This is a genomic window from Lentilactobacillus kribbianus (genome assembly GCF_013184075.1).
In the GTDB taxonomy this organism is placed as follows: Bacteria; Bacillota; Bacilli; order Lactobacillales; family Lactobacillaceae; genus Lentilactobacillus; species Lentilactobacillus kribbianus.
Genome location: NZ_JABEQQ010000001.1, coordinates 57,672 through 115,342 on the forward strand (window position 1 = coordinate 57,672; position 57,671 = coordinate 115,342).

52 protein-coding genes, 22 tRNA genes and 3 rRNA genes (1 of these 77 only partly in view) are annotated in these 57,671 nt (G+C 38.1%); 12 read left to right on the forward strand and 65 right to left on the reverse strand.

The genetic code is table 11. The features are described 5' to 3' along the window. The 14 genes from HII32_RS00290 to HII32_RS00355 all read right to left on the reverse strand — a co-directional run. Positions 1-187, reverse strand: partial view of a YlmH family RNA-binding protein gene (locus HII32_RS00290; protein ID WP_172187227.1) — the beginning only. Its footprint begins 602 nt before the window's first position; only the first 187 of its 789 coding nucleotides appear in the window; its start codon is at positions 185-187; its stop codon lies beyond the left edge, outside the window. A gap of 24 nt (positions 188-211) precedes the next feature. Continuing rightward, on the reverse strand, positions 212-481 hold the full coding sequence (locus HII32_RS00295) for a YggT family protein (protein ID WP_281355379.1): 270 nt from the start codon (positions 479-481) through the stop codon (positions 212-214). A gap of 20 nt (positions 482-501) precedes the next feature. Continuing rightward, positions 502-873 (reverse strand): cell division protein SepF, encoded by a 372-nt coding sequence (locus tag HII32_RS00300; protein WP_172187229.1) that lies wholly within the window; start codon positions 871-873, stop codon positions 502-504. Between the two features lie 44 nt (positions 874-917). Further along, positions 918-2,201, reverse strand: coding sequence for a cell division protein FtsZ (gene ftsZ / locus HII32_RS00305; RefSeq protein ID WP_172187231.1), 1,284 nt, complete (start codon positions 2,199-2,201; stop codon positions 918-920). A 26-nt stretch (positions 2,202-2,227) separates the two neighbouring features. After that, on the reverse strand, positions 2,228-3,541 hold the full coding sequence (gene ftsA / locus HII32_RS00310; RefSeq protein WP_172187233.1) for a cell division protein FtsA: 1,314 nt from the start codon (positions 3,539-3,541) through the stop codon (positions 2,228-2,230). Between the two features lie 103 nt (positions 3,542-3,644). Next, a complete protein-coding gene (locus HII32_RS00315) occupies positions 3,645-4,526 on the reverse strand; it encodes a cell division protein FtsQ/DivIB (RefSeq protein WP_172187235.1) in 882 nt (293 codons plus the stop codon). A gap of 29 nt (positions 4,527-4,555) precedes the next feature. Beyond that, complete coding sequence (gene murG, locus HII32_RS00320) at positions 4,556-5,647, reverse strand: undecaprenyldiphospho-muramoylpentapeptide beta-N-acetylglucosaminyltransferase (protein ID WP_172187237.1); 1,092 nt, start codon at positions 5,645-5,647, stop codon at positions 4,556-4,558. After that, complete coding sequence (murD, locus tag HII32_RS00325) at positions 5,647-7,026, reverse strand: UDP-N-acetylmuramoyl-L-alanine--D-glutamate ligase (protein WP_172187239.1); 1,380 nt, start codon at positions 7,024-7,026, stop codon at positions 5,647-5,649. The genes murG and murD overlap by 1 nt, the downstream gene beginning before the upstream one ends. A gap of 26 nt (positions 7,027-7,052) precedes the next feature. Further along, entirely contained in the window at positions 7,053-8,015 is a 963-nt protein-coding gene (gene mraY / locus HII32_RS00330) for a phospho-N-acetylmuramoyl-pentapeptide-transferase (protein ID WP_172187241.1), read from the reverse strand. A gap of 23 nt (positions 8,016-8,038) precedes the next feature. Continuing rightward, the gene (locus tag HII32_RS00335; protein ID WP_172187243.1) at positions 8,039-10,198 is read right to left on the reverse strand and encodes a penicillin-binding transpeptidase domain-containing protein; all 2,160 of its coding nucleotides are present in this window, start codon (positions 10,196-10,198) and stop codon (positions 8,039-8,041) included. Beyond that, the gene (gene ftsL, locus HII32_RS00340) at positions 10,195-10,581 is read right to left on the reverse strand and encodes a cell division protein FtsL (protein ID WP_172187245.1); all 387 of its coding nucleotides are present in this window, start codon (positions 10,579-10,581) and stop codon (positions 10,195-10,197) included. The genes HII32_RS00335 and ftsL overlap by 4 nt, the downstream gene beginning before the upstream one ends. Positions 10,582-10,601: 20 nt before the next feature. Then, a complete protein-coding gene (rsmH, locus tag HII32_RS00345; protein ID WP_172187247.1) occupies positions 10,602-11,549 on the reverse strand; it encodes a 16S rRNA (cytosine(1402)-N(4))-methyltransferase RsmH in 948 nt (315 codons plus the stop codon). Between the two features lie 34 nt (positions 11,550-11,583). Next, entirely contained in the window at positions 11,584-12,009 is a 426-nt protein-coding gene (gene mraZ, locus HII32_RS00350; RefSeq protein WP_172187249.1) for a division/cell wall cluster transcriptional repressor MraZ, read from the reverse strand. A gap of 189 nt (positions 12,010-12,198) precedes the next feature. After that, positions 12,199-12,555, reverse strand: a complete 357-nt coding sequence (locus HII32_RS00355; RefSeq protein WP_172187251.1) for a DUF3397 family protein — start codon at positions 12,553-12,555, stop codon at positions 12,199-12,201. Positions 12,556-12,651: 96 nt separating this feature from the next. Between HII32_RS00355 and HII32_RS00360 the strand changes: the two genes are divergently transcribed. Continuing rightward, the gene (locus HII32_RS00360; RefSeq protein WP_172187253.1) at positions 12,652-12,765 is read left to right on the forward strand and encodes a DUF4044 domain-containing protein; all 114 of its coding nucleotides are present in this window, start codon (positions 12,652-12,654) and stop codon (positions 12,763-12,765) included. A gap of 39 nt (positions 12,766-12,804) precedes the next feature. Here HII32_RS00360 and HII32_RS00365 read toward each other — a convergent pair whose 3' ends face one another. The 3 genes from HII32_RS00365 to HII32_RS00375 are packed head-to-tail and all read right to left on the reverse strand — an operon-like array spanning position 12,805 to position 16,497. Further along, positions 12,805-15,099, reverse strand: a complete 2,295-nt coding sequence (locus HII32_RS00365; protein WP_172187255.1) for a DNA translocase FtsK — start codon at positions 15,097-15,099, stop codon at positions 12,805-12,807. 18 nt (positions 15,100-15,117) lie between these two features. Beyond that, a complete protein-coding gene (locus HII32_RS00370) occupies positions 15,118-15,630 on the reverse strand; it encodes a tRNA (cytidine(34)-2'-O)-methyltransferase (protein WP_172187257.1) in 513 nt (170 codons plus the stop codon). A gap of 12 nt (positions 15,631-15,642) precedes the next feature. After that, a complete protein-coding gene (locus HII32_RS00375) occupies positions 15,643-16,497 on the reverse strand; it encodes a methyltransferase domain-containing protein (RefSeq protein ID WP_172187259.1) in 855 nt (284 codons plus the stop codon). A gap of 88 nt (positions 16,498-16,585) precedes the next feature. On the opposite strand from HII32_RS00375, the gene HII32_RS00380 reads away from it, so the two are divergent. Further along, positions 16,586-17,080: an LURP-one-related/scramblase family protein gene (locus HII32_RS00380; protein WP_172187261.1), complete on the forward strand. Its 495-nt coding sequence runs from the start codon at positions 16,586-16,588 to the stop codon at positions 17,078-17,080. A 55-nt stretch (positions 17,081-17,135) separates the two neighbouring features. Here HII32_RS00380 and HII32_RS00385 read toward each other — a convergent pair whose 3' ends face one another. The 3 genes from HII32_RS00385 to yjbM are packed head-to-tail and all read right to left on the reverse strand — an operon-like array spanning position 17,136 to position 19,469. Continuing rightward, positions 17,136-18,026, reverse strand: a complete 891-nt coding sequence (locus tag HII32_RS00385) for an RluA family pseudouridine synthase (protein ID WP_172187263.1) — start codon at positions 18,024-18,026, stop codon at positions 17,136-17,138. Then, a complete protein-coding gene (locus HII32_RS00390; RefSeq protein ID WP_172187265.1) occupies positions 18,013-18,825 on the reverse strand; it encodes an NAD kinase in 813 nt (270 codons plus the stop codon). The genes HII32_RS00385 and HII32_RS00390 overlap by 14 nt, the downstream gene beginning before the upstream one ends. 23 nt (positions 18,826-18,848) lie before the next feature. After that, positions 18,849-19,469 carry a GTP diphosphokinase gene (gene yjbM / locus HII32_RS00395; protein WP_281355373.1) on the reverse strand — a complete coding sequence of 207 codons (621 nt, stop codon included), beginning with the start codon at positions 19,467-19,469 and terminating at the stop codon, positions 18,849-18,851. Positions 19,470-19,638: 169 nt separating this feature from the next. On the opposite strand from yjbM, the gene HII32_RS00400 reads away from it, so the two are divergent. Next, positions 19,639-20,262, forward strand: coding sequence for a DsbA family protein (locus tag HII32_RS00400; RefSeq protein ID WP_172187267.1), 624 nt, complete (start codon positions 19,639-19,641; stop codon positions 20,260-20,262). 33 nt (positions 20,263-20,295) lie between these two features. Here HII32_RS00400 and pepF read toward each other — a convergent pair whose 3' ends face one another. The 5 genes from pepF to HII32_RS00425 all read right to left on the reverse strand — a co-directional run bounded on the left by pepF (position 20,296) and on the right by HII32_RS00425 (position 25,292). Continuing rightward, positions 20,296-22,092, reverse strand: coding sequence for an oligoendopeptidase F (pepF, locus tag HII32_RS00405; protein ID WP_172187269.1), 1,797 nt, complete (start codon positions 22,090-22,092; stop codon positions 20,296-20,298). Then, positions 22,089-23,192 carry a competence protein CoiA gene (locus tag HII32_RS00410; protein ID WP_172187271.1) on the reverse strand — a complete coding sequence of 368 codons (1,104 nt, stop codon included), beginning with the start codon at positions 23,190-23,192 and terminating at the stop codon, positions 22,089-22,091. The genes pepF and HII32_RS00410 overlap by 4 nt, the downstream gene beginning before the upstream one ends. A 67-nt stretch (positions 23,193-23,259) precedes the next feature. Then, complete coding sequence (locus tag HII32_RS00415; RefSeq protein WP_172187273.1) at positions 23,260-23,946, reverse strand: adaptor protein MecA; 687 nt, start codon at positions 23,944-23,946, stop codon at positions 23,260-23,262. A gap of 106 nt (positions 23,947-24,052) precedes the next feature. Further along, positions 24,053-24,448: a transcriptional regulator Spx gene (gene spx / locus HII32_RS00420; protein ID WP_172187275.1), complete on the reverse strand. Its 396-nt coding sequence runs from the start codon at positions 24,446-24,448 to the stop codon at positions 24,053-24,055. 100 nt (positions 24,449-24,548) lie between these two features. Further along, entirely contained in the window at positions 24,549-25,292 is a 744-nt protein-coding gene (locus HII32_RS00425; protein WP_172187277.1) for an MBL fold metallo-hydrolase, read from the reverse strand. Positions 25,293-25,395: 103 nt separating this feature from the next. Here HII32_RS00425 and HII32_RS00430 point away from each other — a divergent pair, with 103 nt between their 5' ends. Further along, the gene (locus HII32_RS00430) at positions 25,396-25,926 is read left to right on the forward strand and encodes a monooxygenase (protein ID WP_172187279.1); all 531 of its coding nucleotides are present in this window, start codon (positions 25,396-25,398) and stop codon (positions 25,924-25,926) included. A 128-nt stretch (positions 25,927-26,054) separates the two neighbouring features. Here HII32_RS00430 and HII32_RS00435 read toward each other — a convergent pair whose 3' ends face one another. The 32 genes from HII32_RS00435 to HII32_RS00590 all read right to left on the reverse strand — a co-directional run bounded on the left by HII32_RS00435 (position 26,055) and on the right by HII32_RS00590 (position 41,608). Further along, positions 26,055-26,486, reverse strand: a complete 432-nt coding sequence (locus tag HII32_RS00435) for a CopY/TcrY family copper transport repressor (RefSeq protein WP_172187281.1) — start codon at positions 26,484-26,486, stop codon at positions 26,055-26,057. Between the two features lie 95 nt (positions 26,487-26,581). Next, positions 26,582-26,655 (reverse strand) — tRNA-Asp (locus HII32_RS00440). A 5-nt stretch (positions 26,656-26,660) separates the two neighbouring features. Next, positions 26,661-26,734: transfer RNA gene (locus HII32_RS00445), tRNA-Met, on the reverse strand. Between the two features lie 26 nt (positions 26,735-26,760). Further along, a tRNA-Glu gene (locus HII32_RS00450) sits at positions 26,761-26,832 on the reverse strand. A gap of 11 nt (positions 26,833-26,843) precedes the next feature. Beyond that, positions 26,844-26,931 (reverse strand) — tRNA-Ser (locus tag HII32_RS00455). 4 nt (positions 26,932-26,935) lie between these two features. Beyond that, positions 26,936-27,009 (reverse strand) — tRNA-Ile (locus HII32_RS00460). A 12-nt stretch (positions 27,010-27,021) separates the two neighbouring features. Further along, positions 27,022-27,092 (reverse strand) — tRNA-Gly (locus tag HII32_RS00465). Between the two features lie 25 nt (positions 27,093-27,117). Continuing rightward, a tRNA-Phe gene (locus HII32_RS00470) sits at positions 27,118-27,190 on the reverse strand. A gap of 5 nt (positions 27,191-27,195) precedes the next feature. Beyond that, positions 27,196-27,269: transfer RNA gene (locus HII32_RS00475), tRNA-Asp, on the reverse strand. Positions 27,270-27,272: 3 nt separating this feature from the next. Then, positions 27,273-27,346: transfer RNA gene (locus tag HII32_RS00480), tRNA-Met, on the reverse strand. 7 nt (positions 27,347-27,353) lie between these two features. Further along, positions 27,354-27,443: transfer RNA gene (locus HII32_RS00485), tRNA-Ser, on the reverse strand. A gap of 43 nt (positions 27,444-27,486) precedes the next feature. Beyond that, a tRNA-Ile gene (locus tag HII32_RS00490) sits at positions 27,487-27,560 on the reverse strand. A gap of 22 nt (positions 27,561-27,582) precedes the next feature. Further along, a tRNA-Met gene (locus tag HII32_RS00495) sits at positions 27,583-27,656 on the reverse strand. Between the two features lie 34 nt (positions 27,657-27,690). After that, positions 27,691-27,764 (reverse strand) — tRNA-Pro (locus HII32_RS00500). A 5-nt stretch (positions 27,765-27,769) separates the two neighbouring features. Continuing rightward, positions 27,770-27,843 (reverse strand) — tRNA-Arg (locus tag HII32_RS00505). Between the two features lie 7 nt (positions 27,844-27,850). Beyond that, positions 27,851-27,936, reverse strand: a tRNA-Leu gene (locus HII32_RS00510). A gap of 10 nt (positions 27,937-27,946) precedes the next feature. Beyond that, positions 27,947-28,018: transfer RNA gene (locus tag HII32_RS00515), tRNA-Gly, on the reverse strand. Between the two features lie 3 nt (positions 28,019-28,021). Next, positions 28,022-28,094, reverse strand: a tRNA-Thr gene (locus tag HII32_RS00520). Positions 28,095-28,129: 35 nt separating this feature from the next. Next, positions 28,130-28,202, reverse strand: a tRNA-Lys gene (locus HII32_RS00525). Between the two features lie 3 nt (positions 28,203-28,205). Next, positions 28,206-28,278: transfer RNA gene (locus HII32_RS00530), tRNA-Val, on the reverse strand. A gap of 10 nt (positions 28,279-28,288) precedes the next feature. Beyond that, positions 28,289-28,405 (reverse strand): 5S ribosomal RNA (gene rrf, locus HII32_RS00535). A 77-nt stretch (positions 28,406-28,482) separates the two neighbouring features. Continuing rightward, a 23S ribosomal RNA gene (locus HII32_RS00540) occupies positions 28,483-31,400 on the reverse strand. A gap of 175 nt (positions 31,401-31,575) precedes the next feature. After that, positions 31,576-31,648: transfer RNA gene (locus HII32_RS00545), tRNA-Ala, on the reverse strand. 29 nt (positions 31,649-31,677) lie between these two features. Next, positions 31,678-31,751, reverse strand: a tRNA-Ile gene (locus HII32_RS00550). Between the two features lie 78 nt (positions 31,752-31,829). Next, positions 31,830-33,404, reverse strand: a 16S ribosomal RNA gene (locus HII32_RS00555). The 16S, 23S and 5S rRNA genes sit together here with 21 tRNA genes alongside, the layout of an rRNA operon. Positions 33,405-33,762: 358 nt before the next feature. Continuing rightward, entirely contained in the window at positions 33,763-35,820 is a 2,058-nt protein-coding gene (locus HII32_RS00560; RefSeq protein ID WP_172187283.1) for an LTA synthase family protein, read from the reverse strand. Between the two features lie 23 nt (positions 35,821-35,843). Further along, positions 35,844-36,866: a lysylphosphatidylglycerol synthase transmembrane domain-containing protein gene (locus HII32_RS00565; protein ID WP_172187285.1), complete on the reverse strand. Its 1,023-nt coding sequence runs from the start codon at positions 36,864-36,866 to the stop codon at positions 35,844-35,846. After that, a complete protein-coding gene (locus HII32_RS00570) occupies positions 36,850-37,893 on the reverse strand; it encodes a glycosyltransferase family 4 protein (protein WP_172187287.1) in 1,044 nt (347 codons plus the stop codon). The genes HII32_RS00565 and HII32_RS00570 overlap by 17 nt, the downstream gene beginning before the upstream one ends. A gap of 15 nt (positions 37,894-37,908) precedes the next feature. Continuing rightward, positions 37,909-39,099: a glycosyltransferase family 4 protein gene (locus tag HII32_RS00575; protein WP_172187289.1), complete on the reverse strand. Its 1,191-nt coding sequence runs from the start codon at positions 39,097-39,099 to the stop codon at positions 37,909-37,911. Positions 39,100-39,278: 179 nt separating this feature from the next. Further along, positions 39,279-41,003, reverse strand: coding sequence for a phosphoenolpyruvate--protein phosphotransferase (gene ptsP / locus HII32_RS00580; protein ID WP_172187291.1), 1,725 nt, complete (start codon positions 41,001-41,003; stop codon positions 39,279-39,281). 2 nt (positions 41,004-41,005) lie between these two features. Further along, on the reverse strand, positions 41,006-41,272 hold the full coding sequence (locus tag HII32_RS00585; protein WP_172187293.1) for a phosphocarrier protein HPr: 267 nt from the start codon (positions 41,270-41,272) through the stop codon (positions 41,006-41,008). 147 nt (positions 41,273-41,419) lie between these two features. Then, positions 41,420-41,608, reverse strand: coding sequence for a hypothetical protein (locus tag HII32_RS00590; protein WP_172187295.1), 189 nt, complete (start codon positions 41,606-41,608; stop codon positions 41,420-41,422). A gap of 132 nt (positions 41,609-41,740) precedes the next feature. On the opposite strand from HII32_RS00590, the gene HII32_RS00595 reads away from it, so the two are divergent. After that, positions 41,741-43,993: an ATP-dependent Clp protease ATP-binding subunit gene (locus HII32_RS00595; RefSeq protein WP_172187297.1), complete on the forward strand. Its 2,253-nt coding sequence runs from the start codon at positions 41,741-41,743 to the stop codon at positions 43,991-43,993. Positions 43,994-44,104: 111 nt separating this feature from the next. Beyond that, positions 44,105-45,193 (forward strand): MucBP domain-containing protein, encoded by a 1,089-nt coding sequence (locus HII32_RS00600; protein ID WP_172187299.1) that lies wholly within the window; start codon positions 44,105-44,107, stop codon positions 45,191-45,193. A gap of 40 nt (positions 45,194-45,233) precedes the next feature. Here the strand turns inward: HII32_RS00600 and HII32_RS00605 are convergent, their stop codons facing one another. After that, complete coding sequence (locus HII32_RS00605; protein ID WP_172187301.1) at positions 45,234-46,661, reverse strand: C69 family dipeptidase; 1,428 nt, start codon at positions 46,659-46,661, stop codon at positions 45,234-45,236. Between the two features lie 189 nt (positions 46,662-46,850). Here HII32_RS00605 and HII32_RS00610 point away from each other — a divergent pair, with 189 nt between their 5' ends. After that, on the forward strand, positions 46,851-47,789 hold the full coding sequence (locus HII32_RS00610; protein ID WP_172187303.1) for a magnesium transporter CorA family protein: 939 nt from the start codon (positions 46,851-46,853) through the stop codon (positions 47,787-47,789). A gap of 59 nt (positions 47,790-47,848) precedes the next feature. Here HII32_RS00610 and HII32_RS00615 read toward each other — a convergent pair whose 3' ends face one another. The 4 genes from HII32_RS00615 to recX form a co-directional block, all read right to left on the reverse strand. Then, a complete protein-coding gene (locus tag HII32_RS00615; RefSeq protein WP_172187305.1) occupies positions 47,849-49,423 on the reverse strand; it encodes a peptide chain release factor 3 in 1,575 nt (524 codons plus the stop codon). 149 nt (positions 49,424-49,572) lie between these two features. Further along, positions 49,573-49,983 (reverse strand): glycerol-3-phosphate cytidylyltransferase, encoded by a 411-nt coding sequence (gene tagD, locus HII32_RS00620; protein WP_172187307.1) that lies wholly within the window; start codon positions 49,981-49,983, stop codon positions 49,573-49,575. Between the two features lie 111 nt (positions 49,984-50,094). Then, positions 50,095-51,222, reverse strand: coding sequence for an AI-2E family transporter (locus HII32_RS00625; protein WP_172187309.1), 1,128 nt, complete (start codon positions 51,220-51,222; stop codon positions 50,095-50,097). A gap of 91 nt (positions 51,223-51,313) precedes the next feature. Further along, complete coding sequence (gene recX / locus HII32_RS00630) at positions 51,314-52,117, reverse strand: recombination regulator RecX (RefSeq protein WP_172187311.1); 804 nt, start codon at positions 52,115-52,117, stop codon at positions 51,314-51,316. 90 nt (positions 52,118-52,207) lie between these two features. Here recX and HII32_RS00635 point away from each other — a divergent pair, with 90 nt between their 5' ends. Beyond that, positions 52,208-52,672: a flavodoxin gene (locus HII32_RS00635; RefSeq protein WP_172187313.1), complete on the forward strand. Its 465-nt coding sequence runs from the start codon at positions 52,208-52,210 to the stop codon at positions 52,670-52,672. Between the two features lies 1 nt (position 52,673). On the opposite strand, the gene HII32_RS00640 is transcribed toward HII32_RS00635, so the two are convergent. Together HII32_RS00640 and wecB are read right to left on the reverse strand one after the other, a co-directional pair. After that, positions 52,674-53,585 carry a YihY/virulence factor BrkB family protein gene (locus HII32_RS00640; RefSeq protein WP_172187315.1) on the reverse strand — a complete coding sequence of 304 codons (912 nt, stop codon included), beginning with the start codon at positions 53,583-53,585 and terminating at the stop codon, positions 52,674-52,676. Beyond that, entirely contained in the window at positions 53,585-54,727 is a 1,143-nt protein-coding gene (wecB, locus tag HII32_RS00645) for a non-hydrolyzing UDP-N-acetylglucosamine 2-epimerase (protein ID WP_172187317.1), read from the reverse strand. The genes HII32_RS00640 and wecB overlap by 1 nt, the downstream gene beginning before the upstream one ends. Before the next feature lie 228 nt (positions 54,728-54,955). On the opposite strand from wecB, the gene HII32_RS00650 reads away from it, so the two are divergent. The 4 genes from HII32_RS00650 to HII32_RS00665 all read left to right on the forward strand — a co-directional run bounded on the left by HII32_RS00650 (position 54,956) and on the right by HII32_RS00665 (position 57,497). After that, positions 54,956-55,897 (forward strand): glycosyltransferase family 2 protein, encoded by a 942-nt coding sequence (locus HII32_RS00650; protein ID WP_172187319.1) that lies wholly within the window; start codon positions 54,956-54,958, stop codon positions 55,895-55,897. Positions 55,898-55,900: 3 nt separating this feature from the next. Beyond that, entirely contained in the window at positions 55,901-56,314 is a 414-nt protein-coding gene (locus HII32_RS00655) for a GtrA family protein (RefSeq protein WP_172187321.1), read from the forward strand. 131 nt (positions 56,315-56,445) lie between these two features. Further along, positions 56,446-56,814, forward strand: coding sequence for a DUF805 domain-containing protein (locus HII32_RS00660; protein ID WP_172187323.1), 369 nt, complete (start codon positions 56,446-56,448; stop codon positions 56,812-56,814). Between the two features lie 77 nt (positions 56,815-56,891). Further along, the gene (locus HII32_RS00665) at positions 56,892-57,497 is read left to right on the forward strand and encodes a DUF3862 domain-containing protein (RefSeq protein ID WP_172187325.1); all 606 of its coding nucleotides are present in this window, start codon (positions 56,892-56,894) and stop codon (positions 57,495-57,497) included. Between the two features lie 75 nt (positions 57,498-57,572). Here the strand turns inward: HII32_RS00665 and HII32_RS00670 are convergent. Further along, a tRNA-Arg gene (locus tag HII32_RS00670) sits at positions 57,573-57,645 on the reverse strand. Positions 57,646-57,671 lie beyond the last annotated feature (26 nt).

A 57,671-nucleotide genomic window follows, 5' to 3' on the forward strand; every position in this document is an offset into this window, starting at 1 on the left:
CATTCATTTCCAGTTGAACGGAATCATACCGATTGGCAATCGTGGTAACGATATATTGTTGCCGCGGATTTAAAAAATTAGTCAACATCGGACGATATTCATTTTCCACTCGCCCCACTAAGTCGTCAATACTTTCTAAAAATGAAAGTTCATCATGGCGATAGTGTTGTTCAATATTTTCATTCAATCTTAGCCATCAGCCTTTCTTGTTTTACAAATGATTGTTGATCAAAATGCCTAAAAAGATGATTCCACGTTGAACAAACGTCAACACAATTAAGGCAACAATCGGTGCAAAACTAACCATACCAACTCGAGCAAAATCAAATAATTGTTCAAACGGTTCGACAATGCGACCTAAAAGTCTTCCCAGTGTCGATTGATAGGCTCCGGGTAGCCAGCTTAAAAGCGCATAAATCACAATGGCGAACATATAAACATCAATGGCTTTTGTTGCCAGCCACACGATAAAATTTACCATCTCGATCAATTAAGTTCCCCCTAGTCTAGTTGATCCAACTTCGTATTATCAGTTACTCGTACTTGTTTGGGAGTACATAAAAACAGATCTTGACCAATTCTATCAATATTGCCAGAAATAGCAAAAAGGGTTCCATTTAAAAAATCAATCATTCGTTTGCTGGTTTCCGTATCTAATTGACTAAAACGAACAATCACAGTTTCATTGTCCATTAGCAATTTGGCAATTTGATTAACATCATTATAAACGGATGGTTCAATTACCGAAATACCAACATTAGATGTTTGTTTTCTTGTCATAGAGACGACCTTTTTATCATTAACTGGTTGAGTTACGGTTTCATCATTATCATTAATTCCAAAAAAATTATTCAAATTAAATTTTTGTGGCATTTTAATTCCTAGACCTCTCGATTTAACTTAAGTATTTTTAGTTTTTAATGACGACGGAACTTAAAGAAAGGTGGTTCATCATCAGGTTCAGCTGAGTTACTATTACTATCATTATTGCTTTGATCATTACTATCAGTTTGGAATGGATCAAAATCTTGTTTTTCCACATCATTAAATTGATCATTATCATTAACCGCATTGCGATTGCTATTATCGTTTCTGATATCCCAATCACCTAATGGATCACTATTATTAGTATTAAAGTTATTACCACGATTTAAATTATGATCATTATTAGTAGGTTGAGTTTGAGAACTACGAGTATTGCCACGACCGGCGCGACGGCTTACTCGACTACTACGTTTACCTTCATCAAGATCAATTCCCGTAGCAATAACAGTAACTCGAACTTCATCACCTAAAGATTCATCAATAGAAGTACCAAAGATAATATTAACTTCACTGGTAGCAGCTTGAGCCACAATATCAGAAGCATCTTGAGCTTCAAATAATGACAAGTCTGGACCACCGGTAATATTTAATAACACTTGTTTAGCACCATCAATTGAAACTTCCAATAATGGTGATGAAATAGCCTTTTTAGTAGCTTCGGCAGTTCTATTTTCACCATTAGCAGTACCAACTCCCATTAGAGCTGAACCTTGATTTTCCATGGTAGTTTTAACATCAGCAAAATCCAAGTTAACATACCCAGGACTAGTAATAAGATCTGAAATACCTTGAACACCTTGTCGTAAAACATTATCGGCTTCTTTAAAGGCTTCCATCATTGGTGTCTTCTTATCAACCATTTCTAATAAACGATTATTAGCAATTACGATTAAAGTATCAACGTTTTCTTTAAGTTGGGCTACACCCTCATCAGCAAACTTAGAACGCTTAGGTCCTTCAAAGCTAAATGGACGAGTAACAACACCAACAGTTAAAGCGCCTTGTTGTTTGGCAATCTTAGCGACAACTGGTGCAGCACCATTACCGGTACCACCACCCATTCCGGCAGTAACAAAGACCATGTCAGCACCTGAAAGGGCTTCTGAAATGGCTTCTTCACTTTCTTCAGCGGCCTTTTCACCAATTTCAGGATTAGAACCAGCACCCAATCCTCGGGTTAATTTAGGTCCTAATTGAATTCTAGTTTCAGCTTTTGATGTTTCCAAGGCTTGAACGTCGGTATTAGCAACGATAAATTCGACACCTTTAACATCTTCGTTAATCATTTGGTTAACGGCGTTACTACCACCACCACCAACACCAAATACTTTAATTTTTGCCCCGTTATTTTGGGCAGAATCTAATGAGTATTGCATAAATTTTTTACCTCCATTACGTGAGTTTATTCGAAGAAATCACTGAAGAATTTCCGAATTCCCTCACCACGTTTTTTATTGTCTTTTTGTCGTTTTTGTTTTCCTGTTTGCTTACCATCACTTGAATCATTAGAACTGTTGGTTACTTGACTGTGGGCTTTTCGTACCTGAGTCATTGATGCATCTACCGCAGAACGGGATAACATATCGACTTCACTCATATCGGAGTAATAGGCTACAAGTGATAAACCAGCTGAAAACGATGGATGGCGCAATCCCATTTGATCTGGAATATACAACCGTACATTAATATCAAACTTATCAGTGGCCAGTTCTACAATTCCAGGTAAGGCAGCGACTCCACCCGTTAGAACAATTCCACCAGGCAAGCGCAATGCGTTGATTTTATCTAAACGTTCCTTAATTCTTGTGAAAATTTGATCCACACGAGCTTCGATAATTTCAGATAAATACTTTTCATCAATAATAGTTGGCTCTGATTGACCAACAACATCAACAGGGACATCACGATCTTCAGAAGCCATCTCTGAATCAGCCGATCCATAATTACGTTTTAACGATTCAGCATTATCCATTGAAGTATTTAACACGATTGAAATATCCTTAGTGATAAACTCGCCACCTTCAGGATCAGTCGTTACATACTTCAATTGGTGATCATGTACCACTGAAGCCGTAGTTTGACCACCACCTAAGTCGATCAAAATAGTTCCAAAGTCCTGTTCACCATCATTTAAAATTTCATGGCTTTCAGCTAACGGAGTTAGAATCATTGAAATTACGTTAAGTCCCGCTTTAGAAACGGCCTTGTAAAGATTATGCATGATCCCCTTTGCGCCGCTAATAACTTTACCACGCATTTCTAAACGAACACCGACCATACCACGAGGGTCCTTAATTCCATCAAAACCATCGACAATAAATTCCTCAGGTTGAATATCAATAATTTCACGTTCTTGAGGTAAGTTTGTAATGAGTGCCGATGCAGCCACATCATGAACGTCTTGATCAGTAATTTCCCGCGAGTTTTCATCAACGGTAATTAACCCATTACATGGTTCAATTTTTAACATGTTAGCGGGAACACCCACAACAACATCCTGAATTTCAATACTTGCTTTTTCTTGAGCTTGATCTACTGCACTACGAATTGCCTCAGCCGCCTGATCAATATCAACAATGATACCGCGACTTAAACCTTTAGATCGTGCATTCCCCACACCAATAACGTTTAATTGCCCTTTAACTTTTTCTGCAACGATAACTTTTATTGAGGTGGTTCCCATATCAAGTCCAACATACAAACCCGAGTTATCCATATTATGTAAGGAACCTCCGTTTTATAATTTATTGTTTTTTATACGTTTTAAGTTTACCACATTAAAACATGCCACAAAAGATTAATTAATAAAGCGCTTCAACTTATTTGGTAGTAGTCTTCGCCTTATTTTTCGATTGTGGATAAGAATATGCACCAACTTGCATGTCAATGACACTTTTAGTCTTTAATTTAGCAGTTATGCTGGGATAATAAGCCATTTTATCACCAAAAGAAGAAATTGAAGCATAAACTAAATTCCCATCATTCATCTTAATTAAAATACGGTTAGGGTTAATCTTTGATGGCACTAATGCAATTGATTGAATATTGGCCCGGATACTAGCTGAGATGGTGCGATATTGCTTAATCGTTTTGGTTAATTTTTTAGCATTTTTAAAATCAACTAAAATCGGATAACCATCCCTAGGCTGCTTGGTCTTTTTTGCCAAAATTCGCCCACTTTGCAAAATCTGATAATAATTGTTGTTCTTTTGCAAATAACCAATCACTGGAAATTCTTTTACTTTAACGACCACAGATTGAAGTCCGGTCACCTTAACATTAGCTGCTTGAATTCGATTATCATGATTTACCAGCCGCTTTTCAATTTTACCTTGATTCTTTATAACTGATAAAACCAAAGTTTTTTTATTAATTTTAGTTTCTTTTTTTATCCGAGTCACTTCAACAAAATGATTGCCTACTATTTTTAATTCATTTACCTTACTAAAGGGTGAAATATAGTAACAACATAGAACAATAGCCAACAACCCAAAAATGATTGCTGGCGAAATTCTTTTTAAATTTTGTTTTTGAATTGCAGTTAATTTTCGCGTAACCCGCTTTTTTTTGGATCTACCCGATTTAAATGATTTTGATTGATGCTGATTATGGGTGCGCTTAGACTCGGAAGGTTGATCGTGACTTTTTAAATAGGCTTGTTGCCACGGTGTGAGTGGCTCATCTTTATTGTCTTTGGTCATTATCTCTACCTTCCCCTCTCTAATAATTGTTAACGATTAATTGAACGAGCAGCATCTAATACTCGATCAGCGGCATCAGGAACTCCCAATTTAGCTGAATTAGCAGCCATTTGATCTCGTTTTACATCATCACTCATTAATGTATTAACTGCTAGATACAATGATTGACCGGTTAAATCATCTTCTTTAATCATTTCAGCCGCACCCGCATTAACCAAACTCATTGTATTTTTAGTTTGATGATCAGCGGTAACATACGGACTTGGAATCAAAATTGCTGGAATTCCCAAAGCTGTGATTTCAGCAATACTAGTAGCCCCAGAACGACCAACCATTAGGTCCACTTTAGGCAATACTTGAGGCATATTATCAATATACGGCAAGATTGCAATATTGGGGCTAATTCGTTGTCCCCGTAGTTTTTCTAATACACTATCGTAACGCTTTTTACCAGTGACAAAAACCACCTGATAGTCCTTATCATTAAAATCATTGATAGCCTCACTAACAGCCTGATTAATTTTAGGAGCCCCTTGGCTACCACCAAAAATTAATACTGTAGAAACATCATCTTTTAAATCAAATTGCGTCCAAGAAAAATCACTGTGAATGTTAGCTACTTGTTGAGCTCGAGGATTACCGGTAAAAACGACTTTTTCAGCTGGAAATTGAGCGGCAGCATCCTGAAAGCCAATACCGATTTCATCCACAAACCGACTCAAGAACTTATTCGTTAAACCAACAACACTGTTTTGTTCGTGAATCATCGTAGGTACCTTAAGCCGAGCAGCAGCATAAACTACTGCACCAGAAACATAGCCACCAGTTCCTAATACCAAATCTGGCTTAAATTCTTTAATAATTTTTTTGGCTTGTCGGACACTCTTTAAGAATAAATGAACCGTCTTAAAATTGTCTAAAGACAGTGAACGTTTAAATCCCTGGATTTCTAACGGAATAAATTCAATGTTTTGCTTAGGAACAATTGAACTTTCTAACCCCCGCTTAGAACCAACGTATAATACCTTGGAATCTGGTTCTTGTTTCAATAAGTCTTCAACAACTGCAAGGGCCGGATAAATATGACCGCCAGTTCCACCACCTGAAACAATAATTCTCATTACTTCACTTCCTTTTGATTGGTCAAGGTTTCTACTGCATTGATAAATTCATCGCCTCGGACTTCGAAATTAGGGTATTGATCCCAGCTGGCATTAGCCGGACTCAACAGGATAATATCTCCATCATCACTCAGTGAATAAGCAACCGGTACGGCTGCTTTAACATCATTTACTTTTTTAATATTAGTAACCCCAGCTTGTTTTAGGGCATCCGTCATTAGCTCAGCAGTTTCACCAAAAACTACAGCCGCTTTAACGTGTTCTTTAAATTGTGGAACTAAGCGTTCAAAAGTATACCCACGATCTAGACCACCAGCTAACAATACAATTGGTCGATTAAATCCTTCTAAGGCCATTTGGGTGGCTTCAATGTCCGTAGCCTTAGAATCATTATAATATCTTCTGCCATTAGCTTCTAAAACAAATTGTGACCGATGACGGACTCCGGTAAAGGTTTCTAAGACATTAGAAATAGCCAGGTTGGATTTCCCTAGGATTTTAGCAACGGCGATGGCTGCCAGTGCATTTTCCACGTTTTGTTTTCCTGGAACTTTAATATCATCAGCGTTCATAATGAACTCTTGGTTGTAATACAACTTGCCATTTTGTTCATAAGCTCCAGTCATGATTTCACTGGTACTAGCAAACGGAACTACTTGAGCAGCACTACGTTCACTTAAATCACGCCACTCCTGTTTATCATAATTAACAACAAAATAATCATCAGGAGTTTGGTTCAAAGTAATACGCATTTTGGCATTTACATAATTTTCACGTGTTTTATGATAATCTAAATGATTCTCAAAAATATTAGTCAACACTGCTACGTGTGGTCGCAAAGTTTCAATGCCTAATAGCATAAAACTTGAAAGTTCCATTACAATTGTATCGTCTGCAGTGGCTTTAGCGGCTACCATAGTAGCTGGTACTCCAATATTACCAGCTACGTAGGCATGTCCCTTGGGACGTTCTTCATTTAAAATTTTAGTAATCATCGTAGTAGTAGTGGTTTTACCATTACTACCAGTTACCGCAATAATTTCAGCATCAGTTATTTGAAAAGCTAACTCAACTTCGGTAATGATTTTCGTCTTGTGTTCAATAGCACTTTGAACAACCGGATTATCATAAGGAATTCCGGGATTTTTAACCAACAAATCAAAAGTGGCATCGATTATGGATTGGGGATGCCCCCCTGCAATCACATCAACACCTAAATCTGAAAGCTCTGCTAACTCTGGCAATTCACTAGCAGGTTTAGCGTCATTAAGCGTTACCTTGGCTCCCAATTCAACTAATGTTTTTGCAGCATTACTACCACTTTTACCGGCACCTAATACCAAAACATTTTTGTTTTGATAATCCGTTATTTTTTTCATGATTAATCCCTCTTCTAATACTTAATTTATTTAATAGTTGTAAAGACGCCAATTGCTGCGGCAATTAAAGTAATTAGCCAAAAAACGCCGTCAACTTTCCATTCGCTCCAGCCCATCAATTCAAAGTGATGGTGGATTGGTGTCATCTTGAAGATCCGTTTTCCAGTTAATTTAAATGAAGCTACTTGAAGCATTACACTGGCAGTTTCACCAACATAAATAATGCCAATCAGTAGTAGTAATAGTTCATGGTGCACAAGAATAGAGACAGCGGCAATGGCGCCACCTAACGCTAGTGAACCCATATCACCCATAAAAATCTTTGCTGGTTTGTGATTAAAGATGAAAAATGCTAATAAACCACCAACTACCGTGAAACAAAAAGTAGCTACAGATGCTTGATGTTGGGCAAGTGCAATAATCCCAAAAGCACTAAACACAATAGTTGAAGTTCCAGCAACCAAGCCATCCAAACCGTCAGTTAAATTAACCGCATTAGAAAAACCAACCAACCAAAAAACAATAAAGATAATATAGAGATAACCTAAGTTAAAATCAGGGCCAAATGGTAATTTGATTGCCATTGGAAAGCCCTCATGGATATAAACTGCTGCAAAAATCAAAGCTCCCACAATTTGAGCTGAAAATTTTTGCCAAGCTTTTAAACCTTCATTTTGTCGTTGGAAGATTTTAATACTATCATCCCACATCCCCACTAGTCCATACAGCACTAAAATAAATAACAAAATTAAGAGTGAAGGATCAAACAGATGGAAGAATGGACTAATTAACAAGTCAGCAATCACAATTGCAGAAATGAACATTAGGCCTCCCATCGTTGGGGTACCGGATTTTTTTTCGTGCCAAGTTGGTCCTTCTTCTCGAATCATTTGGCCTTCTTTTTTATTTCTAAAATACCGAATCAACATCGGCATAAAAACCAACGTGATCAAGAAACTCACAATTGCAGGTAACATCCAACTTAACATTTAATCAAAACCATCCTTTAATATTATTCTAAATCTACCGTTAGCTTATCGCCATCGGTAATTGTTTTACCAGCAGTTATACTTTGAGCATCAGCATAACCACTCCCTTTATAAGTAACCTTTAAACCAGTTATTTTAGCCAATGCTTCAATTTCATCTTTGGTCCAACCGTAGATTCTTGGCATTGTCAAATTATCATTAGTTAAAATGATAGCTCGTTGTTTATCATCAACCTTTGTTCCGGCCTTAATTGATTGTTTAACAATTGTTGATCCTTGACCGATAACAGTGGTAGTAATTCCTTTGGAAGCCAAATCCGATTTAGCGTCATCAGTGGTTTTATAAACTACTGATGGCATTTTTTCCTTTTCAACTGTTGAGGCAGTATTGCTGTCTTGCAATGCTCGAGTCATTACAGGCTTAAAGATCTCAGATAAAAGTTGCGTAGCTGTCTTAGTCGCAGGCAGTGTTGGTTGCTTCATTGTAATGTATAAAACATACTTAGGATCCTTAGCTGGGGCCATGCCGGCTACTGAGTAGAGATAACTATCATCACCATTAGCATATCCACCATAACCATTGCTTACTTGAGCAGTACCGGTTTTAGCAGCAATTTTATATCCTTTAATTTTATAATCACTACCAATACCGTACTTTTTGTAAACAACGTCCTCCATATGCTTTCGAACTTTTTTAGCCGTTTTAGCAGAAATTGGTTTCCCAACCGTTTTAGTTCCGTAGCTCTTAATGGTTTTGCCAGTATTTGGATCTACCACTTTAGATACCACATGAGGTTGAACCATGGTTCCATCATTAGAAACAGCTGTCAATCCTTGCAACATCTGCATAGCCGTTACTTCGATTCCTTGACCAAATGACGTATCGGCTTGTTCAATTGGATAAGTAAATTGAATTTTGCCATCAGTTTCTCCTGGTAAACCACTATTGGTATTATCTAAGAAGTGGAATTTATTAATATATTTTTTCCAAGTTTTGGCACCCATATTTTGTTCTAGGTGGGCCATAGCCACGTTACTTGATAAAGCAAAACCTTTATTGTACGTAATGGTACCCCACCCTTTGGTATTCCAGTCAGGCACAATTTTGCCATCAATACTGTATTTACCAGACTGGTAAGTATCTTTACCGTTATAGTGACCAGAATCAATTGCCGATGCTAAGGTAAAAATCTTCATGGTAGAACCTGGCTCATAGGTATCTTGTACTAATTTATTAGACCAAGCATTATCAATTCCATTTAACGTCGTTGAATTAAACGTTGGTCGTTGGGTTGTAGCTAGTATTTCACCAGTTTTAGCGTTCATCAAAGTCGCCGACATGGACTTAGGATTAGCTTGTTTGTACACCGAAGACATTGAACTTTCGAGTAAAGTCTGTAATCGAGAATCAATGGTGGTATAAACGTTAGCCCCATTTTTAACCTTTTTTTCCTTCGGTTTACGTTGGGTTAATCGATAACCATATAAGTCATATTGGTTATCACGATATCCATCGGATCCCTTAAGCAAATTATTATATTGCTGCTCTAAGCCCATTTGCCCAACCAAGTTAGTTGAACCGGTCTTTTCGTTATTTTGTGATAATGCTACCCCAACAACGTTAGAAGCAAATGAACCATTAGGATACAAGCGCGATTGTTGTTGCGTAAAATGAATTCCCGGCAATTTTTCGGCATCAATTTTTTTCTTGGTCATCAAAGAAATACTATTACCAGCGCTACCGAATTCCACTTGAAATGGATTACCCTTTTTAGGATTTAATATTTTCAGAGCCTTTTTTTCAGAAATTGGTAAATATTTAGCCAACGTCTTCGCCGTTTTCTTTTTATTAACCACGTATAATGGCTTGTTGTTAGTATCTACTTGTTGTTTATTTAATACTGCATAAATTGAATAAGTACTGGTATCTTGAGCAATCGGCGTCCCCTTCGCATCGTAAATATCACCACGTTTAGCCTTAACCGTTTGCGTTTGAGTATATAACTGCTGCGAACGTTTACTCAAATTGACATTTTTAATGTTTTTACCGACCGCAATGACCGTAAAGCGCATTGCCAAACCAACGAAAACAATTATACATAAAAAAAAGAGCCATCTTCCGAAGGTTTTGGTATTTTTTTGGCCGAAGCGACCTCCAAGTATTTTTTCGAAAAAGGTTCTCATTTAGTAACATTCCTTATATGTGAGTTTGAAAGTGACATCCCATTCTTGTGAGCAATTGCTTCTAGACGAGTACTACTTTGTAGTTCGCTAATTTGTTGGTCTAAATCGTTATTTTCATTACTAATTTTAGCAGAACGACTTTGTAGTTCTTGCAATTGATGTTCTGAATTAGTTAATGAAATTTTAGTGGCTACCACCATAACCATTAGTAACGTCACAATTAGGGTACAAGCTGAAATCAACAACTTTTCAAAAGTTGACACCTTTAATTTTACTTTAGGTGCTGGTTGGACCAATGTTTTTGCCTTGGGTTGAATTGGTTTAACCGTAATTCTTCGGTTAGGTTGATTAACTAAATTTTCAGCTAAATTATTTTGTGCCATAGTATGTATTTCCCCTTCAACTATTTTTTAATTCTTTCAATAACACGTAGTTTTGCACTATGAGCGCGATGATTATTTTCCAACTCATCAGCAGTTGGAATAATAGGTTTTCTAGTTAGATTCTTGAATTTAGGTTCTAATTCTGGTGGAATAATTGGCAAGTTAGGTGGTAATTCCGGTAAACTAGTTTGCTCTTTAAACATCGTTTTCACCAAACGATCTTCTAATGATTGAAATGTGATAACACTAATACGACCACCAACTGCTAATAAAGCCAAAGCCTGTTCTAGTGAATCTTCTAATGCTTTTAATTCATCATTAACCGCAATTCGAACAGCTTGAAATGATTTTTTGGCAGGATGTCCCCCATGACGTCTAGCTGCTGCCGGAATAGCATTTTTTACGATTTCTGCTAACTGTAACGTTGTGTCAATTGGTGCTACCGCTCGTTGTTGTTCAATCTTTCTAGCAATTGGTTTAGCAAATTTTTCTTCACCATAACGAAAAAGAATTCGCACCAACTGTTCATATGGCCACTTATTTACCACTTGCCAAGCATCTAATTCCTGACTTTGATCCATTCGCATATCTAATCGAGCATCCATGCGATAACTAAATCCTCGTTGCTCATCATCAAATTGCGGTGATGACACCCCTAAATCGTAAACAATCCCAGTAATTTCAGTGATACCACGTTCATTAAGGGTTGTTTTTAAATTTCTAAAGTTATCATGCACCAAAACTAAATTATCATTTGCTATATATGAAGCCAGTCGCTCTTCGTTATAATCGATAGCCGTTTGATCTTGATCAAATGAATATAATGTTCCAGTGGTTAACTGGCTAACAATTTTTTCAGTATGGCCACCACCACCAAGAGTCCCATCGACATACGTACCAGTTGGGTCAATATTTAACATGTTTACTGCTTCATTAAGTAACACCGTCACGTGGTGAAATTCGCTCATTAGTTGGCCACCTCACTGGTTCAACAATTCTTAGCTAAAAATCGATCATATTTTCAGCAATTTCATTAAAGTTTTCTTCTGCATCTTCACTAAATTGTTGCCAGAGCTCATCGCTCCAAATTTCAAACCGATTAGATACTCCGACAACGACACATTTTTTCATAATTTTGGCATAATTTAATAATGTAGCAGGTAGATTAATTCGGCCCTGCTTATCTAATTCGCACTCTACTGCCGCTGAAAAGAAAAATCGGCTAAAGGAGCGCGCATTTTTTTTGCTAATTGGTAATTCATCAATCTTTTGTTGAATTTCTTCCCATTCACTCATGGGATAGCCGAATAAACAACCATCCATTCCACGGGTAATGACAAATTTAGGGGCTAATTCCGATCGAAACTTAGCCGGAATAATGATTCGGCCTTTAGAATCAATCGAATGTTGATATTCGCCCATAAACATGCCCACTACCCCCTTCATTAAAGATTATATTCACATTCTACCACAATTCACCACTACCAACCACCACTCTTCCACTTTTAAAAAAATTGTAATCAAAAAGGCCTTATCATCAATTTGGTTTGATGATAAAGCCTTTGATATCAACGATTAAATCATTTTATTGAATGTGGTAAATTATTTTAAATTTACCTAAATCAACACATAAATAATGACTGCAAGCCACATTATAATCAGCAGTAAATCCGAAGTACGCCAAATCAGTATCCCAATCTGGCGATAACTTAATTTAGCGGTTTTAAAGGCCCGCCAGATTAACATAAATAAGATGACGATAATCCAAATCATTAAAACCCAAACAAACAAATTCGTTTTGGCCGTGATCTGAGCCAACCAACCAATAAAAATTGGTATCAATAACGGGAAAATATCCAATTCATTAACAGCTTTCAGCCATGATACTTGCAAACGGCTTTTTCCAAACCAGATAAGTCCTTCTAAAACAATCAAAATAATAACTTGCAAAAAAATTATGGCTGTTAAATTCATTTAACAAATTCCTTTCCGTATTGTACTTTGGTTGCAAAGCAAGCAAATCAACGGTACACTAATTTAGATAATTTAATTTAGAAAGTGGTGCACCAAGTGGCAAAAGAAAAAAAGACAAAATTTCAAAAAATAACAATGATATTTGTTTGGCTAATGATTATTGCAACTGTCGGGGGTTTGGTGGCAACTGCAGTATCCATTTTTGTTTAAAATAGTATCTTAACCGTTCAGCTGAGGCTGGCGGTTTTTTTATTCCTTTTGTTTATACACTTGTCTAGGCCGGCTGCCATCTTGAGGTCCGATATAGCCGCGCTGCTCTAATTCATCAATCAAGCGAGCCGCTCGGTTATAACCAATCCGAAAATGACGTTGTAATAGTGAGGTGCTTGCTTTTTGTTGGTCCACAACAAAATCAAGGGCATCATCAAATAAATCATCTTCTGATTCTGCTTCATCTTCAGCTTTAATTTCTTCATCACTAACCATCATGGTTTCATCATAATCAGCGGTTTGTTGAGCTGTAATAAAGTCCACCACTCTAGCCACATCCTGATCAGAAATAAAGGCCCCTTGTACCCGACTAGGAGTATTTTTATCAATTGGTAAGAACAACATATCACCACGACCGAGCAATTTTTCAGCTCCATTTGCATCAATAATAGTACGTGAATCAATTCCACTAGACACCGCAAATGCGATTCTAGACGGCACATTAGCTTTGATTAACCCGGTAATAACATCAACAGATGGTCGCTGAGTTGCTAAAATCATATGAATTCCGGCTGCTCGTCCCATTTGAGCCAAACGAATAATAGCCGCTTCCACATCATTTGACACTGTCATCATTAAATCAGCTAATTCATCAACAATTACCACAATATACGGTAATGGTTGAATTTTAACGTCTTGTTCTTCATTATTCTTAGCCGCAAATTCATTGAAGGTACTAATCTTTCGCTGACCATACTTAGCAAATAATTCGTAACGTCGTTCCATTTCACTAACGACTTTTTGTAAGGCTCGTGCCGCTTTTTTTGGTTCAGAAACTACCGGACTAAGTAGATGTGGAATTCCGTTATAAACACCCAATTCCACCTTTTTAGGATCAATTAACATTAATTTAACCTGACTAGGTTTAGCGTTCATTAAGATACTAGTGATTATGCCATTAATTGAAACCGATTTACCACTACCAGTAGACCCAGCAATTAATAAATGCGGCATTTTAGCCAAATCAGCAGTAATCACATTGCCATTAACGTCCTTACCTAGTGGTACTTGTAATAAGTGACCTTGATTATCTGGTTGTGATTCAATCACATCCCGAAACGAGACTGTTGCGATATTTTTATTAGGAACTTCAATTCCAATTAATGATTTTCCTGGAATCGGTGCTTCAATCCGAATATCCTTGGCCGCTAACGCTAACGCAATATCATCAGCCAGATTAACAATTTTACTAACTTTAACCCCAACTGCCGGATGTAGTTCATATTTAGTCACTGACGGTCCCAAACTAACGTGTTTAATTTCCGCCTTCACCCCAAAACTATCTAGTGTTTGTTGTAAAACTTTGGCATTTTTATCAATCGACTTTAATTCATCTGATTGATCATTTTGAGGAATCGCTGTTAGCAATGATGATGTTGGTAATCGATAATCCTTATCATTAGTTTGACTAAAACTCATGGGCGTATCCGGTTCAAATGAATGCTCAGCCGTCAAAGGACTCACTTCAGCTTGAACTGGTGGTTGAGGTTTAACTTGATTTTGACTGGCAACTGAAATGGATGGTTTAACTTCTTTAGTTTTAGACAATGTTGATTTAGGCTCATTCACTATCTCTGGTGTTTCTGGTATTTCTATTGATTTAGTTGAAACTGGTTGTGGCTGTTTTTTAGAACGCTTTTGCCATTTGATCAATAATGACTGATAACCACTTAGTATTTTTTTACCTAACCACTGACACGCCGCAAAAACTTGGTTAACACTGATATTAGCCAAAATCATCAGACCCACTACAATAATCAAGCCAGCCAAAATAAAGGTACCGACTTGACCTAGTAGGGATTCCACTACTTGAAATAATCCAGCAGTCAAAACTCCGCCGCCTAAATCAGCATGTAAACCAGCAATGGTCAAATCATCGGCCCATTTTTGCCAGGTAAAATTAAAGAAATTAACGGGATGATCGCTTACCCTAAATTGTTGTAACGATAATAACAATAAGGTGCCTAATAAAATTAGGCAGCCACTCCCCCACCAGCGAGATTTAATCGGGTATAGTTTCCCCGTAATTAATAACGTTAGTCCCAGCCCTAATAAACTAGCTAGTCCTACGATAAACAAATTACCAACTAAAAACCGCATCATATTGGTAAAAAAGACGCCAATAATACCAGATTGAGCCAATCCCAAAACAGCTACTAAAACGATCAATGCTCCAATAGCATTATTAGTGTAAGTAAATTGATTTTTCTTTCGAGTACTTTTTCGTTTTTTACTACTAGTAGTTTTTTTCTTATGAGTTTGGCGCTTAGTCATTTAACTCCTCCCGTTGCATTATTTTAATTTGTCATTGTCATACAAATGTGACTGTTCCAAATTATTGAAGTTTTGTTGACGTAAAACTTCGTAAATAACAATCGCTGCACTATTAGATAAATTAAGGGCTCGAATGTGAGAATCGTCTTGCGGAATGCGAATGGCTTTTTCAGCATTCTTACGCATAAATGGTTCAGGTAATCCTGTGGTTTCCTTACCAAACAAGAAATAATGATCATTATTATTGTCTGAATAGTCTGGATCTACATAGGTTTTACTAGCAAATTTAGAAACCAAATATAAATGCGTCGGATCGGCAACGGTGGCTAGAAAATCTGGTAAACTTTTATGGCGATTAATCTGTACTTTATCCCAATAATCTAGCCCAGCTCGTTTTAAATGCTTATCGTCTAAACTAAATCCTAACGGTTCAATTAAATCTAAAATAGTATCAGTACCGGCACAAGTTCGAGCAATGTTACCAGTATTGGCTGGCATTAGTGGTTCAAATAAAACAATATGGTTACTCATAATTATTCTCCTTTAATTTGTAGCAGTTTGAATTAATAGCGTAACTGCCACCGTAATCGATTTTAATGATGCTAATTCAGTTGCACTTACTTCACGTTGTCCTTGACCCCAATGTAGTGGCGTCATTAATAACAAATTGGCTTGTTGACCAGCTGGAATTGCAAATTGATACTCCAAATCAATTCTTTGATAGTTGGGATAATGTTGAGCAAATAAGTCCACTACTTTTTGGTTAGAGTAACTACTATTTTGACTATCACTGGGATAAAGTAAATGCCGTAATTCCATTAAATAATTGCTATTAGGAACTACTTTGATTAATTTACCTGTCGGTTTCAGCACGCGTTCAAATTCTTTATAAGCTGAGGGTGAAAATAAGTCAAAGATGATATCAAAACTGTCAGCATTAAACGGCAACGCTGCTAAATCGGCCACACAAAAAAACGATGGTTGCTCTTGATTGTTAGCCAGTTCAATTCCAGGCTTAGAAATATCAAAGCCTACTCCTGCATCCCGACTATTTCGTAACTGAATTAACTTGTTTAATGGGGTCCCTTCACCACAACCAATATCCAAAATAGTTTGAGATTGATTTGGTAATTGCTTCGCTACCGTTTCAATTATTTTATCAAACAGGCCTGCTTGCAAAATTTGTCGTCTAGCTTGCAGCATTGCACCATCATATTCACCAGAAAATTTTTTGGTTAAAAAGTATAGTGTTCCCTTTTTCGATAGGTCAAATCGATGATTGTTAGGACACACCATACTTCTATCAGCTAAATCAGCAAATGGTTGTTGACAAATGGGACATTTAAATAAGTCTAAATGGGCCGTTAAAAATTTTTCAGCCGCTTCAATTTTTTTCATAAATTCCTCCATAAACGGATTCCATTATATCACGTTCATATAGCAAAAATATTGGTATAATAAACACATTACCGCAAAGGAGGCCCCCATGGCAAACAGATATGTGATTAATCTCAACGTTTCATTTAAGGATAAATACCAAATTAAAAGTGATGATGGTCAAATCATTAGTCGCATTCATTCTAATAATGGAATTGACTTTTTAAATACTTTCTTAGGGTGGCTTATTGAAATTCCCGAAACTTTTACCATTCAGTTGAATAATCAAACATTACAAGTCAAGAGTCGTTTCAAGATTCTTGGTTCTGTCTTTCAGTTATTTTATAATCAACAACTAATTGCTACCGTGACCAAAAAACGTGGTAGATCACCATTTTCCATTGTTGTTAATCAACAACCCTACCAGCTGCAGTTGACCTCTAACGGCACTTATTTTGCAATTAGTACTTCGGGCCAAAAAATCCTGGTGGCTAAACGCGGTGAGTGGGACTTGGATAAATACTCAGTGGTAATTGATGATCAATTAGATAATTTGGTAGGCTTAGGACTGGCTTTAGCCATTCTGAATGGCTTTAAACATTGATTACTACAACGAAAAACTGCTAACTAGTTTATCGACTAATTAGCAGTTTTTTATTTTAATCAGCTCGTTGAATGATGGCCTGCATATCAACAGGTAGGGCTGTTTGACATTCAATCACTTTTTGATTAAATGGATCATAAAAACGAACTTGATAGCAGTGAAGTGCTTGCCGTTTCATGCGATAATCGTCCGGATTATACAACCAATCGCCCAGTAACGGATGTTTCAAAAAAGTAAAATGCACCCTAATTTGATGAGTTCGTCCCGTATGTAATCTCACTCTAACCAAATTAAAATGCCGCCACTGTTTAATTAGCCAAAATTCAGTTCGAGCCATTTTACCATTATCCGTAACTTGGCGTTTGACAAATGAATCGTAAGTCCGACCAATGGGGAGATCAATTTCGGCATGATCACTTTGAATAGTTCCCGCCGTTAATGCCAAGTAATCTTTTTGAATACTATGATCTTTGAGCTGCTTGTCTAACACTGAATGAGCCATATGGTGTTTAGCAAAAATCACTAACCCGCTAGTATCGCGATCCAATCTAGTAACAATATGCACCTTTTGATTAGCATAGCCTTGCCGTACATAGTATCCCTTTACTCGGTTAACCAAGGAATTATGACCGTAAATATGCGATGGTACCGATGCTACTCCTGCTGGTTTATTGACTATCAAAAAATTAGCATCCTCATAGACAATATCAATGGGATCGTTATCAACAGGTACATGATCGTTGCCAGGTTCTGCGGGCAAGACCACCATTACTTTATCGCCTTGCCGTACCATAAAATTAGTTAATTCCGGTTGCCCATTAACTTCAATTTGACCACCGTGAAATTTAATTTGCTTTAATAAAGTTCGGGTGATTCCTTGTCCCATTAAAAACGTGCGTAATTTTTGTGGACTTTCACTCATTACTTGCCAATTAAATTGAGTCATCTTGAACTCCAATAAATGCGTTATTGACCCGTTGCCAAAAATGGGTGTGACGATATTGAGCAAAAGCCACTCGTTTTTCAGCAATTTTATATTCAATACTCTTGATCGGTCGACCACTTCTCACCTGTTGATCACAAGTAAGGACAGCTTTCTTATGAATATCAGGAATAATTTTCACCCATTCATCTGGTGAAATAATTAGCGGTGACCCCAGCGTCCGAAAAACACGGTTATTAATCGACGCAATTTCTGAAACTTGCAGTGCCTTTAAGGATGGATTGATAATGGCACCACCAACTGACTTATTATACGCCGTTGAACCGCTAGGAGTGGAAATGCACAAGCCATCCCCTCGAAAACTTTCAAATTTTTGATCCTTAATATAAACATCAGCAGTAAGTGTGCCAGATATTTCTTTGATAGTAGATTCATTTAAGGCTAAAACTACGTCCGTATCATCACCATCTAAGTACTTAGTGGTAATTTCTAATAATGGGTACGTTTCGCTTTGACCATTATCATTTTCCAAACTATTAATTAACTCATCAACTTCATAATCTCGCCAATCGGTATAAAACCCTAAGTGTCCCGTATGGATTCCCACCAATCGAACCTGATCAATAATTTCGATATAATGATGAAAAGCTGATAAAAGAGTGCCATCTCCCCCTACTGAAATTACAATATCTGGACTTAGATCATCTATTTCTAATCGCTGAGATTGTTCAATTCTTTGCTTGAGTTTTACTGATACTCGCTTTGAAAGCTCGCCAGAATTACTATAAATGGCAATTTTCATTAGTTAAATGACCTTTCTGTAAACTATTTTTCTGGTAAATATTCTTCATGATTAGTTTCTTGCAATTCATTTCTGATAGCTGACATTTCTTCATCCAATTTAAAGGCTGCTTCAGCTGAACGTCTAAGTCTTTCCGATAATTCTTCTGGAAATTCACCCGAATACTTATAATTTAGTGAATGCTCCACAGTCGCCCAAAAATTCATCGCTAAGGTCCGCACCTGAATTTCGGCTTTGATTATTTTTTTACCATCCAACATTTGAATTGGATATTCAAAAACAATATGATATGAGCGGTAACCACTCGGCTTTTTATTGTGAACGTAATCGCGTTCTTCTAAAATGTTAATGTCCGTTCGTTTTCTTAACAAATCTACAACTTGGTAAATATCGTCGACAAATTGACACATAATTCGTAATCCGGCAATATCTTCCATATCCAATTCCAATCGTTCTGGTTGAATATGGCGTCTAACCATTTTTTCTTCAATACTGCTAACTGGTTTTACTCGTCCAGTCACAAATTCAATGGGGCTACGGCCTTCAGTTTTTAAAAACTGGGCACGTATACCACGCAACTTCACTTTCATTTCATCCACAGCTTGCGTGTATGGAATTAAAAGTTTATCCCAATCTCGTCTCAATTTATCACTTCCATCTATTTTAAGTATTAACGGCTACATTCAATGTTACATTTTACCACAATCATTAATGATAACGGTTCCTAGGCAAAGAAATTGTAATTTCTTGAAAATTTGCTATCCTTGTTGTGGTAGATAAAACGCACGGGAATACAAAACGGAGGCAGTTTACGTGATTTTAGAACTTTATTTATTCATCGACCCACTAAGCAATCGTTGTTATGATGCTGAACAAACAATTGAAAAGGTTGCTGCCAACTTGGATGCCAAGGTCGCAATTCACTTTATCCCAATGCTAAACATTAAAATTCTTCACGAATTCAGTCAAAAGCACCCCAATATCGCTAATAACAAGGACCTTCATTATAATATAATTTCAGATTACATGGCCGCCTCTTTTCAAGGGAAAAAAATTGGCCGCGTATTTTTAGAAAATTTGCAAACAGCAATTATAAAAGACAATACCCCCTATTGCGATAACTTAGTTCAACAAATTGCATTGAATTCAGGTTTAGATTTAGAAATGTTCGCAGAAGATCGTCATTCTTCACTAGCTAGAAAAACTTTCCTTCATGATCAACAAACTGTTCATCGCTTCAATATTAAGGAACCAGCATCCGTCCTAGTTTTTTGTTCTGCTATTGAAGATCATGGCTTATTGTTAAAAGAGTTTGATTATGACTCATTAATCAACCTTGTTCGTTACACAGCTAAAACTAAAAATAGTCTTTTACAAGATGATCATAAGTTAGCTCGTTTAAACCAAATAGCTGGTAGTAATGCTAAATTAATTTAAAAAGGGACCCCGATAAAGGGGCCCTTTTTTATTTTACGCAAAAAGTTGTTCAAATTGGTCTAGTCGTTGGTTGAAAATTGAAAAGGCCTGTTCAAGGTATTCCGCGTTTGTCATATCAATTCCCGTTTGCTGCATTACTTTAATTGGTTGATCCGAACTACCTGCTTTTAAGAAATTTAGATATTTAGTTAAACCAGCTGGTCCTTGTTGAATGTTTTCGGCCAAAGTAGTGGCTGCCGCAAAGCCCGTAGCATATTGGTAAACGTAAAAATCATAATAAAAATGCGGAATACGGGACCACTCTAAACTAATTTGTGGATCAGAAACCACGTTATCTCCATAATATTTTTGATTGATTTTTAAATATTGCTGGTTCATGTAATCGGCCGTTAGTGGTTGACCATTTGCATCAGCTTGATGAATTAATGCCTCAAATTCTGCAAATTGAGTTTGCCGATAAACCGTTCCTTTAAAACTATCTAAATAATAATTGAGAATGTATTTTTGCATATTTTTATCGTCTTTAAATTGTTCTAACAAATAATCAGTTAACAAATTTTCATTAGTTGTCGAGGCAATTTCAGCAACAAAAATTGAATAATCACCATATTGGTAAGGCTGATTGTGATGAGAATAATAGCTATGCATGCTATGTCCAGTTTCATGAACTAACGTATACAAATTATCTAAGTTATCCTGCCAGTTTAACAAGATATATGGATTAGTGTCGTACGTACCAGAAGAATAGCCCCCACTGCGCTTAAATTGGTTCTCCATCACATCAATCCAGCGCTGTTCGAACTCTTCTTCTACATGTTGTAAATAATCTGGTCCCATTACCGATAAAGCTTTTAAACTAATTTCTTTAGCTTTGTCAAAGGTAATTTTAGGACTAGTTGTATCTAGTAACGGAGTATATAAATCATACATATGCAATTCTGGTACTGCCAAAATCTTTTTTCTGAGTCCCACGTAGCGGTGAAGTAAGTCTAGATGTTTATTTACCTGCTCAATCAAAGTTTGGCAAACCGTTACTGGAATTTCATTTTCGTCCAATGCTGCTTCTAATGCTGTCTCATAGTGTCGTAACTTAGCATTAATATTATGACCTTTAGTAGTTGTACTAAGCGTTGTAGCTAAAGTATGCTGAAATTGTTGGTAAACCGAATATAATTTTTCGAAAGCTTCTTGACGAACATCACGCTTTTTGGATTCCAATAATATACTGTAAACTCCTTGCGATAATTGGACCTTTTCCCCCTGATCATTAGTGACAACCGGAAATTTTAAGTCAGTATCATCTAAAATATCAAACGTTTTAGCACTAGCGTCAAAAATATCACCCACACTAGCTAATATCGCCTCTACTTCTGGACTTAAAATGTGATTTCGTTTTTCAAAAATAATATCAAAAAAACGGTGGTAATTATCTAGTTGTGGTTCTACTTGATAAAAAGTAGCCATTTGATTAGTAGTAATCTGTAAAACTGCTGGTTCAAACCACGCTACTTGTTCAGAAAATTTCGTTAATAACGTCTCGGTCCGTTCTAGCCTAGTCTGTGATCGACTATTACTAGTGTCTTGATCATTATATAATTGCGCATAAACTGCCAATTTTTCTACTAAACGACTAGCTGCTAAGATACTGGTTACCGATTTAAGTAAGGTTTTAGCATCCGCAAATTCAGTCTTTTTAATTGATTTAACTAATTTTTCAGCGGTTTCATAAGCCGCTTGATACTCCACATCAGAAGCAAAAATAGTCGTTAAATCCCAGGTTAACTCGGTCGGAATTTCGGCTCTTATTGGTACTTGTTTAATTTCACTCATTTAAGATACTCCTTTTCACACCCCAGTTTGTGTTCCAAGTCTGGATACCAAACCGGCTTTCTTATGATTATTAGCTTATCATAAAATAGTCGTAAATAACCGAATTGAGCCAGCTCCTTAATGTAATTCCAAAAAAGGATTCTTTGAAAATCAGGAATTACTTCTATTTGCACAAAATCTAACGCATACTTGTTAATTAATTGATTATAAATGGCCTTTAAATCGGTTATTTTTAAGTTGGATCTTGGTGAATCAAATAATTGAATTAGCAACCAAATTCGCCATTGTAGGCTTTTTTTGCCATAGATGGGTATTTGAGTGCTTTTACAATGACAAATCCAGGGACACCCTATTAAATTTTTACGAGCCAAATAACAGGTAGTTAATAGTTCCTTACAGTTAATTTGACCACGAACAATTTGTTGTTGCATTCGTTTTAGTTGTTGCACCTGTTGATTTAAAGGGATCGTAGTTAAATAATTAGGTTGCCAATCTTTAATTAATTTTTGCCATTCTTGCAGACTTTTAAAAACGGATTGTTGCCAATAATATTTACCAGCTTTCTCAACAATTGAATGTCTTAAAATAAATCGGTTTGCCATACTATCATAATAAAGAATATAAAATCCCAGCTTGCTATGATATCGTCCAAATTTGCTCACTAAACTGTCATCTATTCGATGTTTTAGGTACGGATTACCCAAAATCCAATAAACTTGATAATTCACCATTTTGTAGCCGTTATGACGCTGTTGCAACCGTTGTAAACTAATTGGACTACATTGATACTCCACGATAATTTGTTGCTTGGTTAAACACAAATCGGCGCGTTGCTTAATACTAATAAAATAGTGTTCTAATTGTACTGGTTGTTTACTTACCGCCAATATCTTTTTTAATGCTATTTTGCCAGCTAAATGAATTTGGCTTTCGTTTTCCGAAGCGGTTTGACAACCACCCCACCGATGAGCAAAATGAGAAATCTTTTGCAATCCCCGTTTTAAAATTACCTTTTGCTGACACCCCGGACAAACGTACTGGTTGTTCCTACTTGCATGATTAGCTTCGACTAATTTATTCTCATCTTGGGCAATTAACAATATTTTTCACCTCAAGAATAAATACGAAAAAAGTGTTGAAATTAATTGTTAATTTCAACACTTTTGATTAAAAATATTTACGACCAATCATAAAGGCATTGGGACTGATAACTAACTTACCATGTTCGCTTAATACCTCACTAGTGATACTGGTTGTTTTAGCATATTCACTGACAATGGCGAGCACATCACTCACTTGTAAATCAACATCAGACTCCGTTGGCAATCTAAGTTCGATATAGTATTGACCATCATAAAGATACAAATTGGCCAATCCATTTTCAATATCGACTACCTTACTTAGTGCGACAAAATCATCGAAATTATTAAATTTCAAAATTTTGACTAAATAATGAGGGGCAAATGGGTCATTTGTTGAATGCTCATCTTCTTCAGATTGGTGACTAATTGTCCCATCATCGACAACATCAACACCACTATCCCTTAACATTTTAATCAACGGATCATCAAGTTCGCCTTTTTTGATTTCATCTGAACTATCTTCTTTATTAATGGGATTAGTTTTACTAATAAATAATTCTAATCCATCAGCATTGGGTAACACTTGAAAAGTAACCGCATCAGTATCTCTAAACTGGTGGTCCTTATCAACTTCTTCTAAAATACTGTAAAAGAAGCTTTCGATTTGTTTTTGATTGCCCAATAAATCTAGAATTTTAATACCACGGTCAGCAAGATCATCACTGCCAACCACTACTCGAATGGTATCATCGTTAATTCTTTCCATTTCCATCTTTAGCCCACCCCTTTCTATATCTGAGGCTTCAGTACTGAATATTGTACCATGAATATCTATAGTGTAAATCATTCAGCTAAAAATAGGAAAGGATATTTATCGCTTAAGCTTTGGCCAACATTCTCTCCAAATCCAATTTACGGATATCACGTGGTAAAAAGCGGCGAATCTCGTCATCATTATACCCGACTTGAAGTCTAGTGGTATCCACGATAATTGGACGACGAATCATTTCTGGGTGGCGTGAAAGTAAGGTCAACAATTGATCTAAATTCATGTCTTCAATACTGGTTTGGAAGTTCTTATATGCATCAGATCTTTTTGAAATCAACTCATCGGTTCCAATTTCTGATAACCGCAAAATATATTTCAATTCTGCTTTTGAAAGTGGATCCACAAAAATATTTCTTTCGTTATATTCTAAATTATGATCATCTAACCATGATTTTGCTTTACGGCATGATGTGCAACTTGGAGTAGTTAAGAAATCGATTGTCATATTGAATTCCTCCTTGTATGTCTTGTTTTACTAGAGTATACACCTTCGAAATTCGAAATACAGCGATTTCATAAAAAGAACTTATAATAACCATAATTTGTTAAAAATTCATAATTAAGTCACTTTTAGCTAATGTCACTTTCACATTGTCCCCAGCAGCTTGTTTAGCTTCTACTAGAATTTGTTGCGTTAAGTTCTGGTCCGCTGGTAAATGAGTTAATAACAATTGCTTAGCTTGAGCATCTCGAGCTAGTTGTCCTGATTGAGTTGAAGTCATATGCCACATAACGCCGTTATTGGTGGCCGCAAAATTAGTATCAGTCATTAATCCATCAGCTCCCTGAGAAAAGGACACTAAGTCAGAAAAATAACGCGTATCTGCTGTAAATACTAATACTTTGTCGGTAGAACGTTCCACAATACGCATTGCATATGCTTCTACTGGATGTTGAGTTTTTAAAAAAGAAATATCAAATGGACCTAATTTTAATACTTGATTAGGATTATAAGGTCGACCTTCACTAGAATTGGGCCAACTTAACTGATCAAAATGACTAGCATCATGATCAAATCCATAAATTGGTAAGACTGCTCGATTGGGCCGTTGTTCATGAAGTTGCCAGTAATATTGAAGCACTCCTACATCAGCAATATGATCAGCATGGTAATGTGATAAAATAACGGCATCTAATTCTAGTGGGTTAAGCTGATTTTCTAACGATAATAACGCCCCACTACCACAATCGATTAATAAATTAAAATGATCACTGGTTAGTAAATAACTTGAGGTTCCATCATGGTGAGCTGGAAAACCTCCTAAATAACCAAGCACGGTTAATTTCATTGAATTAAAACTCCTTCTAAATTATTGAAAAAATTATAGGTCAATTTGTTGGCAACGTCAAACAAAAACCGTATACTATATAGTTAAAGGATGGTGTTTAATTATGACTTCAGAAATTTCAGTTACATACGGAACTTATGATGTATTAACCAGAATTATTGATGATAATCCTCAAAGACAACTTCATTTGTTTCAAGAACTTAACGATCCTACTAATTTAATGTTATCGGATTCTACTGGAACGAAATCCATCTTTAATTCTTCTATTATTTATGATGTTTTGGGCCATAGTGGAGTAGATAATTGGGATATTTTTGTTAATTCTACCGTCATAGAACTTAATGATGATCAACAAAAGGTCTTTGATGCACGCATTAATAAACTGTTGACAACTACTTTGCCCCAGGGAATGTTATCAATGTATTCGATGTATTATCATAAAGATATCACTCGACGAGCTTTATTAACCACCTGGGATTCAGAAGCAAGTTACAAAAAATGGCAGAAACAAGCCGATTTAAGCGGTAAATACCACGTTTCACCAGACTTTTACATGCACGTAGGGAGTTATATTCCACCAATCGATGAAGAAGAGGAATTGGAAACAGACGATATCGATAATGAAAATGAATAGTTTGTCAGTGGTTAGTATTAAAGTGCCTCACTTTGATGTTAACCTTTATTGCATTACTAAATAGTTTTAAAAAAAGTGGTTTAAAATTGATTTTTCAATTTTAAACCACTTTTCATAATATATATAAATCAAACTAGACCTTCACTATTATCAACCATACAATTACACATCACCGTTTCAGGAGCTGATTTTAATTTTTCGGTTAATTGTTGAATTAGTAAATTAATATCTGATTTAGAAATGTCACTTTCATCAATAATATTCATTAATGTTTTACCAACCTGCATTGCACAGATTTCATTTAACAAATCATCCCCTACTTGTTGAGCAGCGGCTGCTTCTGAAATATTAGCTGAATATATTTTTCGATTTTTATCAAACCTAGATGAAATAACCTTTTTAGTTTCCAATCGATTTAACAACGTTTTAACGGTAGATTCACTCCAACCAGAGTCACTTAGAGCGTTTATTACTTGACGACTAGTAACCTGGCCCATAGTCCAAATAATACGCATAATCATTCTTTCAGAAGTGGTAATTTCATTTACTCTCTCTGACATATAATCATACCTTCCTTTAATAATAACAAACGGATGACTACAATTGTAAACCATTATATTAAAAAAACAAGCCTAACCACGTAGACTTGCTTCGCCGGTCCGTACGAGACTCGAACTCGTGATCTCCTGCGTGACAGGCAGGCGTCCTAACCAGCTAGACCAACGGACCAATAATTGCGGGAGCTGGATTTGAACCAACGACCTTCGGGTTATGAGCCCGACGAGCTACCAGACTGCTCCATCCCGCGATAATATAATATTCTATTTTAATAACTGACCCGTACGGGATTTGAACCCATGTTACCGCCGTGAAAGGGCGGTGTCTTAACCACTTGACCAACGGGTCATAATATAAAACGGAGAAGGAGAGATTCGAACTCTCGCGCCGCTTTCGCGACCTACACCCTTAGCAGGGGCGCCTCTTCAGCCACTTGAGTACTTCTCCAATATGGGCCTAAATGGACTCGAACCATCGACCTCACGCTTATCAGGCGTGCGCTCTAACCAGCTGAGCTATAGGCCCATTAAATCAAAAAGCGGGAGACGAGAATCGAACTCGCGACAACAGCTTGGAAGGCTGTGGTTTTACCACTAAACTACACCCGCATAATAAAAATGTTACATGGCGCGATGGCGCGGGACAGAATCGAACTGCCGACACATGGAGCTTCAATCCATTGCTCTACCGACTGAGCTACCGAGCCAAAACCGGTCCGTACGAGACTCGAACTCGTGATCTCCTGCGTGACAGGCAGGCGTCCTAACCAACTAGACCAACGGACCAAATTGCGGGAGCTGGATTTGAACCAACGACCTTCGGGTTATGAGCCCGACGAGCTACCAGACTGCTCCATCCCGCGATAATAAAGGAGGATGAGAGATTCGAACTCTCGCGTGGTTTGACCCACCTGACGGTTTTCAAGACCGTTCCCTTCAGCCAGACTTGGGTAATCCTCCATAATATAAAAAACAAGTAAGTGTCCATTAATACATGAAACAATGGACCTTGTAGGACTCGAACCTACGACCGGACGGTTATGAGCCGTCTGCTCTAACCAACTGAGCTAAAGGTCCAGTTATAGGATCAAGACCTATATCGCGGCAGAGGGGATCGAACCCCCGACCTCCCGGGTATGAACCGGACGCTCTAGCCAGCTGAGCTACACCGCGATGAAGATGTTAAACAATAGAACGAAGTTCTATATCGGGAAGACAGGATTCGAACCTGCGACCCCCTGGTCCCAAACCAGGTGCTCTACCAAGCTGAGCTACTTCCCGAAAAATGCACCCAGTAGGAGTCGAACCTACAACCTTCTGATTCGTAGTCAGACACTCTATCCAGTTGCGCTATGGGTGCAATATAATGCCGAGGACCGGGATCGAACCGGTACGGTTATCACTAACCGCAGGATTTTAAGTCCTGTGCGTCTGCCAATTCCGCCACCCCGGCATAATATTAAAGCGGAAGACGGGATTCGAACCCGCGACCCCCACCATGGCAAGGTGGTGCTCTACCACTGAGCTACTTCCGCATATGCCGACTAGAAGATTCGAACTTCCGACCCCCTGTTTACAAGACAGGTGCTCTGCCAGCTGAGCTAAGTCGGCATACAAATATTATGCGCAAATAATATTCAATTTAATGAGCCGTGGCAGCCTCGAACTGCCGACCCTCTGATTAAAAGTCAGATGCTCTACCAACTGAGCTAACGGCTCATATGGAGGATACAGGGATCGAACCTGTGACCCCCTGCTTGTAAGGCAGGTGCTCTCCCAGCTGAGCTAATCCTCCATAATATAAAGCGTGGCAACGTCCTACCCTCGCAGGGGGCGATCCCCCAACTACTCTTGGCGTGCAGAAGCTTAACTTCTGTGTTCGGCATGGGAACAGGTGTATCCTTCTGGCTATCGCCACCACACTTATGTTACTGAAAGAACTTCGTTCTCTCAAAACTAGCTAATATTAATTTCTGTATCTTTGAACACCATTTTCTACTTGGTTAAGTCCTCGACCGATTAGTATTGGTCCGCTCCACACATCACTGTGCTTCCACTTCCAACCTATCTACCTGATCATCTTTCAGGGGTCTTACTTCCATATAGGAATGGGAAATCTCATCTTGAGGCGAGTTTCATACTTAGATGCTTTCAGCATTTATCTCATCCATACATAGCTACCCAGCGATGCGCCTGGCGGCACAACTGGTACACCAGCGGTATGTCCATCCCGGTCCTCTCGTACTAAGGACAGCTCCTCTCAAATTTCCTGCGCCCGCGACGGATAGGGACCGAACTGTCTCACGACGTTCTGAACCCAGCTCGCGTACCGCTTTAATGGGCGAACAGCCCAACCCTTGGGACCGACTACAGCCCCAGGATGCGATGAGCCGACATCGAGGTGCCAAACCTCCCCGTCGATGTGGACTCTTGGGGGAGATAAGCCTGTTATCCCCAGGGTAGCTTTTATCCGTTGAGCGATGGCCCTTCCATACGGTACCACCGGATCACTAAGCCCGACTTTCGTCCCTGCTCGACCTGTCTGTCTCGCAGTCAAGCTCCCTTCTGCCTTTACACTCTACGAATGATTTCCAACCATTCTGAGGGAACCTTTGGGCGCCTCCGTTATTATTTGGGAGGCGACCGCCCCAGTCAAACTGCCCACCTGACACTGTCTCCCGCCACGCTTAGTGGCGCGGGTTAGAGTGTTCACACAGCGAGGGTCGTATCCCACTAACGCCTCCACCGAAACTAGCGTTCCGGTTTCTACGGCTCCGACCTATTCTGTACAAGCTATGCCAACACCCAATATCAAGCTACAGTAAAGCTCCATGGGGTCTTTCCGTCCTGTCGCGGGTAACCTGCTTCTTCACAGGTATCTTAATTTCACCGAGTCTCTCGTTGAGACAGTGCCCAGATCGTTACGCCTTTCGTGCGGGTCGGAACTTACCCGACAAGGAATTTCGCTACCTTAGGACCGTTATAGTTACGGCCGCCGTTTACTGGGGCTTCATTTCTGGGCTTCGCCGAAGCTAACTCATCCACTTAACCTTCCAGCACCGGGCAGGCGTCAGCCCCTATACGTCATCTTACGATTTTGCAGAAACCTGTGTTTTTGATAAACAGTCGCCTGGGCCTTTTCACTGCGGCTGATCTTGCGATCAGCACCCCTTCTCCCGAAGTTACGGGGTCATTTTGCCGAGTTCCTTAACGAGAGTTCACTCGCTCACCTTAGGATTCTCTCCTCGACTACCTGTGTCGGTTTGCGGTACGGGTAGTAGTTAATTCGCTAGAAGCTTTTCTCGGCAGTGTGACGTCAGTCGCTTCCCTACTAAATTTCGGTCCTCATCACTACTTGTCAACACGTAAGTAAGCCTTTCACTCCCTTACTGACTTATAGCTTGAACGCACATTTCCAATCGTGCGCACAACTTAGCCTCCTGCGTCCCTCCATCACTCAAACATCAACTACTAGTACAGGAATCTCAACCTGTTATCCATCGCCTACGCCTCTCGGCCTCGGCTTAGGTCCCGACTAACCCTGGGAGGACGAGCCTTCCCCAGGAAACCTTAGTCATTCGGTGGATCAGATTCTCACTGATCTTTCGCTACTCATACCGGCATTCTCACTTCTAAGCGCTCCACCAGTCCTTACGGTCTGACTTCTTCGCCCTTAGAACGCTCTCCTATCACTTGACCATAGGTCAAGTCCACAATCTCGGTAATATGCTTAGCCCCGGTAAATTTTCGGCGCAGAATCACTCGACTAGTGAGCTATTACGCACTCTTTAAATGGTGGCTGCTTCTGAGCCAACATCCTAGTTGTCTATGCAACTCCACTTCCTTTTCCACTTAGCATATATTTAGGGACCTTAATTGGTGGTCTGGGCTGTTCCCCTTTCGACGATGGATCTTATCACTCACCGTCTGACTCCCGGACATAAATCAATGGTATTCGGAGTTTATCTGAACTTAGTAACCCATGACGGGCCCCTTGTCCAAACAGTGGCTCTACCTCCATGATTCTAATTCCGAGGCTAGCCCTAAAGCTATTTCGGAGAGAACCAGCTATCTCCAAGTTCGTTTGGAATTTCACCGCTACCCACACCTCATCCCAGCACTTTTCAACGTACACGGGTTCGGTCCTCCAGTGCGTTTTACCGCACCTTCAACCTGGACATGGGTAGATCACCTGGTTTCGGGTCTACAGCTACATACTTAAACGCCCATTTCAGACTCGCTTTCGCTACGGCTCCGGCTTTTCACCTTAACCTTGCATGCAACCGTAACTCGCCGGTTCATTCTACAAAAGGCACGCTATCACCCGTTAATGGGCTCTAACTGCTTGTAGGCACATGGTTTCAGGAACTGTTTCACTCCCCTCCCGGGGTGCTTTTCACCTTTCCCTCACGGTACTGGTTCACTATCGGTCACTAGGGAGTATTTAGCCTTGGGAGATGGTCCTCCCGGATTCCGACGGAGTTTCACGTGTTCCGCCGTACTCAGGATCCTGAACTGAGAGATATCGATTTCATCTACGGGGCTATCACCCTGTCTCGCTGACCTTCCCAGATCATTCAATTATCAATATCTTTGGTAACTCAAATGTTCAGTCCTACAACCCCAACAAGCAAGCTCGTTGGTTTGGGCTGTTCCCCGTTCGCTCGCCGCTACTGAGGGAATCGAATTTTCTTTCTCTTCCTGTGGGTACTGAGATGTTTCAGTTCCCCACGTCTACCTCTAATCAGCTATGTATTCACTGAAAAGTAACAATCGACTAAGATTGCTGGGTTTCCCCATTCGGAAATCTCCGGATCAAAGCTTACGTACAGCTCCCCGAAGCATATCGGTGTTAGTCCCGTCCTTCATCGGCTCCTAGTGCCAAGGCATCCACCATGCGCCCTTGATAACTTAACCTCACAGCACTTTCGTGCTGCGTTAAAGTTATTGAGTATTGCGATACTTCTTTTAAAAAACTCAATTTAATACGCGGTGTTCTCGGTTGAAATTATATTTAAAATATAATTCACTACAGAAATTAATATTATCTAGTTTTCAAAGAACCAAGTTACTATTAACACTTTCGTGTTAATGGAGAATAGCGGGATCGAACCGCTGACCCCCTGCTTGCAAAGCAGGTGCTCTCCCATCTGAGCTAATTCCCCAAAATCATGCCGGTCTTTCGGCCGGTGGATGGGCATAAATGGACTCGAACCATCGACCTCACGCTTATCAGGCGTGCGCTCTAACCAGCTGAGCTATACGCCCAAAAACGTATTATCAGAGGTAGACCTCTCAAAACTAAACAAAACTTCGATTAATGTGCTGGCTTCCTTTATTCCTTAGAAAGGAGGTGATCCAGCCGCAGGTTCTCCTACGGCTACCTTGTTACGACTTCACCCTAATCATCTGTCCCACCTTAGACGGCTGGCTCCTAAAAGGTTACCCCACCGGCTTTGGGTGTTACAAACTCTCATGGTGTGACGGGCGGTGTGTACAAGGCCCGGGAACGTATTCACCGTGGCATGCTGATCCACGATTACTAGCGATTCCGACTTCATGCAGGCGAGTTGCAGCCTGCAATCCGAACTGAGAACGGCTTTAAGAGATTAGCTTGACCTCGCGGTTTCGCGACTCGTTGTACCGTCCATTGTAGCACGTGTGTAGCCCAGGTCATAAGGGGCATGAGGACTTGACGTCATCCCCACCTTCCTCCGGTTTGTCACCGGCAGTCTTGCTAGAGTGCCCAACTAAATGCTGGCAACTAACAATAAGGGTTGCGCTCGTTGCGGGACTTAACCCAACATCTCACGACACGAGCTGACGACAGCCATGCACCACCTGTCATTCTGTCCCCGAAGGGAACGTCTTATCTCTAAGATTGGCAGAAGATGTCAAGACCTGGTAAGGTTCTTCGCGTTGCATCGAATTAAACCACATGCTCCACCGCTTGTGCGGGCCCCCGTCAATTCCTTTGAGTTTCAACCTTGCGGTCGTACTCCCCAGGCGGAGTGCTTAATGCGTTAGCTGCGGCACTGAAGGGCGGAAACCCTCCAACACCTAGCACTCATCGTTTACGGCATGGACTACCAGGGTATCTAATCCTGTTCGCTACCCATGCTTTCGAGCCTCAGCGTCAGTTACAGACCAGACAGCCGCCTTCGCCACTGGTGTTCTTCCATATATCTACGCATTTCACCGCTACACATGGAGTTCCACTGTCCTTTTCTGCACTCAAGTCCCCCAGTTTCCGATGCTCTTCTCCGGTTAAGCCGAAGGCTTTCACATCAGACTTAAGAAACCGCCTGCGCTCTCTTTACGCCCAATAAATCCGGACAACGCTTGCCACCTACGTATTACCGCGGCTGCTGGCACGTAGTTAGCCGTGGCTTTCTGGTTGAATACCGTCACTGGATGAATAGTTACTCTCACCCACGTTCTTCTTCAACAACAGAGTTTTACGAGCCGAAACCCTTCTTCACTCACGCGGCGTTGCTCCATCAGACTTTCGTCCATTGTGGAAGATTCCCTACTGCTGCCTCCCGTAGGAGTTTGGGCCGTGTCTCAGTCCCAATGTGGCCGATTACCCTCTCAGGTCGGCTACGTATCATTGCCTTGGTGAGCCGTTACCTCACCAACTAGCTAATACGCCGCGGGTCCATCCATAAGTGATAGCCGAAACCATCTTTCAAACTCAAACCATGCGGTTTGAGTTGTTATACGGTATTAGCACCTGTTTCCAAGTGTTATCCCCTGCTTATGGGCAGGTTACCCACGTGTTACTCACCAGTTCGCCACTCGTCTCAATGTGAAATCTCTTTGGTGCAAGCACCGCCAATCATTCACCAAGACGCGTTCGACTTGCATGTATTAGGCACGCCGCCAGCGTTCGTCCTGAGCCAGGATCAAACTCTCAGTTTTAAACTGAGCTGTTTGTAAGCTCATTATTTTTTGATTCATTTACTAGCGAATTGACTTCGCAAATGTTTTGGTCTTGATTTAAAATCAAGACGCCCAGCACATTTGTTTAATCGAAATTTTGTTCAGTTTTCAAAGGTCTACCTTGTTGTCTCAAACGCTTTGCAACGCCTTTTGACAACTATTTAAATATATCACAGTGACAAGTGAATGTCAACAATAAATTTTATTAATTATCAATTTATTGTTTCTTGTCTTTGTTTGCTGTTCTACTGAAGCAACGAATATAATATTACAAAATTTCAGACAATTCGTCAAGTACAAAAAAAGGATAAGTTTATAACTTATCCTTTTTAAACCATTATTTTAATTCTGGTGCATTCGTACTATACTCGTCCATCGTTGATTTACCGCCGTTTTTGGCTTCTATACTGGTTGGCTTAGTTGTTTGAACTTTTTTCAAATTATCTAAAGCCGTGCTGTATTTATAGGTAAAATCTTTGGTATTTACCTTTTTAAATCCTTTTGGAGTATAGAATCTGAGTAAATCACCATAAATAACTCTATCAGATAATGACAATTGAGTCGTCACACCATTTTGAATTTTATCAATTTGTTGCCGTTGTTTACTAGTAGGATTGATTTTCTCACCGGTTTTGGTTAGATAAACCGTATTTCCCACTTTTGTATAGGTCGGTGTCACGAAGTCACCGTTTCTAAAGGCCACGTTTTGATCACGCTTCTTAGACAATAAGTCCGTCCCAAATTGAACCGTATTATTATTCTTATCACCTAATAGATGCAATATAGTAGGTAAAACATCAATTTCACCACCATAGGTATGATTAATACCACCCTTTAAGCCTTGAGAATATACCATAAATGGTACTTTTTGGAATTTAGCTAAATCATAACTAGTAACGGTTTTTTTATGCAATAGTTGTGCAATGGCTGGTCGATGGTTGTTAGAAATCCCGTAATGGTCCCCGTAAACAACAATCATACTATTCTTCATTAAACCAGTCTTTTCCAAGTAATCTAAGAACTCAGCAAAAGCTTGATCCAAATAGTGAGCCGTTTGAACATATGGATCCACGGTCTTATCCCCGGTCTTAGTAGCTGGAAAATCAATATTAGCTTTATCCAGTTCATATGGATAATGATTGGTTAAAGTAATTAATTTAGCATAGAACGGTTGTGGTAACTGTTGCAAGTAATTAGCAGAGTCTTTAAAGAAGATCTTGTCTTTCAAACCATAACCAACTGAGTAGTTTGGCTTGGTCTTATAGTATTCCGAACTAAAGAAATATTGATAGCCCCATGACTTATAGGTACTGTCGCGGTTCCAAAAACTAGGAACATCCCCGTGAAAAGCTGCCGTTGTATACCCTTTTTGATCCAAAATAGCGGGAGCTGCTTGGAAAGTGTTAGAAGCCCCATAGGTTACCATAGCGGATCCTTGTGGCAAACCAAATAAAGAGTTCTCTAACATTATTTCTGCATCCGACGTTTTTCCTTGAGCTACTTGATTATAGAAGTTATCAAAGCCAACGGTGTTTTGATTATGGTAAAACTTGTTAATAGTTGGCGTAACTTCCTTACCATCCACCTTATAATCTACTAAAAATTGTTGGAAACTCTCTAAATGAATAACAAAGACGTTCTTACCTTTGGCCTGGCCAAAGTATTCAGCATTGGGAGCTGCTCGATGACTTTTGACATAACGTAAAACACTATCAATATCACTAGCCTTGGCATTGGAACGGGTAGCGGACTCCTTTTGCGTTTGATAAATATTGAACGCTGCATACTCGTTTAACCCCAAATACTTAACAATATAGTTGTTATCAAACGAACGGGTAAGCAATCCGGAACGATCCGTACTTGCCAAAGCATACTCACCGCCCATTAGGACAAATGAAATTACCGTAACGGAAAAAGCCTTCCATTTCTTAAATGGTCGATGATCCACCTTGATCACCCTTGTAAGCAGCAAAATCACCAATACCACAAACGCCAAATAAGCTAAGAAATCAGTGGGTCGCAAAATTTCCATCATACTTTTACCTAAGTTATTTTGAACGTTACCACCACTCTTAATAATTCCTAGTGATAAGAAGTCCGAAAATTCCCGATAGTACAAAATATTAGCAAAGATCCAAGTACTTTCAATAAAATCAATGATCATCAGTAACCAGTATTTCAATCTACCGTTGAAGTACAGTGCTATTCCAAACATTAATAGGCCTGCCGGAATAGCGTTAATTAGTAGAATAAATTGTTGAAAAGAACCCTTAGCTCCCAAGGTAAACTCTTCTTGATAGGCCCAATACGATGTAACGCAAAACAGAAACACTACTAGTCCATAAAAGCCCCAAGTAGTATTCAAAAAGTTTAAATGTTTCTTTTTTTCTGACATTCCGGTTCCTCCAAAACCATTTTCTAATGCTGGTCCGGATCACTAACCTTATCTGGTTTAATTAATAAGGCTAGCGCTCCCACAATCATTCCAAAATAGTAGGTAATTAAACGCCACAATAACATTGCTAAGACTAGCTTAGTATCACTGGTAATGTAGCTATGAAACAACGCTTCAAAACTAAATTCCGCTCCACCAGATCCACCAGGAATTGGAAAAAGCGAAATAATCATGACAATCATAATGTGTAAACTAGTAACCATTAAAACATTGGCGTTCATGTAGCCCAATGATAGCATGATAAAGTATGGAATCAGGTAATAAACGCTCAATTGTAAAAAAGTTAATACTATTACTTTAAGTAATAACTTCCATTGACGCCCAATTCGAATACTTTCCAAATATAGGTTATCTATCTTCTGTGATAGATTATTTTGTAGTTTATCGAATTTTTCTTGATTAAACCATTTTACTGGATAAGTAACGAAATAAGTCAAACGTTTAGTAAAACGTGGACTATACATAACTAAAAGAAGCGCTAAAATAACCCCGAAGTGAATACAAAATCCAAATAAAACGAACAAAGCCAGATAATGTAGTTTTTCGGCAACAAACCGAAATCCAATCATCAAGCTAAGAAAAAAATTCACAACGATCATCCCTTGATACACTACAAACTTCATCAAGAGAACCGAACTAGCTCGCCCTGCATCAACACCAGTTTGCATCATTACAAATAATTGTCCTGGTTGCCCCCCAGATGAAAATGGGGTAATACCATTAAAAAGCTGTTCCACTAAAGGTACTCGCAGTGCGTCTTTAAACGTAAAATTTTTAACGCTACTAGATACTAATATTTTCGTGATGAACGTTTCAATTAGCAGGTAGAGGCAAATGCACAAAAATGCCACTCCCAACCACCAAAGATTAATATTATTCAGATCATGGATAAGTAATGAAATATTAACGTCTTTGAGTGAAAAGCCGAAAATAACAATTCCAATCAGCACCATTATTACTAATGTAATTTTATTGCTTTTTGACATGTCCTTTTTCTCCCGCCTGTTGCAAGTAAAAATCGTGCCATACTTGCGCTAAATGAGATTCCGAATAACGTTCAGCTGCTGTCGCCGAGCGTCGTTGAAGGTCCCGCAGTGCCTCAGGATCATTAATTAAGCGATGCAATTGGTCATTCATATCTTCTTCGTTTTGGGTTGGTACATAATAGCCACTGATAATAGCCTTATAAAGGTCCAAATCACGTAACATTACGGGAGTATGCGTAGAAAAAGCCTCTAAAACAGACATTGGAAATAATTCATTATATGACGGTAGTAAAAACAAATCGGCCATATTATAGTAGTCAACGATTTTTTCTCGCGGTACAATGCCCGGAAATAACAAGTTTGCAGGTGGATTTTTCACTACTTTTTCTAGTTCATCATAACCTGACGTAAGCTTACCAAATGAGAAACCACCAGCCCACACAAATTGGACAGTGGGATTTTGCTGAGCTAACTTAATAAAGTCTAAGACCCCTTTACGCGTCTGAATTTGACCACTACCAAATACCGTAAATCGATTTACATCTAAGCCATATTGCTTTCTTAATGTAACTTTATCCTGTTGATCGACCGGATAAAATTCTTTAGGATTAACAAAGTTAGGAATATAGGTTATTTTGTCTTCTGCAATTCCATATGCTACCAATTTAGGAATAAAAGTGGGATTAACCACTACAATGTGGTCCATTCGTTTGTAAAACGCAATTACATACTTATAAAAAATCCCTTTAAATGGTTGTGGAATTTTTAAACTATCATCAAGTGTTTCAGGCAAAAAATGGACATAGCCAACTTTTCGGCCTCGTCCAGGAGCATAGGTAGACAGAAAGAAGCTTGGGTTAATGGTATGGTAATGGGTAATATCTGCTCTGGACCCATATTTATTAATTGAAACTGAGAACTGATCACTAAAATATTTCTGCAACATATTAATCAGTTCTACATAAGCGCTCCCTACCCCTTGGCCTTTAACCTTATCTGCGGTAGAAAACATATTGATTTTTAACATCTAGACACTCCGTTTCTAGTCTTTAGTGGTATCAATGGATTTTTCAACCACTAGTTCTTGACTAATTTGTAAATCGCGGTAAAAATTAAGCACTCGACTGGCAAACGTTTTAGCTGAAATAGCATCAATTTTACTTTTAAGAGTTTGCTTTACTTCTGGATTATTTTTATCTACTGGGTGTTTTAAATAATGAGCTACATCATCGTCAAAATCTGATAATTTATCATAAGTCTGCCCGAGTGATTTAGCATTAATTAAATCATCAGTGTAAGCACTGGACTTAACCACCACTGGTAACCCTGCAGCCATCGCTTCGATATAAGTTAGGCCTTGCGATTCAGATTCTGAAGCAGAAACGAAAACCTCGGCTGCTTGATAATATGCATTCACGTTATCATTATTAATTTCACCAGTAAAAATCACGTGATCGGTCATCTTTTCATCTTTGACTTGTTGCTTTAAGTCATCGATTGCGGGACCGTCACCTACAATCATAAAGACGGCATTTGGTACCTGCTTTAAAATATTAGGTAGTTCAGTAATAACTGCGGTAATGTTTTTTTCGTAAGCAATTCGACTCACCGATAAAATGATGGGTGTATCAGGACTTAAATTATATTTAGCCCGGATATCAATACCTATTTTATCCGCGAACATATCCACATTAATGCCAGTAGGAATAATTCTCATCTCGGCTTTAACACCATAATTAGTTAAAGTATCCAAGACCCGGTCACTTGGAGCCACTACTCCCGATAAATGATGACAAAAAGCTAAAGTCCCTTCTTTAACATGAACCGGTTTAATTAACTTACCGTTAGCAACATAGTGCAAATAATCCTCGTACATAGTGTGATAGGTATGAACACATGGGATTTCTAAATTACGGGCCACAAATTTACCAATCATGCCCATCGAAAACTCGGTCTGAGTATGAACAACATCTAAGTTCAATTCTTTAGCAATTTCATAAGCTTGAAAAAGTCCTCGAAACGCAATTCGCCGATCGGTAAATGACACAAACGGAATACTGGAAAAACGAAAAATGTTTTCCTCATAAGCGTCCTTATCTACATGTGGATCCGTGGTGGTAAAAATATAAACTTGATGTCCTTGTCTAGTTAGCTCGTTTTTCAATGTTTTAATTGAAGTGGCAACCCCACTAACTTGTGGAAAATATGTATCTGTAAATAGACCGATATTCAATTAAGTCGCCTCCTTTATCTGTTATTTATTTAACTATAGATAATCATTGTCATTATATTGGTTTAAAAAACCTATTGCAAACACCTTAACCTTACCTTAAATAAAAAGAAAAGAGACGGATATCCACTCGATATCCGTCTCTTTTCTTTTAAGAATCATCAAAAACCCACTTAAAGTGCCTAATTTAACTCTTTAAGTGTTTCTTCAACCATTTCTTTAACTTCTTCATTGGTGTCGGCTTCAGTTACAGCTCGTTGAGCAAGTGATTGCATCTTTTCTGCACTCAATCGTTTAATTAATGATCGAGTCTTTAGAATAGAAGTTGCACTCATTGAAAATTCATCAAGTCCCATTCCCAATAGAATTGGCACTGCAATCTGATCACCGGCCATTTCACCACACATGCAAGCAATTTTACCTTCGGCATGACAAGTATCCACTACTCGTTTAACTAAACGTAATATTGCCGGGTTATATGGTTGGTAAAGATATGATACTCGTTCATTACCACGGTCAGCCGCCATTGAATATTGAATCAAATCATTAGTTCCAATACTCATAAAGTCGACTTCCTTAGCGAACTTATCTGCTAAGACAGCTGAAGCAGGGATTTCAATCATGATACCTAGTTTGATATCCCCCACTGGTTGACCAGCTTTAATCATCTTTTCACGTTCTTCTGAATAAACGGATTTAGCCCGTCTAAATTCATCCAACGTAGCAATCATTGGAAACATAATCCACAATTGACCATAATTAGAAGCTCTTAGCAAAGCCCGTAATTGGGTTCTAAAGATTTCTGTTTGGTCTAAGCTGATACGAATAGCTCGATATCCCAAAAACGGATTCATTTCCTCTGGTAATGGTAAGTAAGGTAATTCCTTATCTCCACCAATATCCATCGTACGAATCACAACTGGTTTACCTTGCATCCCCTCAACCACTTCACGGTAAGCTTCAAATTGATCATCTTCTGAAGGCAATTCAGTAGAATCCATGTACAAGAACTCTGTTCGATAGAGGCCAACCCCTTCAGCACCATTTTCTAAAACTCCCGGTAAGTCTTTAGGAGTACCGATATTGGCTGCTAAAATAGGATGAACACCATCGGCTGAAGTTGTTGGTTCAGTTTTTAGTTTCTTCCATTCAGCCTTATTTTGTAAATATTCAGCTTGCTTGGTAGAAAAATCATTAATTTGATCTTCAGTCGGGTCAATAATAACCTCGCCAGTTAAACCACTAACGATAACGTTGGTGTCTTCAGCAATTAACTCAGTTGCCGTTTCCGTTCCAACTACTGCTGGAATTTCTAAGGTACGTGACATAATTGCCGAATGAGAAGTTCTCCCACCTAAATCAGACACAATTCCTTTAACATACTTACGGTCAAATTGAGCGGTATCACTTGGAGTCAAATCATGAGCAACGATAACCACTTCGCGGTTAATCAATGCTGGATCTGGTAATACTACTCCAAGTAAATGTGACATAACCCGTTTAGTAATATCAGCAACATCGGTCGCCCGTTGTTGCATATACTCGTTATCGTCCATTCCTTGAAAAATCTGAATATAGCCATCAGTTACTGACTTTAAAGCGGCTTCAGCGTTCTCAGATTTTTCTGTAATCTCGGTTTCGATTTGTTTGATCATTTCTGGATCTGACAGAATGGTAATGTGCGCCTCAAATACTTCCGCCTCATCGTCCCCTAAATTCTCCTTGGCCTTTTGTTTAATGATTTCTAACTCAGACTTAGAATCATCAAATGCAGTATGAAGTCGGTTAAGTTCGCCATCAACATCAGTTACTGTTTTGGTCTCGAAGCTAAGATCTGGTTCGATTAGTCGAAAAGCAGGTGCAATTGCCACACCATCACTAGCGGCAATTCCCTTTATCTCTCTCATGACTATTCTGATAAACCTTCTTTTTGCATAGTTTCAGCAATTGCTTCAATTGCTTCTTTTTCATCTGAACCATCAGCAGTAATAGTAACTTCAGCGTTTTGACCAACGCCAAGTGACATTACGCCCATGATTGATTTCAAGTTAACTGACTTGTCTTGGTATTCCAAGGTAATATCTGCGTTAAATTTACTTGCAGTTTGTACTAATAATGTTGCTGGGCGGGCGTGAATACCAGTTTCAGCAATAATTTTAAAATCGCGTTTTTCCATATCGAATCAATCTCCTCTGGTGTATAAAAGTTAGCGAAAGAAGTCCTAAAGAAAATACTTTAAAATTCTTTCTTACAGTCTTAAGAATATCAATTTATTGCTTAAAACACAAGCAATACCTTAACCGCTTTCATTCAATCAGCATGATTAATTAGCCCCATTTTCGTATTTATATGTAATGACCCCATTAACATCTGCTTCTCCGGTAATTCGTTTACGGGATTCAAATTTCATATAAATTGCTTGAAAATCCATAAATTCTGCTGGATTAATCTGAAAACTTTCGATTTCCTTATTCACTAACTGTTCTAATAATTCTTGATAATTTTTGGTCATCTTTTTCTCCTTTAAAAAATAATCGTTTTACTTGATTCCTTACGCTAAGGTTGTATAATATCATCAAAGGTCAAAGAAGGTCAGTCTTTTTTCTAAGACTTTTATATCATAATAAGAGGAGGAAGGCAGTTAATGCTATGCCAAAATTGCCAACAAAATGAAGCAACCATTCATTTGTATACTAACGTTAATGGCAAAAAACAAACAATTAATCTTTGCCAAAATTGCTATCAACTCCTGACAGAACAACAAAAAAACAATCCTAATAATGGAGGTGCTACTAATATGGCTCAAGACCCATTTGGTTTTGGTAACTTGGATGACTTTTTCCGTGCTATTCAAAATGGTAATGGTCAACCTAATTTTCAAGGTCAAGTTCCACCCACTCAACCTCAAGGACCACGAAATGGTAACGGCGCCAACAACGGTGGTGGCCAAAATGGTCAATCCATTCTTAGTCAATTTGGTATTAATATGACCAAAATGGCTAAAGACGGTAAAATTGATCCCGTTATCGGACGTGACAAAGAAATTAAGCGCGTTATTGAAATTTTAAACCGTAGAACTAAAAATAATCCAGTTCTTATCGGTGAGGCCGGGGTTGGTAAAACAGCCGTAGTTGAAGGTTTGGCTCAACAAATCGTGGCTGGTCAAGTTCCGCAAAAACTACAAGAGAAACAAATCATTCGCCTAGATGTGGTTTCTTTAGTTCAAGGAACTGGTATTCGTGGTCAATTCGAACAACGAATGCAACAACTCATCAAAGAAGTTCAAGCTAATCCAGACATCATTTTATTTATCGATGAAATTCATGAAATTGTTGGTGCTGGTAATGCTGAAGGTGGCATGGATGCTGGTAACGTCTTAAAACCGGCCTTAGCTCGTGGTGAATTTCAATTAATTGGGGCAACTACTTTAAAAGAATACCGTGATATTGAAAAAGATTCTGCCCTTGCCCGCCGACTACAACCAATTACCGTTGAGGAACCTACCGTCAAGGAATCAATTAAGATTCTAGAAGGTATTCAAAAACGATATGAAGATTATCATCACGTTAAATACACTAAAGGTGCCATCGAAGCTGCAGTTAAATTATCAGATCGTTATATTCAAGAACGGTTCTTGCCTGACAAAGCCATTGACTTGTTAGATGAAGCTGGTTCTAAAAAGAATTTAACCATCAACGTGATAGATCCTAAAACCATCGATAATAAAATAAAGGAAGCTCAAGATCAAAAACAAGCTGCCTTAAAGCAAGAAGACTACGAAAAAGCTGCTTATTATCGTGATCAAGTGACTAAATTAGAAAATAGTAAGCAAGCTGGCGATGTCGACGCTGAAAAGGAACCCAAAGTTACTGCTAAAGACATGGAAAAAATTGTTGAAGAAAAGACCGAAATTCCAGTTGGTGAACTTCAGGCTCAAGAACAACAACAATTAAAGAATTTAGCTGCTAACTTAAAGAGTAACGTAATTGGTCAAAATCAAGCCGTAGAAAAAGTTGCTCGTGCCATTCGTAGAAACCGAATCGGCTTCAACGGTACCGGTCGACCAATTGGCTCATTTCTATTTGTTGGTCCTACCGGGGTTGGTAAGACTGAGTTGGCCAAGCAATTGGCTAGTGAGTTGTTTGGTTCCAAAGACGCTATGATTCGGTTTGACATGTCTGAATATATGGAACCACACTCAGTGGCTAAATTAATCGGTTCCCCTCCTGGATATGTTGGTTATGATGAAGCTGGTCAATTAACTGAACAAGTTCGTCGTCATCCATATAGTCTAATTTTATTAGACGAAGTTGAAAAAGCTCACCCAGATGTTTTGCACATGTTCTTACAAATCCTAGATGATGGTCGTTTAACGGATAGTCAAGGTAGAACTGTTTCATTTAAGGATACTATCATTATTATGACTAGTAATGCCGGTTCCGGTGGTGACGTAGAGGCTAGTGTTGGTTTTGGCGCTGCCGCTGCTGGTAAGACTCATTCAGTCATTGATAAGTTAGGTAAGTATTTTAAACCAGAACTATTAAATCGATTTGATGATGTGGTTGAGTTTAACCCACTTACGCAAAATGATTTAGGCAAGATTGTTTCTCTGATGATCGATGATGTTAACGCTATGTTGGCCAAGCAAGGTTTAACGATTAACGTAACTGATGCTGCTAAAGATAAATTAGTTGAGTTAGGTTATAACCCAGCTATGGGAGCTCGCCCACTTCGTCGCGTTATTCAAGAAGAAATCGAAGATAATATCGCTGATTACTACTTGGATCACGAAAGTGCCGCTAATCTAAAAGCAGATGTCAATGATGAGGGCCAAATTGTAATTTCTGCTGTAGATTTAGAAGTTAAGGAACAAACAGAAAATACTAAAAATAACTAAGCAAAAAAGTCGGTTAAATACCGGCTTTTTTTGTTTAAAAAATGATAGCGCTTGATAGTGCTTATGTTACAATTATTCTAATAACTTTCTATTTTGAAGGGTGGAATCACAATGGGGCTCATTAGTTGGATTACTGACCGGTTTAAGAAAGCAGCAAAGACTCCCACGCAATCAACTAAACAACCAGCAACCGACCAGTCAACTAATCAATCGTTGAACCATGATAAATCATTAACTCAGCATAAATCAGATAGCTTGACATCTAAACGCCCGAGTTCTGATCAGGAATTGGCACTTACTGTTACTAATACTTCAGTTGAATTAAATATTCCCAAAACCACGATTACTTATTTTTTCTTAGATGAACATGATCAACCTATTCGAACTCCCGATTGGTTGGTAGGTGTCGTTGGCACTGCCGTTAATTATTCAGTTCCTGAAATCGACAATTACTATTTTACCGGTGTTGACCAACTGTTTTCCACCTTTCCGCAGTCAAATGAATCAGTAACCATTCACTACGAACGCCTTACCGGTTCCCCCGTTCAAATTTACTACTTAGATTACGATACAACCAATACCCTTCATCCCATGAGTTTAATTACTGGCATGATCAATGAAGAATATCAAATTACCCCACCGGATATCGCTGACTATCGAATTCTTCAAAGTATTGGTAATCAAAGAGGCCTTTTAACCACTCAAACGCAACAAGTAATTTATTATTATCGTAAAACCGAGTGGCGGACTGTTCAATCGGTAGATTACTACGTGAAATTAACTGCTGACGCAATCATTTATGATAACCCCGATGGTAATTCATTACGACATCAATTACCTAAGGGATTAATTTTGCGAGTATTTACCGAGATTAAAACTAATAATAATGAATTATGGTTAAATATTGGTGGTGACCAATGGTTATTAAAAAATAAAAAAATCAGCATTACGGAACCGGGCTTTAATCACTGGATTTCAGATCTGAAGCTAAATCGTACCAAAATCAGATTAACTAGCAAGGTTGATTGTCGCCCAGCTCTTACCACTCCCGTTTACGATGCCCCTTATGGTATGGTTGTTGGCTATTTAACGAACCGAACCACCTTAAATATTATCGAAAAATGTGTCGACGACCAAAACGTTATTTGGTATCGTCTGGATAATAATCATTATATTCCAGCAACTTTTACAGCTAAATAAAAAGAGCAATCATATAACTGATTGCTCTTTTTATTTGTTTTTATAAGTTTTTATCCATATTATAAGTCAACTTAGACAACGTTAAACTTTCTTCAAATAAATGATGGATAAACTGTTCTGTAGTAATTCTCATTTCTTTTACAATCGTGTAGTTTTGTTCAGTTAAATAATCAGTTAATTCCGCTCCACTCAATCCTTCTGAATCATCAATAGAATTTTGGACATGAGCTCTTAAAGTTTCCTTAGCTGCGGTTAAATAATCTTTATCTAATTGGGAGAATTGTTGGTAATGTGCTTCCACTAATACCGATAACTTACGATACATCCAATATGCACTCGTATCATCACAATGAAGTGGTGTATTAGCATAAGTAGGATCCGTATCATTGGCATTGGCAAAGAATGGTACGTATGGTGAAAAGGCCGGTACCCCAAAGTTCAACCACATAATAGCTGCACGATCTTCACTAACATCATTTCTAATTTGTAGAACGTGCGAGTTTTGAGTTCGGTTCATTGAAATTGGTCGGAAGCGAGTTTTTTCTGGATGATCCATGGAACTCAACGGATCAAAGTTAGTTTCGTTATAATGAGAGCTTAAAATATACTCAATATCTTCCACACTAATCTTCTTTTCGGTTCGGCAAATAAAAGGTAAATCGGAAGAAATAGGAGATTGATCAATTTCTGGATTTAAATAACGTTGACCAAACCAAACGCGCGGGGTGTTATAAAAACGGTCTTTTTCGTTGTCTGTCCCAAAAATATGACGGAAGTTCCAACCATGCTGGTCAGTATTTAAATGATACTTTTCAACGAATTCTTGAATCCCCTCAGAATACATAAAATTATCGGGGTCATCAAAGTCAACTTCTTGAATAGCAATTTGATTAGCAGTAATTGCATAAGCATCATCAGGGATCCGTTGTGCCACCCAGTGATGTCCTGTAACAATCTCCATGTACCAAACTTCATCTTTATCGTTGAATAAAACGCCGTTACCTTCTGGTGAACCGTATTTTTTAATCAACTCACCTAAGTAGCGTACCCCATCACGAGCAGAATCGATAAATGGTAATACCATCGATTGTAGTGAATCTTCAGCGACTCCGTTTTTAACCAGCGGATCATATGCTAATGTCCGTTCATTACCATAAACACTTTCAGTAGCACTCATGCCGACATTCTTTTCATTAAAACCACTTTCAGCGTAAACCCCTTCTTTAGCTACATCAACGTTAGGGGTTTCTTGATAACGGTAACCATTTTCTGGCATTGGGGCTTCAAAACCATTTTGGTTAGATTTCCAGGTTTCTTTACGTCCTTTTACAGCTGGATGCATCAAGAAATGTTGTGGAGTTAACGGCAGAAAAGTGTCGTCATTTCTAGCAATCATTGTGGAGCCATCAATTGACGCTTTTTTTCCAACTAGAACACTAGTACATGCACTTAAATGTTTTTCATTCATAAAGCCACTTCCTTCAAGTATTTGAAAGCATTATAAACATTAATAAGCTTTTTTGCAATGTTTCCTCATTTTAATCATTAGAATGTCGTAATTGTTTAATCAGCAGCTTCGGAGATTAATTTTGACACCCGCTTGATTTTATATGACGATGTTATTATATAGAAGAACTTTGACTAAGGAGGAAAGGTTATGATTAGATCATTTAGTATTGCTGCCCAGCAAGGTGTTTATCCTACATCATTAGCCTATAGTAACTGGATTGCGTTAAACCAACCGTCGGCAGCAGAAGAGATGACGATTAAACAAAAATACCACCTTCCTCCTGATTTTTTTCAGACACTTAACCGAACTCAGGCAATTTCTCGCTTAGAACCAGTAAGTAACCATTCATTTGCTAAACATTATCTACTAGTTTTAACTAACCTTACTGCTAATCGCTCTCAAACCATTGAACAACGATTAGAACCGTTGATATTTATTAAACTTGATCAACATATTGTCACCTATTCCGAACACCCCAGCAACTTTTTTGATCAATTACTGGACCAATTCAAAGCTGATATTCAATCCATCGAGGATTTAATTGCTTATAGCATTCAGCTTACCTATAATAACTATCAACAACAATTAAATGATATTAAAACCAACATTGATTTTTTAGAAACTGCCGCCAGAACCACAACTAAAAATAGTGAGTTAATCAAATTAGCGGAAACCGATAAAGAAATCATTTACATTGACCATACATTAACCAACCAAAAGGATACTTTAGCCCATCTCTGGCATAAAACTGAGTTTAAGACCGCACTAAATAATCCGGACTTGTTAGCCAATATTAAGTTACATCAAAAACACGCCGAACAATCCATCATTATCTATAAAGATCTCCTAGAAACCATCGGTGGCTTATTTACGGATATGATGGATAACAATCTAAATCAATTAATGAAATATCTCGACTCAGCCGCCCTAATTATTTCAGTCCCAACATTAGTATCCGGTATTTGGGGCATGAACACTGGTGGGTTGCCAGGAGAACAGTCTGAAATCGGGTTTTGGTTAGTGATGATAATTGCCGTTATTGCTACCATTATTATCACCATTCATTTGAAACGAAAAGATTTTTAACATCAAAAAAACCATTAAGGTCAACTACTGCCTTAATGGTTTTTTAGTAAATATTTATTTTATAGTTTTGCCGTTAAATTAACATCCGGATATTTATTAGCAAACCAACGTTCAGCAAACTCATTTTCAAATAGGAATAACGGATCGCCATTAATATCTTTAACTAATAAGTTACGAGATGATGACATCCGTTCATCTAGTTGCTCTGGATCAATCCAACGAGCGATTTTATGTCCCATTGGTTCAATGGTAATTTCAGAATTATATTCATTTTGCATTCTGAATTGGAACACTTCAAATTGTAGTTGTCCAACAGCCCCTAAAATATAATCATTAGTGGAATAAGAGGTATACAGTTGAACGGCCCCTTCTTGGACCAGTTGTTGAATTCCTTTATGGAATGATTTTTGTTTCATAACGTTCTTAGCCGCCACACGGACAAATAATTCTGGCGTAAATTGTGGTAATTTCTCGAAATTAATCTGTCCCTTACCATTATAAATGGTGTCACCAATTTGAAAATTACCGGTATCATAGAGTCCGATGATATCACCAGCCACAGCCGTAGTGACATTTTCACGAGTATTAGCCATAAATTCAGTCACGTTGGAGAGACGAATTTTCTTTTCAGTTCGGGCTAAGGTCACATCCATTCCCTTTTCAAACTCACCAGAACATACTCGTACAAAAGCGATACGATCCCGGTGATTAGGATTCATATTAGCCTGAATCTTAAAAACGAAACCGGAAAACTTATCGTCAGTCGGTTCAATCACTTCGCCTTCTTGGGTCTTATGACTTTCAGGTGCTGGAGCAAAATTTAAATAAGCATCAAAAAAAGTTTTGACTCCAAAGTTAACTAAAGCCGAACCAAAGAAAACCGGCGTTTGATCACCAGCAGCAATCTTAGCTTCATCAAATTCGTTACCAGCCATTTCCAGTAATTCTACACTATCACGGCTTTCTTGAAATTGTTGATCATCAGCTAATTCGGCATGATTAATTGGTTCATCGTTATCATCTAATTCAACTAATTCACTTGCCTGATCATGATTGTATAGCTCCACGCGGTGGTTATAACGGTCATATATTCCCGTTAAAGTTTTTCCCATTCCAATTGGCCAGTTCATCGGATAGGCTTCAATGCCTAAAACTTCTTCTAATTGATCCACTAAGTCCATGGGATCACGACCATCTCGGTCTAATTTATTCATAAACGTAAAAATGGGAATACCACGCATCTTACAAATTTGGAACAATTTTTTAGTTTGGGGCTCAATCCCCTTTGCTGAGTCAATTACCATGACAGCCGAATCGACCGCCATCAAGGTCCGGTAAGTATCTTCTGAGAAATCCTCATGTCCCGGCGTATCCAAAATGTTAATTCGCTTGCCCGCATAATCAAATTGCATCACTGAACTAGTAACGGAAATTCCCCGTTTTTGTTCAATTTCCATCCAATCTGACTTAGCAAAATTGCCACTCTTACGGGCTTTAACAGTTCCGGCCTCACGTACCACGCCACCAAATAACAACAGTTGTTCGGTGATGGTTGTTTTACCAGCATCAGGGTGAGAAATAATTGCAAATGTCCGGCGTGATTCAACTTCCGGCGCTAATTTTTGATTCGTCATATCATTTTCCTTTCAGCCACTTATCATCTTATTTTATCATATTTAGCCAAGCGCTCCCAAAGAGTCACTGATTTTATTAAATTTAATCAAAAAGTCGATAGCAACCCAAACAAATGCTTGGTAACTATCGACTTCTATCAAAAAAATAATTAAGCTTTCCAATCTTTGGCATCAGAAAGACCCAGGTCTTCCTTAATTTTAGTAGTTGAAATACCTTGTGTTCTTGGCAGATAAACCACTTCACAGTAGTCTTTTAAGAAATCAAACTTACCTTTCCAATCATCGCCCATCACAAAGATATCAATATCATTTTCTTGGACATCTTTAATTTTTTGATCCCATTCATACTCTGGAATTACTTTATCAACATACTTGATAGCTTCCAATATGTATTTACGATCTTCATAAGATGTGTAAGCTTTTTTACCCTTTTCGGCATTAAATTCATCTGATGATAAGCACACTGTAAGAGTGTCCCCTAATTCACTAGCTCGCTTCAATAGACGAATATGACCTTTATGAATCAGGTCAAATGTACCGTAAGTAATAACGTTTGTCATAATGTTCTCCTTCTTTCAGTTCCGTTTTAAAAATAAACTCATCATGCCTGAAAGTCAATCCACGTTAAATAATAGCATATCCATGACTTTCGTCAATCATTCTTAGTTAATTTATACCTTTTTAGTTCTGGGTGATAATCGATAAATATTATAAAGATATTGCACGATTACTTTAACCACAGCATATAATGGGATCGCTAAAACCATTCCTAACAAGCCCGCAATGTTACCGGCAGCTAGTAAAATAATGATAATGGTTAACGGATGAATCTGTAACGATTTACCAATAACATTAGGATAAACAAAATTGCCGTCAACTTGTTGGACAACTAATACCACAATAATGTTGTAAACCACAGACATCATATTACCACTGGCTAGTGACACCATTAACGCTGGGAAAATACCAATATATGGTCCTAAATATGGAATAATATTACAAATACCCGCAATCAATCCTAATAACAGCGCATATTTTAACCCAATAATAAAATAACCAATTGCAGTAAAAGTCCCCACAAAGATACATTCTATCATTTGGCCACCGATATATTTGGATAAGGTATCACTCATTTGCCCCAGTAAATCCATGATTTGATCCCGACTTTTTTCCGGTAAAAATTTGCGAATATTAAACTTTAATTTGTAGCCATCCTTTAACATATAAAACAATACTACCGGTGTGGTGATCAAAATAATGACCACATTAGTGGCCGTAGAAATAAAGCCCCCAATACCAGTAGATAATCCCTTAAATATGTCGTTAACATATTTGTTGGCATCACTACTAAGTTTATCGGTTATAGAATTTAAATGAATTTGCTTCATTAATTTTTGATTATGTGCATCCCGGGTCCATTGATGAACCATTTCTTTAACGGTATCAACTAGGTGAGGAACCTGAGTTAATAAATTAGTAATTTGTTCAACTAGACGGGGAATAAAGACCACTGATACAAAAATAATTAATCCCACTAACAGTAAAAAGACTAATGATACAGCCCAGGTTCTAGAAACATTTTTCTTTCCAATTTTAATTTTCATCAATAAATCGACAATCGGATTCAGCATATAAAATAAAAAACCTGATAAAACAATGGGTACAAAAATTGTGGAGAAAAAGATTGCGATGGGTCGAAACATAAAACTGATTTTAGTACATAGAGCTAAAATAGCCACCACAATAAGGATCTCTAAAGACCAAAAAAATAAAGAAGAATTTTTGATTCGATCTAACATAAGTCACCTCCATTAAAAATGAACACTTTTACTTTACCATATTTCGTTTAGATAATTAAAAACGACTGTTACTATAGTTATCAGTCATCATTTACGATTCAACCGCTAACTGATTAAGGGCAGTTTCAATATCATCTATTTGAAATCCTTTCCGATACAAAGCCTGTTTGGTTTTTTGTCGTCGTTGATATGGTTCTTGTGCCCGATATTTACGCCAGTATTTTTCTGCCACGGGCATAATAATTGCTTCATCATTTTTTTCAATTGCCACTGGTGCCACAGCTTGCATAATGATTTCGATTACTTCACTATCAAAGCCACGTTGATATAAAAATTGCCGGGTTTTGTCCAAAGAGCGGCGGGTAGACTCTCGCTTCATACGCTTTAATTGTTGCTTTGCCACTTTAGTACCATTGGCTACTTGATCATTAGTTGAAAAGTACTGGTTGATAGCTTGTTCTATCATCGAATTAGCCACTTTTTTAGTCTGTAAATGACGGCGAATGGCTCCCGGACCTTTTTGTCCTTCGTTGACAATCGTTCGCACGTAACTATCAGCGTAATTTTGATCATTTAATAATCTTTGTTCGCCTAGTTTAGCCACTACTTCATCAATACGATTAACATCATCAGTAAGCTCACTTAATTTTTCTCTTACCTCAGCTACCGTCCGTAATTGGTGTGCTAAATAATTTAGCGCTCGAGCATAGAGTTTGGACACCGTATCTGCATTGATTAACTCTGTTTTTAATGTTTCATCAATTTCCATTCCTTTAAACAGTTGGTACTTAATCAATACATCTTCACTCACTGGAAATTCGTACTTTTCATCTAAATAAATGTTGTAACGCCCTTTTCGTTTCTGGGCTTCAATCTTACTGATTTTAGGAATCATAAATCACAACCTCCTTTCAATTCCTCACTAGGTATTTTCGGTCTGTGTTTGATATACTGAAATTAAATACGTTAATGAAGGAAGATTACTATGATTACTGCTCACGTAGTTTATGCTACTATTACGGGAAATAACGAAGATATTGCCGATATCATTACTGAACGCCTGGAAGACCGTGGCATTGAAGTTAACGAAACCGAAATTTCTCAAACTGATGCTAACGTTTTTTTAGAATGTGATATCTGCATTGTTTGTCCCTATACTTATGACGAAGGTGCTCTACCAGAAGAAGGCTTAGACTTTTTTGACGATTTACAAGAATTAGATTTATCAGAAAAAATCTATGGGGTTGCTGGGTCTGGTGACACCTTTTATGAAGAATACTTTAACGTTGCCGTGGATCGTTTCGACGATGCCTTTAAGAAAGCTGGTGCTATAAAAGCCACTGACAACATTAAAATCAATTTGGAACCTGATGGCCATGATATTGAAGCCTTAGATGAATTCAGTGATGATTTAATTCTTGCGGCTCAAAAACAGCAAAGCAACGACTAAACTAGTCGTTGCTTTTGTTCTTATTTCTAGTCAATTTGCGTGCACGCGTCATTACCTGGGCAATGGCATCCGCTTGCTCTTGAATCTTGCCCATTCGTAATTCTTGTATCGTCGCGTTCACTACCCCACCAAACAACATAATGAGGCCAGAAATATCTAACCAAAACATTAAAACAATAAAAGTTCCAATGGTTTTGTAAGCTGTCACGGATTGAGCAAAGTATTTCACATAAATACTAAAACCTTGAGATAGTACCATTAACCCCATGGTAGCAACTAAGGCCCCAATCCAAACATAACGCAATCGGACTTTAGCACTAGGCACAAAATAATAAATAACGGTGAGCAGGAGCCATAAAACACCGATAGTTACCGGCCATTTAACCGTTCCCACAAATGAATTAATAAAATGAGGTAATTTTAGTCTAGGTGTTAGCCATTCCACAATCAACTGACCAAATGTAAAGAATAATAGCATTAATATGATAATAACGATTAATACTAGCATCCAAACAAAGGATAACACTCGATTAGAAATTGCCGTTTGATTTTCCGCTACCCCATAAGTTTTATTAATAGTCCGTTGAAAGGCCGCAATTGCGCGCGACGCTGACCAAATCGTTAAAATCAAACCAGTTGAAAATTGTCCCGTACTATAACTAATAGTAGATTCAATAATCGGTTTTAAAAACGAATAAATACTGTCCGGAAATACTGGTGCTACATAAGTTAATATCTGATCCGTATCAAAATGAAATAACTGCAACAAACTGCCCAATAAAATAATAATGGGAAAGATGGAAAGTAAGGTATAAAAAGCCAAAACAGCGGCAGAATCCGAAATATTTCCCGATTTATAATGACTAATCAATGAAGCAATAAAGCGTTTCGCATTATCTAATCCCTGTTTCATCACTTAGTGCTCTTATTTCTCGCGTTATTGGAAAAACGATCGGCAATTGCCATTAAAATTCGTTCGGCCGCTTGGCCATCTCCGTATGGATTTTTAGCCGTTGCCATTCGTTCATATTCACTAGGATCATCCAGTAATTCATTCATCGCAGTAGTAATGGTAGCTGGATCCGTACCAACTAGCTTTAAGGTGCCAGCTTCAATTCCTTCTGGCCTTTCCGTGGTATCTCGTAATACCAAAACCGGTTTGCCCAGTGAAGGGGCTTCTTCTTGAACTCCCCCAGAATCACTCATAATAAAGTAACTGCGAGCAGCCATGTTATGAAAATCTAATACGTCAAGTGGCTCAATTAAGTGCACTCGTGAAACGCCATCAAACACTTCATGAGCAATTTGTTGCACGCTAGGGCTTAAATGAACTGGATAAACCACCTCAACATCGGGATGGTTAGCCACTACCTTTTTAATGGCTTCAAACGTGCGTCGCATCGGCTCACCTTGATTTTCCCGTCGATGCATAGTCAGTAAAATCATTTTGTTAACTTCACTAACTTCGGTCAAAACATCATGCTTATAATCCGCACTTACCGTTTGTTTTAAAGCATCAATCGCCGTATTACCAGTTACAAAGATGGCATTTTTGGGATGATTTTCTTTTAATAAATTGGCCTTGCTTAATTCCGTGGGGGCAAAATACATATCAGCCAATACATCCGTTAACTGGCGATTCATCTCTTCAGGATATGGCGACCACTTATCCCAGGTCCTTAATCCGGCTTCCACATGACCTACTTGAATTTGGTGATAAAATGCACTGACGCTGGCCGCAAAAGTGGTAGTAGTATCACCATGAACTAAAATAATATCTGGTTGTTCCTTAGCAGTGATGGGATCTAATTGTTGAATCACTTTTGTAGTGATATCACTAAGGGTTTGTTTTGATTGCATAATATTTAAATCATAGTCAGGAATAATATGAAAAATAGCTAAAACTTGATCTAACATTTCCCGGTGTTGCGCAGTAACCACCGTTACTGGTTTAAATTGGTCTGACATTTGCTGCATTTTTAAAATAATTGGAGCCATTTTAATAGCCTCTGGTCTTGTACCAAAGATTGTCATCACCTTAATCGGTTGTTTCATGGTTAGCCTCCTCTATCCGGTTAATTATACCAAATTTGTTTGGTGTTTTAATTTATTAAGAGTAAATAAAAGTTTTCCTTAATATGATATAATTCTCTAGTATGGCGTATTATTACATTGATTTGGTAAAATTAAATAATACTTTAAACCATTCGTATATTCATTTTGTTATTTTACTACGCAATTATAAATAAGTTTTGATTATTGACCATCTTTTGGAGGATTATCTTGAAAACAATTAGTTTAATCGTTCCGTGTCACAACGAGGAACAAACTATTAATATTTACTACGATACCACTACAGCGGTGTTTGAACAGCTTAATGAACAAAATGTTGAAACATACGTCCCCGAATTCATTTTTATTAATGATGGTTCCACTGACACCACTCTGGATGTTTTGCGTAAATTACAAGCAGACCATCCCGAAACAGTTCATTACATATCTTTTTCACGTAATTTTGGTAAGGAAGCCGCTTTTTCAGCTGGTTTTGATAACGCCAGTGGTGATATGGTTGCCGTTATGGACGTTGATTTACAAGATCCACCGGAGCTTTTACTGCAAATGGTTCCGATTGTGGAAAGCGGCGAATATGAATGTGTTGGGAGTGTTCAAACTACCCGCAAACAAAATCCAATTCGTGCCTTTTTATCATCTTCATTTTATAAGCTAATTAATAAGATGTCAGATGTTGAAATGAAACAAAATGTGCGCGATTATCGTTTAATGAGTCGTAAATACGTTGATGCCGTCTTAGAGTTACCAGAATATAATCGTTTCACCAAAGGGATTTTTGCATGGGTTGGCTTTGAGACTAAATACTTAGAATATGAAGGCGTTGAACGTTCAGCTGGTACCAGTTCTTGGTCCATTTTTGAATTATTTGAATATTCATTAGAAGCTGTGGTTGATTTTTCCGATGTTCCTCTCAAAATGGCCACCATTATGGGAGTAATCATCAGTTTCCTTTCTATCATCGGCTTGTTATTTGTAGTAATTCGCGCCTTGGCTTTTGGTGATGCTGTCAGTGGCTGGGCTTCTACCGTTTCCATTATTCTCTTTTTAAGCGGAATTCAATTATTCTGTCTAGGCATTGTCGGTAAATATATTGGTAAGATTTATTTAGAGACCAAGCATCGTCCAGCCTATGTTGTTGAGGAGAAACGTTAATTCATGAAATGGATAATAGCTAAATTCAAACAGTACCGCGAAGTTATTTCTTACCTGTTTTGGGGTGTAGTTACCACCGTGGTTAATATTGGCATCTTCGCGTTACTTCACCACTTCACCAGTTGGAATTATCAAATCAACAATGCCATTGCCTGGTTCATCTCGGTAGTAGTGGCCTTTTATTCCAACAAAGCGTTTGTCTTCAAATCTCAAGGTAGCGGCCAAGCAGTAAAAGAGTTCTTCTCGTTTACTTTAGGTCGAGTCGCTACATTATTATTAGAAATGATTATTCTAGGCGTTGGGATTTCACTACTACACGGTAATCAGATTGTCGTCAAAATTATCGATAACGTGGTTGTCGTAATTGTGAACTATTTTTGGTCCAAGCTAGTTGTATTTGCTAAGAAAAATCAATAATATTTACTAAACTTTTATCCCCCACTTATAGTGGAGGATTTTTATTTATTTCAAGTCTGAATTCTTGCACATTTGTCTTTATCCAAATATATTTATGATAGTATCAATAAATTATATAGGGGGTATTTATTATGATTGAATCATACAAGCGTTACTGGACTAATATCGTTAATTTTTCGGGAACCTCTGATCGGCCTGATTATTGGTGGCCTGTTGTGATTAACGCTATTTTAGGAGCAATTATTGGGGTTGTATTGCAAGCCATTTTTGGCCATCCTGGAGACTATTATACTTTGAAAGACATTGGTATTAATAGTATCTACGGTGCTATTTCCGTTCTATTATGGCTAGCTAATTGGTCCGTTAAGGTTCGCCGATTACATGATACTAACAGATCTGGTTGGTGGATTTTGATTGAAATAATTCCAATTATTGGGGACATCTGGATGTTCGTTTTACTTGTATTACCAACTAATAACGATAGTCGTTGGAGTAACTAGTTATCTAAATCTTTAGGGGGAGACCAAACACTGATGTCTTAAAAAGCCGAACATAATTATTATTGGGGGATATTATTATGAAAAAGGTTATTACTATTTCTGCCGCACTTTTATCCGTCGTTACTTTAACTGCTTGCGGGTCCAAGTCTACTAGCTCTAAAGAAAAAGACCATTCCTCTACTACCAAAATTATCCAAAAAGCAAATAATACTGAGGAAGCTATTTTAAAATACAATGAAATTAAATTAGGTAGTGAAAATAAAAAAGGTAAAGGTGGTACTACTGAAAAAGTGGTTAAAGCATACTATGGTGACCCTAACAGTACTCAAAAATCTACTTTAGAAGGTACTACTGACAAAACCACAATTTATACTTGGAATAGTGTTGGTAAAGCTAAAAATGGTTTAAAGATGTCGGCTGAATTTTTAGATGGTAAAGCAATTTCTAAGAGTTACGCTAACAACAATAAATCACCAAAAATATCTACTAAAACATTAAATGAAATTAAAAAGAATGACACTTATACTAAAGCTAAAAATAAGTTAGGTGTTCCAATTGGTGAATCAGACGTCAAATCAGATATTGGGAGCATCAAAACATTAAGATATTCAACGGGTAAAAAAGAAGTCCTAATGTCATTTACTAACAATAAGCTGTTATTTAAAAAGACTGCTGCAGAATAAACTAAATGAATAATTTTAAATAATTAATAAAAAAGACACCGAAAATATCGGTGTCTTTTTTTATTTTTGCTATTATGATCCCGCCCGGAATCGAACCGGGATCATCCGCTTAGGAGGCGGGTGCCCTATCCAGTTGTGCTACGGGACCAACAAACCGGTAATTATTTTCTCATT

Coding starts and splice junctions, on each gene's coding strand:
- rsmH (WP_172187247.1), bottom strand. CDS start 11,549: ATGAGCGAATTTCACCACGTGACGGTGTTACTTAATGAAGCAGTAAAC.
- HII32_RS00585 (WP_172187293.1), bottom strand. CDS start 41,272: ATGGAAAAACGCGATTTTAAAATTATTGCTGAAACTGGTATTCACGCC.
- HII32_RS00660 (WP_172187323.1), top strand. CDS start 56,446: ATGATTGAATCATACAAGCGTTACTGGACTAATATCGTTAATTTTTCG.
- HII32_RS00610 (WP_172187303.1), top strand. CDS start 46,851: ATGATTAGATCATTTAGTATTGCTGCCCAGCAAGGTGTTTATCCTACA.
- HII32_RS00415 (WP_172187273.1), bottom strand. CDS start 23,946: ATGGAAATGGAAAGAATTAACGATGATACCATTCGAGTAGTGGTTGGC.
- HII32_RS00560 (WP_172187283.1), bottom strand. CDS start 35,820: ATGTCAGAAAAAAAGAAACATTTAAACTTTTTGAATACTACTTGGGGC.
- HII32_RS00600 (WP_172187299.1), top strand. CDS start 44,105: ATGGGGCTCATTAGTTGGATTACTGACCGGTTTAAGAAAGCAGCAAAG.
- HII32_RS00565 (WP_172187285.1), bottom strand. CDS start 36,866: ATGTCAAAAAGCAATAAAATTACATTAGTAATAATGGTGCTGATTGGA.
- pepF (WP_172187269.1), bottom strand. CDS start 22,092: ATGAGTGAAATTAAACAAGTACCAATAAGAGCCGAAATTCCGACCGAG.
- HII32_RS00615 (WP_172187305.1), bottom strand. CDS start 49,423: ATGACGAATCAAAAATTAGCGCCGGAAGTTGAATCACGCCGGACATTT.
- HII32_RS00635 (WP_172187313.1), top strand. CDS start 52,208: ATGATTACTGCTCACGTAGTTTATGCTACTATTACGGGAAATAACGAA.
- HII32_RS00605 (WP_172187301.1), bottom strand. CDS start 46,661: ATGAATGAAAAACATTTAAGTGCATGTACTAGTGTTCTAGTTGGAAAA.
- HII32_RS00335 (WP_172187243.1), bottom strand. CDS start 10,198: ATGAGAACCTTTTTCGAAAAAATACTTGGAGGTCGCTTCGGCCAAAAA.
- HII32_RS00365 (WP_172187255.1), bottom strand. CDS start 15,099: ATGACTAAGCGCCAAACTCATAAGAAAAAAACTACTAGTAGTAAAAAA.
- HII32_RS00355 (WP_172187251.1), bottom strand. CDS start 12,555: ATGAATTTAACAGCCATAATTTTTTTGCAAGTTATTATTTTGATTGTT.
- HII32_RS00425 (WP_172187277.1), bottom strand. CDS start 25,292: ATGAAATTAACCGTGCTTGGTTATTTAGGAGGTTTTCCAGCTCACCAT.
- mraZ (WP_172187249.1), bottom strand. CDS start 12,009: ATGTTTATGGGCGAATATCAACATTCGATTGATTCTAAAGGCCGAATC.
- HII32_RS00625 (WP_172187309.1), bottom strand. CDS start 51,222: ATGTTAGATCGAATCAAAAATTCTTCTTTATTTTTTTGGTCTTTAGAG.
- murD (WP_172187239.1), bottom strand. CDS start 7,026: ATGAAAAAAATAACGGATTATCAAAACAAAAATGTTTTGGTATTAGGT.
- wecB (WP_172187317.1), bottom strand. CDS start 54,727: ATGAAACAACCGATTAAGGTGATGACAATCTTTGGTACAAGACCAGAG.
- HII32_RS00590 (WP_172187295.1), bottom strand. CDS start 41,608: ATGACCAAAAATTATCAAGAATTATTAGAACAGTTAGTGAATAAGGAA.
- spx (WP_172187275.1), bottom strand. CDS start 24,448: ATGACAATCGATTTCTTAACTACTCCAAGTTGCACATCATGCCGTAAA.
- HII32_RS00570 (WP_172187287.1), bottom strand. CDS start 37,893: ATGTTAAAAATCAATATGTTTTCTACCGCAGATAAGGTTAAAGGCCAA.
- recX (WP_172187311.1), bottom strand. CDS start 52,117: ATGATTCCTAAAATCAGTAAGATTGAAGCCCAGAAACGAAAAGGGCGT.
- murG (WP_172187237.1), bottom strand. CDS start 5,647: ATGAGAATTATTGTTTCAGGTGGTGGAACTGGCGGTCATATTTATCCG.
- HII32_RS00595 (WP_172187297.1), top strand. CDS start 41,741: ATGCTATGCCAAAATTGCCAACAAAATGAAGCAACCATTCATTTGTAT.
- HII32_RS00385 (WP_172187263.1), bottom strand. CDS start 18,026: ATGACTCAATTTAATTGGCAAGTAATGAGTGAAAGTCCACAAAAATTA.
- HII32_RS00640 (WP_172187315.1), bottom strand. CDS start 53,585: ATGAAACAGGGATTAGATAATGCGAAACGCTTTATTGCTTCATTGATT.
- HII32_RS00370 (WP_172187257.1), bottom strand. CDS start 15,630: ATGAGTAACCATATTGTTTTATTTGAACCACTAATGCCAGCCAATACT.
- ftsL (WP_172187245.1), bottom strand. CDS start 10,581: ATGGCACAAAATAATTTAGCTGAAAATTTAGTTAATCAACCTAACCGA.
- HII32_RS00390 (WP_172187265.1), bottom strand. CDS start 18,825: ATGAAAATTGCCATTTATAGTAATTCTGGCGAGCTTTCAAAGCGAGTA.
- HII32_RS00380 (WP_172187261.1), top strand. CDS start 16,586: ATGGCAAACAGATATGTGATTAATCTCAACGTTTCATTTAAGGATAAA.
- HII32_RS00375 (WP_172187259.1), bottom strand. CDS start 16,497: ATGAAAAAAATTGAAGCGGCTGAAAAATTTTTAACGGCCCATTTAGAC.
- ftsA (WP_172187233.1), bottom strand. CDS start 3,541: ATGGATAACTCGGGTTTGTATGTTGGACTTGATATGGGAACCACCTCA.
- HII32_RS00430 (WP_172187279.1), top strand. CDS start 25,396: ATGACTTCAGAAATTTCAGTTACATACGGAACTTATGATGTATTAACC.
- mraY (WP_172187241.1), bottom strand. CDS start 8,015: ATGTTAAGTTGGATGTTACCTGCAATTGTGAGTTTCTTGATCACGTTG.
- tagD (WP_172187307.1), bottom strand. CDS start 49,983: ATGACAAACGTTATTACTTACGGTACATTTGACCTGATTCATAAAGGT.
- HII32_RS00295 (WP_281355379.1), bottom strand. CDS start 481: ATGGTAAATTTTATCGTGTGGCTGGCAACAAAAGCCATTGATGTTTAT.
- ftsZ (WP_172187231.1), bottom strand. CDS start 2,201: ATGCAATACTCATTAGATTCTGCCCAAAATAACGGGGCAAAAATTAAA.
- HII32_RS00315 (WP_172187235.1), bottom strand. CDS start 4,526: ATGACCAAAGACAATAAAGATGAGCCACTCACACCGTGGCAACAAGCC.
- ptsP (WP_172187291.1), bottom strand. CDS start 41,003: ATGAGAGAGATAAAGGGAATTGCCGCTAGTGATGGTGTGGCAATTGCA.
- HII32_RS00435 (WP_172187281.1), bottom strand. CDS start 26,486: ATGTCAGAGAGAGTAAATGAAATTACCACTTCTGAAAGAATGATTATG.
- HII32_RS00655 (WP_172187321.1), top strand. CDS start 55,901: ATGAAATGGATAATAGCTAAATTCAAACAGTACCGCGAAGTTATTTCT.
- HII32_RS00300 (WP_172187229.1), bottom strand. CDS start 873: ATGCCACAAAAATTTAATTTGAATAATTTTTTTGGAATTAATGATAAT.
- HII32_RS00665 (WP_172187325.1), top strand. CDS start 56,892: ATGAAAAAGGTTATTACTATTTCTGCCGCACTTTTATCCGTCGTTACT.